A 57,419-nucleotide genomic window follows, 5' to 3' on the forward strand; every position below is an offset into this window, starting at 1 on the left:
TAATAGAGATTGATGACGTATTTCGCAAGATAATTAATAAACGCGTCGATTATCGTAGAGCTTATGGAAATGAAAAGTATGATTACATGTCGTTGAACATGATCGCCATTGAAATAGGCGTATCAGATACACTATTGCGTAGAGTGTTAAACGGCGAAGCAAAACGATTACAGTTAGAAAAATACAACAAACTTCAGAAGTGGATGGAGGCAACCAAAGATTGATATGGAAGTGACAGTTTACTCAAAAAATAATTGTGGAAAGTGTTCATTCGTCAAGAACAACTTAAAGCAGTTTGGTGTTGATTTTAAGGAAATAAACGTTGATGAAGATGATAAAGAACGCGCAAAATTAAATGCGAAAGGCATTAGTTCAATGCCCTACGTAGAATATGAGGGTGGTAGTTTCACTGGCGTTGATATAATTGGACTAAAAGCAATTAAGGAGTTAGCAAATGATTTATAAGAAAACGAAGTTGGTCGATGAACAGCGACAAGAGCTAGTCCGTGTCATTAATAACATTGACGATTCTGTGTTCGCTTTAGATGATGTTGATAAGGCAGATGAATTACGTGAATACGCAGAAACACTTCTAAAAGGTTTTGATATGGCTGTTGCTGGATTTGTACCGGTAAAGAATGAAGAAATCCTGGACAAATAAAAAACGCCCAGCTTTCGCTAGACGCCTTTCGAATGAACATTGGTAATTCAATTATACCATGGAGGGCGAGGAAGTGGCGTTATTACCAGAAATTGATGAAGGAAAAACTATTGCGAATGTACGAGATTTCTTTGAACATGATTTTAAACGGTTGCAGAACATGGCGCACATTTCTTACGTCAGTATAAAATCGCCTATTATATCAGGAATGCCAACAGGGAGCTCTGTGAGTAATTCTAACGATGATAAGCTATCAAACTACTCTTATGCCAGAAAAACGCTAGATGACGTCGTGAGAGCTTGTGAGAGTATGCCTGAAATATACAGGGCTATTTTGGAATTGCGATATTTTAAGGACCTGAGTTGGCTAGAGGTTGAGGATTGTCTAGAGTATTCGACCAGAAGAGGGCAACAATTAATCAATGACTCATTTTTACAATTCGCGGAAGCTTTTTCAGATATCTATGATTATCGAGTGTTTAAATAGTCAAAATCAAATTTAGGGGGTTTTTACAATTTAACTTATGGGTTTTAGATCTATAAATTAAAATAATTTCGCATGTATTGCCGATTTAGTGCGCACATAGTGCGTGTGTTCGGTGTTATTATAATATTATTGAATAATTAGGTAAAGCATTCAACGGGACCTCCTTTCGAATGGTCAGACACGTAGCTTAATGGTAAAGCCACATACTTCGGTATCTTTGCAGGTTCGATTCCTGCCGTGTCTATTTTTATTATCGGTATTGGTGTACACTACTTATAATTATTGTAAGGAAAGAGGTAGAATGATGCGCATCGATACTGATAAATATCCAGAGGGTGAAAATGCTGTGGATCCAAAGCGGGTTAAGCGTTTAAAGTTGTTAAGTAAGCTAGCGATGCTTACTTGTATCTCTATGTATGTTTCGTATATTCCACAAATCATGAGTAATTTTAATGGTGAGCCTGTTTCGGTTATTCAACCACTAGTGGCAACTATCAACGCTAGTCTATGGACCAGTTATGGGTGGCTTAAAACATATAAAGATTGGCCAATCATTATCTCAAACGTCCCCGGTATTTTCTTTGGATTGATCACTGTGGTTACTGTATACATACACTAGTTTTTTGGCTGACACTAGCAATGTTGGCCTTTTTGCTTCTATAGCTCAGTTGGTAGAGCAGAGGACTTTTAATCCTTGGGTCGTAGGTTCAAATCCTACTGGGAGCATTGACTATTTCCAAAATGGAAACAGTCGTTAAACTAGGTATAAATCGAACTAGTTTTGAGTTATCCACAGGCATATGTAAACAGGTCGAATTCGACCTGTTTACGATGCGTATTTAAAACAGATATGCAAGTTGGACCGAGTTAAGTCTGTCAGAAATGGCAGGCTTTTTATTTTTGAAAATTATGAGGGATATGATGAGAATCGTAAAAGGTGTTTTTATTACCCGAACGTTATTATTATTTTGTGCATTATTATTTTGTGCATTATTAGTATATGGTATTTGGATCCATAATGTCGTTGGAATTATGGTGTGCGTTGCTTCAATCTCATCTGTTTTTGGGTTACTATTAGAGTAATGCAATAATGTGAGGTGAGGTAATGACTCTAAGTGAAGAACAATTAAGGCAGTTTATAAGCACTCCTGAGGACGAATTTCACGATTTTAAGGAAATGTGGTATGGTCCTCAGGAAAATACGGAACTCATAAAAGATATTTTCAGTTTTGCAAACACAGCGCATCACAAAGATTGTTACTTAATAATTGGAGTTTCTGATGATGGAAAATGTGTGGGCGTTTCTGATGACCCTAATAGAAAAAATCAACAAATGATAATTGACATGATCCGAGGAACACCAATTGCTGGTGAGGTTATTCCTAAAATACGCATGGATACGTTCGCAATTGACGATAATGAAATTGATGTTATTACTATCCATGACATCGATAATTTACCAATTTTTCTGGATTCTGACTACCCCAAACACCCTAAGGGAAATAAGGTAATACATGCTGGACAGATATTTGTACGAAACTATGATGTAAATACTCCGATTAATGGGACGGCGTCATTCGATCAAACCGAAATGCTCTGGAGAAAAAGAATGGGCATGGATTTACCAATTAAAGCTCGTTACGGAAAGATACTAGATGATGTCACAAATTGGAAGTATTTTGAAAATAGGAATTGGGAAAACGGTTATATATATACATTGGATCCCGATTTTATCATTGAGCTGCGTGAAGACGATACCTCTAGAGACCAGGCAGCAGCATACAGTCTCAAACAATTTAGGACTAAAATGTCGTGGCGCTGGATCGATTTGAAGTATAGAGGTACTGTGATCGAGTCATTTTTAGGTGTATTTGTTGATGGAACGAGAGCTTTTTATGTAACTCCGAATATTGGTTTTGTTAAGGGATTGGGCAGCTATCCACATCAGTCATACTATAAATTTGTAAGAACCAGTCTTGAGTACAAGGTACAAGGTATGATTGAAAATGTACCGAACGCACTTGCTGGTAGCAGTGAACAGAAAGTTCCGTTTAATTCTTCGATTGTAGTCTACGACACGGTGCATGAACAAGATTATGTGGAACAGCATATTTTAGAGGAATTCCCAACAATGAATGGTGTGGTGGACGTTACCGATGAAGAAATAGGAAGAACAATTGGTGGCATGTTAATGGATTTCAATAAAGGAGATTTTGAAGTAGAAAAACCCCAAGTTGAGTACATGCTAAAGCAATTAAAAACGGCCGAATTTATAAACAATCATAAATTAAGCTTAACTCAGACAATCGAATGATGATTGTCTTTTTTTGTGGTCAAAATTAGGAGGTGACTAGATGTGACACAGTGGTACAGACGTGAAGAAGACAAGATTATTGGAAAGATTGACAACAAGCGCAAACAGACAACAAAGGAAATACATAAAAAGAAACATAAGCAGCGGAAATCAAAGCCAATAACTCAAGGAGCCAATTATTAAAGGAGGTGAGTGTATGTAATGGATATCAAAGAACAGGCTAAACAGGACTACTTAGCTGGTATGAAAGTGCAGGACATTGCAGAGAAGTTAGGCAAATCAGCATCAACCGTTCGTTCATGGAAGTCTCGTTATAAATGGGATGATGATTCTAGTGCTGATAATGCACCACCAAAAAGGGTTGCAACAAAACGCAACAAAAATGCAACGCAACGCGAAAACGTTGCAACGTCTCATGAGACAGAACGAGCAGTCAATGATTTAGCTGACAGTGATTTAACCGATAAGCAAAAAGCCTTTGTGGTCGAGTTTGTGAGACTTGCTAACGCAACGCAAGCGTACATAAATGCCTATGGTGTTGACTATGCTGTTGCTAGAGTGAATGGCTCAAGAATGCTAACAAATGCTAACATTCAATTAGCCATAACAGAATTACGGAAAGCCAAATTTAAAGAGCTGTCAATCGGCATGTTTGACCTGATTGAAGACCTGGCAAAGGAAGCTAGAGCTGATATCGGAGACTTTGTTGAATTTGGTCAGTACGATGAGTTAGTCATGGATGCCGATAAGAACGTCAAGCTTGATACAAATGATGAGCCAATCATTCAGCACAAATCGTGGGTGCAATTTAAAGACCAAGATAAGGTTGATACAAGTGTGATTAAGAGCATCAGCATGGGTAAGGATGGGCCGCATATTGAACTACACGATCGTGATAAAGCACGAAAGCAATTGATTGAATACTTCAAAACGGTTGGCGATACCAAAGATACTAAGGCAGTTATTGTTGACGATATTAGTAAGTTGGGAGATGTAGATGATGACTGATGAAGCATTTGTGTTATCTAAAAATATCAATCCTCATTTTTATAAAGTTTGGAATACACGTAAGAGTGAGATCATCCTAAAGGGTGGTCGAGGTTCGTTTAAATCGTCAGTCGTTGCATTTAAATTATGTACAATGATGTATCGACAAATTACTGCTGGTCATCGAGCCAATGTTGTGTGTGTTCGTGAGAACAAAACCAATTTACGTACATCGGTGTATAGACAAGTACGTGAGGCATTAGAAATGATGGGGCTGATAGATGAATTTAAATTTTTTGTAAGTCCTATGGAAATAGTGCACACACAGACAGACTCATCATTTGTTTTTTATGGTGCAGACGATCCCAATAAACTTAAATCTGATAAAACGCCAGATGTCATTGGATTGTGGTATGAAGAAGCGGCAAACATGAAATCTGCTGAGGTATTTGACCAAGCCAATCCAACGTTTATTCGTAATAAATCTCCATATGTTGATGAGGTTAAAATATTCTATTCTTATAACCCGCCAAAGAATCCATATGATTGGATAAACGAATGGGTTGAAAAGAAAAAGATGGAACCTGACTGCTTAGTAGACCATTCAACGTATCTGGACGATGATTTAGGATTCACGGTTCCGCAGCAGTTGCGAATGATTGAAACATACAAAGAGAATGACTATGACTATTATCGTTACTTGTATTTGGGTGAGGCTGTTGGTCTGGGTACAAGCGTTTATAACATGAACTTGTTCCAATCAGTGCAAAATGTTGGAGAGCTACCTGATGGTGATCACATTGTTATGCTGCGCTTTTCTGCCGACGTCGGTCACTCTGTATCAGCAACCACAGTGGGGTGCTATGGCATCACGTATAAGCGACGTTTGGTGTTACTGGATACTTATTATTACAGTCCAGACGGAAAGGTACACAAGCTCGCTCCAAGCGAATTAGCACCACAAATACATGATTTCGTTCAAGAGATGCAACATAAATACCCTTGGCCTACAGATATGTTAATTATGGATAGTGCTGAACAAGCATTGCGAAATGAATATAATCGACGCTACAACGTTGATTGGTGGAATGTACGAAAATTGAAAAAAGTGGACATGATAGACCGTGTTCAAAATGTGCTTGCCCAAGGTAAGCTTTTTTATTTGCCTACAGAAAATAATTTGAAGTATTTCATATCAGAACATCAAAAATACCAATGGGACGAAAAGACATTGCAATCAGATAAACCAGAAGTGGTTAAGGTTGATGACCACACTTGTGACCAACTACAATACTTGGTTCGAAGTAGTGAAGATGAGCTGGGCATTAACTGGTAAGGAGGCGTAACGTATGACACTTATTGACTCCCTAAAATCATTCTTTAAGAAAGGGAAGGTTAAAGCGGGAATGGGAAATTACTTAAAAACAATTACCGATCATCCAGATATTAATTTGCCAACAAGCGAAATTTTACGCATTCAAGAAGATTTGCGTTACTATCGCAATGATATGAAAAAGGTCTCTTACTACAATACGTATAATCAAAAGAAAGAACGTAAGCCACATACATTAGCTTTGACTAAGCAAATGTCACGGCAATTAGCATCGTTGGTGTTTAACGAGGGTATGACTATTTCGATTCAACCGCATGTTGATGAGAAAGAAACTGCAAATACGCAAGAAAATGATGAGTTGGACCAATTTATTAAGAAGGTTTTGGCTGATAATAACTTCAATCAAAATTATGAAGAGAATCTCGAACTAGGGATTGCGACTGGTGGATTTGCAGTTCGACCCTATATTGAAAATGGAGCCATTAAGTTGGCATGGATTGGTGCAGATCAATTTGTCCCGCTAGACTCAAATACGAATGAGATTACTTCAGCGGCGATTGTTAATAAGCGGACTGTTTCAGAACGTGACACAACTGTTTGGTACTCATTGTTAGAGTTTCATTATTATGATGAAGTAGCTCGAACAGAAACAATTGAGAACGAGGTTTATCGTTCAGAGACAGCCAATGAAATTGGTCAAAATGTACCGCTAAGCAATTGGGATAAAAGTCTACCTGAAAAAGTTGTATTATCAGGTCTTTCACGACCAACATTTGCTTATTTTAAAATGCCTGGTAAAAACAATTTTGCAGTTGAAAGTCCCCTCGGTGTTGGTATCAGTGAGAATGCTAAGTCAATTATTGACGCAGCGAATATTGCTTATGATCAATTCGTACGGGAAGTTCAATTGGCAAAGCGGCGTGTATTTGTTCCATCATCAATGATTCGTCCTACCGCTAAACAAGAAGGTAACTTATTTGATGATGGATTCCCAAAGTTCGATGAAGATGAAGACGTCTTTATGCAATTTAAGGATAAAGAAGGTGCTAACATCACCCAAGTTGATACAACGATTCGTAATGTTCAGTACACGGCAACGCTACAGTATCATTTGCATGCTTTAGAGAATAATGTAGGGCTTTCACAAGGCACATTGACGACTGATGGGGCAATCAATGATAAGACAGCGACAGAGGTTGTTTCAGACAACAGCGCGACTTATCGAACTCGTTCAAGTATCATCACACAATGCGAGAAACAACTATACGGTTTGATTCGTAGTATTTTAGAATTAGCTAACTTACCTCTATTTGAGGGGAAAACGCTTCTTAATTACGATATTCAAAAAAATCCGATTGATATAAATCTTCACTTTGAAGATGGCGTATTTGTCGACAAGGACGCTCAAGCCAAGCAAGATATGCTGATTGTTCAACAAGGTATGATGCCTAAGGTTGAATTTCTGCAACGCAATTATGGGCTGTCTGAAGAAGATGCCAAGCGCTGGATTCAAGAAGCTCAAGATGATGTAGCTAATAATGACCCATTGCCTAAAGAGCAAAAAGGAATGTTTGGTGATGGTGGAGGTGATGAATAGTCATGGTCATTACCGCAGAAGGCATGCAAGTGCAGGCAGACAAGACAGTTAATGTTTATGCTCAATTGGAAGCACAAATTTTTAAACGCATCATTGAAACGCTGAAACATGTCGATATTGAGCAATATGATGAGAAAACGATTGTTGAATGGCAACTGCGACAACTAAACAATATAGGAGCTTTAAGCAAGGAAGTTATTAGTGATGTGCAAAAGGTCAATCCAGCTATTAAGCAACAAATAGACCGATTAATCAGAGATAACGGTTGGCAAATCAAAGATGAAATTGATGAGCAATTGCAGGATATGTTGCATAAGCCAGCCCCAATTAGTAGTGAGAGTGGACAAATTATTAATGCAGTCATTGATAAAACCTTTCTTGATTTAGATAATTCAGTCAATCAGACATTATTAACGACTAATATTCGCAACAATACTGCTTTAAAGACTTATCAAAATATCGTGAAGCAAACGACACTAGCAGTTCAGTTAGGTAATAAAACGCCACAGCAAGCTCTAAAAGAAACAATTTATAAGTGGGTGGACAAAGGATTACCAACTCAATTAATCGATAAAGGTGGGCATAGCTGGAGCTTAGAGACATATGCAAATACGGTAGTCAGTAATTCAGCACATCGAGTATTCAATGAATTAAGAACCAACCGTATGCAAGAGTTCGGTATGGGGGTAGCTCTCATGAGTTCGCATCCTGCTGCTCGTGAAGCATGTGCTTATATTCAAGGTAAACCGGTCAATATTGTACCGCCTGGTAGTGAAAAATATGACAGACGATATGACAGCATCTATAATCATGGATATGGGAAAGCGTCAGGTACTCAAGGTATCAATTGTCACCATACTTTGACACCGTTTGACCCAGATACGATGACTAATCATTATCAACAATTTGATCCAAAAGAAGCGATTGAAAATGGTAAGGTTCAAGCTAAACAACGGTCAATTGAACGAGCTATTCGAGCAAGTAAAAAGCGTATGAATGCTGCCGAAGCACTAGGTGACAATGAAGGATATGACAAGTACCGAATGCAGCGTAATGCCCAGCAAGCTAAAATGCGTGAATTTCTCAAAGAAAACGATTGGTTAAAACGTAATCGCGATCGCGAACAAATCTATTCAGGCATGCGACCTAATAGAAAGAATTTGAAAAACTCATCAGCTGACCGCAATTATGTGCAACAAAAGATCCATTCAGGCGAATATAGTGTTAGAATCAATAGTGAAAAGCAAGGACCGCATATGGAAAAAACACGCATGCCTGGTAAGAGCTATTTTAAAGATGGTACTGATGTGGATGAATTGATTTATAGATACGCAGGTACTGGTGAGGTACGGACAAGTAAATCGGGCAATTACATGAATGTTGAAGTGATTAAAGATGTCGGCGATGTGCATGGGGTAGACGTCATGAGAGACGGCACTGAACGCAAGGCAAATGGTATAACAATTCATTATTCTAAGAAACGTACACATGTAGTACCAAGATACGATGACTAAGGAGCCTTAAAATGAGACAAGTCAACTTTTATGATATTTTTAATTCAGATGATAGGAAACAAAGATTAAAAATCCTTGATATTGATGGTCGGATTTTTGAAGGGTACTTTGATGGACAGACAGATGCCTTTGACAATGACCCCGAAGTGGATACGATCGAATTGGAATTAGATAATGGTAGAATCGTTACTTTTCCAGAATCAGATATCAAGACAATTGAATTAATTGATTAAGCGCCAAGCATTTGCAAGGCGTTTTTAATTTGTACATTAAAAGAATAACCATTCATTTATGGACCTGAGTAAGTCCTTAAACTGCTCTTTTATTATGCACAAATTCCATACGGGAGCAGCCCCGTTCATCAACTGCTAGGAGGATATGCATGGCATTTACAACGGAAGCACTACAAGCCTTAGGGTTGAATGACGAACAAGTGAAAGGAGTGATGGCAGAGCATGGTAAAGATGTGAATGAGCTTAAAGAGCATAATTCAACACTGACTGCTGAACGTGATAGCTATAAATCACAAGTAGATGAAGTGACTAAGAATTTGGAGGCAGCAAAAAAGAACGCTGAAAAGGGTTCTGAAGCCCAACAACAGGTTGAAGAGTTGCAACAACAGCTCAAGGACAGTGAAAAGCAAGCCCAAGAGCAACTGAAATCTCAGCAAAAGGCTTTTTCAATCGATAAGGCTTTAAGTGATGCTGGTGCTAAGAATAATAAAGCTGTGGAAGCTTTGTTAGATGTTGATGCAATTAACATTGATGAAAATGGTACATTGAATGGATTGTCTGAGCAATTGGAGAAGTTGCAAGCTGATACCTCAACTGGATTTTTGTTTAACACGGGTGATGATGAAAATAATAAAAACCCTAGCGTCAAAATTATTCAACAAGGTAATCCAGGTCGTGGATCTAATACGACCATTGATTTGTCAAAAATGCCTTATAAGGAACAACTGGAATTGAAACAATCAAATCCAGAACAATATGAAGCAGCTCGAAACGAGCTACAAGGAGGAATTAATTAATGGCAGGAAATGAATTAACACAATTAGAACAAATGATTGACCCACAGGTTTTAACCGACATGATTAGCGCTGAATTGCCGAAAGCGATTCGATTCAGCGCCATTGCGCCAATTGATACGACACTAGAGAGCCGACCAGGTAGCACAGTGACTGTCCCACGTTATGAATATATCGGTGATGCTAAAGATGTTGCCGAGGGCGCTTCAATTGATTATGCTCAATTGAAGACATCAACTGATACCTTCACTGTTAAGAAAGCCGGAATTGGTGTTAAGCTGACCGATGAAGCGGTTTTGTCTGGATATGGCGATCCTGTGGGTGAAGCACAAAAACAAATTACGATGTCAATTGCGTCAAAAATTGACAATGACATTGTAGCAACGGCGACAAAGGCTCGTTTGCAATTAGCTTCTGCCGATTTTACAAAGCTTGATTTTATTGACCAAATCGAAGCAGCGTTTGCGGATGACGCTAATCCTCGTAATTTTGAAGTAGATGACACAGCTCGAGGTGTTATTTTCATGAACCCAAAGGACGTGAACAAAGTCCGAAAGGCTGCCACTATTGATTGGACTCGCGGTAGTGATTTGGGAGATAGCATTATTATTTCTGGTGTATTTGGTGAAGTGCTAGGTTGGCAGTTTATGCGATCTCGAAAGATTCCTGAAGGTTCGGCAGTTGTTGCTAAGCCTGGTGCCATGAAGACGTACATGAAACGGGGAATTAATGCCGAAACTGGTCGTGACATGGATAATAAGTCAACTAAATTCAATGCTGATGAACACTATGGTGTTGCAATTTATGACGATACAAAGCTACTTGTCATTAAGCCTTTTGACTTCACTGACGGAACCATCATTGAGCAAAACGTAACTCTCATTGAAGACGCTTCAGTTCGTAAGTCTAACAAGGCGGGGAAGACATCAACAAGCACAACAACAGAGACGTCTACAAAGTAAGTGAGGTGATTCGTAATGGATTATCTTGACTTCAAAACATTTAAGGGTTTGGGCTTTTCTCAATCACAAGAAACATTTAACGAACTTTTACCAAAAGCAACTCGTCAATTAGATGGGCTGACCATGGATTTTTACAAACGTAAGCATAATCTGCAAGAAGACCTACAATCAAATCAAGATGTTCGGCGTTATCGTGGTGAAGCTTTTCAAATATCTGTTGGACTCACAATTGAATTCATGGATGAAACTGGTATAACAAGCACAATTGCCCTTTCCAATGCTAATACACCTAATATCACGATTGGTCGTACGCATGTAGATGCGACAAATCCGGTAAAAGGCCTTGTCAACTCTTCACAGGGATACGTTGTTCCTGAAGAAGCTGTGCGACAGATTGCACCATACGGGTTACTGTATCGGGGGATTTAACTATGGCTATGAAAATTCCAACAATTCCAAAGTCAATGGCCAACCAAACAGCCACGTTGATTAAGCATGCGAGTTCATCAACTGAAGATGGTGAGCGCATCACTGAGGAAACAAAGACGGACCTGAACCATGTTGTTTTTCAACCAGGGACCATCTATTTAGGAACAGGTAACGACCGCACAATTACAGCTAACGGAGTGTTATTTTTATATGCTAATGTGACTACGCCAATGCCGACACTGACCAATGCTGATATTGGTTCAATGGTTGAAATTGAGGGAAGTCTCTACAAAATACAACGTATTATTGATAATAGAGAGCCATTTAGTAATGACATCTGGAGTTATGAAATCGAGGTGTTTTAATGCCAGTAACTGTGAATGTTGATGGACTTACAAGTCGATTTAGCAAGCCTAATATTGCTAAGGCAAGATATGCATCAGCAAATCAGGCCATGCTCAATATGAATAAGTATGTGCCTTATTCTGGTGAAAATAGTAATCAAGATCACTTAAGGGATACTGGTCATGTTGCCAGCGACGGTCAGTCAGTGACATGGACTACCGCCTATGCTCACTCTATCTTTTTAGGACTTGTGGGTGGTAAGTATCCTATCCAGAATTACACAACGCCTGGAACAAGTAAGCGTTGGGATTTACGCATGACTGGAAATAGGCAAGATATGTTAGAAGTTACTAATGCATTTAAAAAGACGCTGATGAAAGGCTAATATATGGATTTACTCAACCAACTAGCTAAAAAGGTGAATCAACTAGATTTATCTGAACCACTAACCAAATCCAACATCAATGCGGATTATAAATTCGGTATCTACACGTTACCGGGTTCAAAAATCGTTGAAGAGGATATGGCCGGAAACCAGGAAAAATTGATTCCTATTGAAATTGCTTATCGCAGCAATGATTATACAAAAGCGACCAATATGCTTACGCAAGTAAGTGACATGTTAAATAATTTAAGCCAATTAGACACTGACGAAAGTTATTCATTTAATCGATTAGACATAGAGCCACAGCCCTATGCTACAGGTTTAATGATTAATGATGAGGGTGTTTTTTTATTGGACTTCTCAGTAACCATTACAACCAAAAAGGAGCGTGTTTATGACTGAATTTGAACAAAATTGGAAGAATCGTATCTTTATTGATACGGCGGGTAATACTTCCTTAGAAGACCTGTCAAAGGCTAAGTTTGCATTGTTAGCTGCAGGTATTACAACACAAACACCATCAGCCTCAGAAACAGCCGATACAACACCATATTACGATGGTATGGGATTCTCGTCTCATGATGTAACAGGTAAGGCCATTCAATTTGCGATTGCTGGACATCGACTGGAAGGCGACGCAGCCCAAGACTATGTCGTGCCTAAATTCATTGCGATTGGTGATGCCTTGAAGACATTGGGCAAGTGGGTTGATGCAGAAGGCAACACAGTTTACTTTGTTGCTACATTAACAGCCATTGTGCCTTATGGTGGCGCTGCCAATGTTAAGCAAACATTTAGTTTCACACTTGCAGCCAATGGTGCACCATGGCTAGTTAAGAAAGATGCTAAGGAAGCTATTCTACCTGATGGTACAACGAAGCCACTGCCAGATGGTTTAGTGGACCCGAAAACGGATCAGGGCAAGTAACGCCACCAGATGCTCCTGATCATGGTCAAGGTGGTTCTGAATCAAATGGCACTTCTCAATCCACAAGCACTAGTGCATCCGTGAGTGAAAGTATTAGTGAATCAAAGAGTCAACAATCGTAATTAAATAAGGCATTCAAGTCGCCATAAATACACAATACCTATGGGGCGGCAGGTACATAAAGGAGAAAAAAACATGGCAAAACAAATTAACTTGGATACACAAATCATCAACACACTTGAGGTCAAGATTGGTCCTAAGGCAATGAAAGCAAAGTATACAGCTGAAACTGACCGTGAGCTGGCAGATAAGGCAATTGATTATTATGCTATGCATGATGACTTAAATATTGACAAGCTATTGTCTGAAAACACGGTTGATGAAGCTAAACAAAAGCTACATGAAGCGCAAGATGGGATTATTGAATTGGGGACTTATCTAATTGATAAGTTGTTTGATGAAAAGGATGCTGAATATATTAAGAAGCAAACTCGTGGACGCGTTGCTAATTATGACAACATTACTGAAACACTAGTTAAGGCCGGTGATGCTAGTTCATTTGAATTAGGTAATTACTAATGCTTTCGCTAACGGAACCGTCACTTACTGAGGTTAGTTATCACGGCAAAGAGTATCCATTAAATCTTACGTTCGATTCAGTTATTACCTTGTATGGTCTGTTAGATGACTCAGATATTGCATCACAAGTTGATGCCCTTTATCAGCTATTATCACCGCAAGGGACAGTCAATGATGATAATCAATTGAAGCTACTACTGATTAATACAGTCCTAGACTACTTGTCAGAAAAACCCTATGGTACATCTGGTGGAGCAATAGATTTAGCGGGTAATGTTTTAAAGAGTGTCGATATGCCACCTGATTTTGATTTTGAACAAGATAGCGCTGCTATCTATGCCTCATTTAGGCAATATTATGGGATTGATTTGAATGAAGAACGCGGACACATGCATTGGGATACGTTCATTGCTTTATTTGATAATTTAGGTGCTGAGACACCCATTAATCGAATTCGCAGTATTCGCAACGATGATTTGAGTGATTATCAGGGCGAAGACAATGTTCAGCGTCTGCAAAACATGAAAGAACTTCAATCGTATTACATGCTCGATTCAGTTCGTGAGAAGCTAGATGAAGAAACAACTGCAGATCCATTTGCGGGGATTTTCGGAATCAAATAGAAACATTCTAGAGGAAAGGGGGAAGACGTATGGCAGTTGATGGAAAAGTCGAAATTGCGCTTGAGCTAGAAGATAATTTAAATACTGAACTTCCTAAAGCAATTGATTCAGTAAAGAATGCTGGGGATAAAATTGAAGCCCAAGCTAAAGAGTCAAATCAGTTAGTGCGGCGAGAAGCTGAAAAAACACGGGAAGAGTTGGACCGTAAGTTCGGTAAAGCAACGCGTGTTAAATTAGTGACTGACGCTGATAAGCATGGTATTAAAAACTTTGATGCGCTGTTAAAGGAATTGCCTAAGAAAAAACAAACGGAACTATTAGCAAAGACTCAAAAAGGCGAGGTCATCAACTATGAAAAAGAGTTGCGTAAAGTTCCAGCTAAAATTGTTTCTAAAGCAGAACTAAGTGACCATGCATCAGAGGGCTTACGGGGATTGAAGCGTGAAACCACAGGCCTACAAAAAGAAGCAACTGAAACAGGTCATCGCTTCAGACGCTTGAAAGACATCATGATTGGGAGTTTTGTTGGTAGCGCAGTGACATCAGGTATCTTTGCAATTACAAATGGGCTGCATGAAGCAGCTAAAGCTGGTCTTGAATACGACAAAGTGCAAGATACGATGAAAACTAATTGGAAAGTCCTAACAACTGAAGCACCGCGAGATGGTAAAGAAATGATCTCTTTTATCAATAACCTATCCCAGCATTCTATTTATTCGGCAGACTCAATTGATAAGATGGCCCAATCTTTTTATCACATTAATTCAAATGCGCCAAATGCAAAGAAGTGGGCTCAAGATTTTGTTAATCTAGGTTCAACGCTACACGTCTCCAATGATGCACTACGTGAGTCTGGAGAACAATTCTCAAAGATTGTTGCTGGTGGTAAAGCCAGTCAAGAAGACATGAATGTCATGATCAATCGTTTCCCAATGTTCGGTGAGGCTCTTGAAAAAGCATCCGGTAAAAGCATGAAGCAACTACAGGAAATGTCATCAAAGGGACAACTATCAGCAAAACAGTTTACAGATGCTTTAGATTATTTAGGTAAAAGTATAAGGACAGTCAGGAAGAAGCTTTAAATTCGGCGCAAGGTATGGGTATGTACCTAAGTTCGCGGCTTAGCAAATTAAGCGGTGATGTCATGAAGAGTTCCTTCAACATGAGTAAATCAACTTTAGGAGCTATTAAAGAAATTACTTCGGACAAGTCCATGGAAACCTATTCCAAAGGAATAAGTGCGGCGATTGGTAGCATGACGACTACATTGGCATATTTCATTGAGTATATTGCTAAACATCAAAAAGATATAGTGGGAATATTTGGTTCGATTAAAGATATCGCGGGTGCATTAATCGGTGGTGCTTGGGATTCAGCTAAAGCGACTATTTCGTTTATGGCTGACATGTTTGGAAAGCTTGGTGGAAATGCTAAAAAAAGCCACGATCCATTAAAAAATATCAATAGTATTCTCAAAGATATTGCTAAACATAAAGATGCACTTAAAACACTCGGTGGAGTTTTAGCAGCTGCTTTTGCAGTAAAAAAGCTAGCAAGTTTTGCTGATGGGATTAGAAACATCAATGATTCTTTAAAAATTACCAGTGGCATGAAAAAAATTGGTGGATCATTTATTAAACCAAAAGTTGATGGTTCCGATGCAAAGCGTGAACTAGGTATTCTCGGTAAGGCAATTAAGGGAACAGCAAAAGGAATTGGTAAAGCATTGAAATGGACAGCTAAGATTTCTACTAAAGCTGCGATTGCTGCCCTAAGCGGATTAAAGAAAGCGGCAGAGGTTGCTGGTGCAGGAATGAAGGCAGCTTTTAACTTTGCAAAAGCTAACCCTATTTTGTTGATTATTTCAGTCATAGTCGCACTAGGTGTTGCATTCTACGAACTCTATAAGCATAATAAGAAATTTCGTAATTTTGTAAACGGCATTGGCAAAGCAATTAGTTCATTCTTTAAATCTGCAGGAAAAACAATTGACAAGGGGATTAAGACCGTTAAAAAAGCATTCAAGGGGATCGTTAACTTCTTCAAGAAAGACTGGAAGGAAATTTTACTTTTAATTGTGAATCCGTTTAGTGGTGCTTTTGCATTACTATACAAGCACAATAAAAAGTTTCGTGACGGAGTTAATGGTCTGATTAACTGGTTTAAGAAGAATCTATCTAGTTTTGGAAAATGGCTCCCAAAAACTTGGCATAATATCTGGGACCCAATCGTTGATTTCTTCGAAGAGGTGTGGAATAACATTAAAAAGATTGCCTCTCGCGCTTGGGATTGGATTAGTGATCATATTAGTGGTTTTGGTAAATCGATTCGTAAGATTTGGCGCAACACTTGGAATGCAATTGCTGACTTCTTTGGTGATATCTGGAATAACATTAAGAGTATGGGTCAAAAGGCATGGAACTGGATTTCCGATAAAATGGATAACTTTGGTTCCAACGTTTCTAAGGGTTGGAAAAGCTTGTGGAACGGACTCAAGGATTTCTTTGGTGATGTCTGGAATGGCATTAAAAAGACTGCAAGTGACGGTATGAATGCAGTAATTGGCTTTATCAATAAAGGTATTGGTAGCATTAATTCTGTCATTCATACTTTTGGCGGAAGTAAACATGCTATAAAAGATATACCTAAATTCGCTAAGGGAACAAAGGGAGCACCACAGGGGCTAGCAATGGTCAATGACGGTGCTGGCGAAGAGATGATTATCGATAATCAAGGTGCACCCCACGTCCTAGAAGGGCGCAATCGTTTAGTTGCATTTAGTGGTGGCGAAACAGTTATCCCACACGAAGATACTAAAACACTATTCGGTGGATCAATACCACACTTTGCTAAAGGAACAACGAACTGGTTTGAAGGGGTGACAGATTGGGTTAAAGATAAGTGGGATAGTTTGAAGAATTTCATCAAGCACCCACTTAAAGCAGTCGGTGGAATCATGAACAACGCAATTAAAGGAGCAACATCACATACCCCTGAATTCGTTAAAGAATTCGTTCCACCAGTAGGAAACCAGTTTGTTAAGTCAATCATCAAACCAATCACGTCACTATTTAAGAAATTGAACAGTAAGCACGAAGACGATATGGGGGATGCCGGTGGTAATCACGGTAATCCAAGTGGTGCTGGTGTACAACGTTGGCGTGGGCTGGTTAAAAAAGCCCTTGAAGCTAATGGGTTAAGCACTAGTAACAGCATGATTGAAAAGGTGCTTCGTCAAATTGCAACTGAATCGGGTGGTAATCCCAAAGTGACACAAGGTGGTGCCGATCCAGATGGAGACGGTTCAGGACCTGCTATGGGGCTTATGCAAACGAAGCGGGCAACGTTCTTATCTAATGCATTCCCCGGTCATCATGATATATTCAATGGTTATGATAGTTTGTTATCAGGTTTGCACTACGCAAAGGGGCGTTACGGTTCTGACCTTTCATTCTTAGGTAATGGACATGGTTATGCTAACGGTGGCTGGGCTAATCAAGCAAGTATTTTTGGTGAGGTTCCGGGAGAACCAGAAGTTGCCATTAATCCAAAAAGACCAACTGCGGATAAGTTATTGCTGGAAGCTGCGCAAGCAACAGCCAAGAAGCAACCAAATAGCTTAATGGCCAAGATGATTATGCAGGCTGAAATTGCTAAGAAATCACTACAATCAGGACACAATGTCAACCAACCATTAGGTGCAGGAAGTAACACACTACAAAGTAGTAGTTATCAAAAAGTTAAAAATGGTGATTTAGTGGTTGAAGTTAATCTTGATGGACGTCAAATTGGTCATGCTGTTTCGCCAATTATCGAAGCATTACACGATCAGAAAATGACAGTTCAAGCAAATGCTATGGGGTTAGGAGGTAACTTAAATTATGGCATCTAGTTTTGAGCCAACCTTAGTCGTTGAACGCTTAGACGGCACAAAATACGATCTAGGCCATGAAGGAATTAGAGTTATATCATTCGACCCACCATCACCGGCTTACCAACATACCTATACACAAATGGGTCATTATGGTGCCAAACGTACAAATACAGTTATGCAACAAGTCGTTCTACCGTTAACTTTCGATGTCTATGCAGAAAACAATTACGATTATGAATTGCAACGCTTGAAAGTACTAAAAATATTTGACTCTCAGACAGAGTTTTATATTTATAGTGTCCGCATGCCGTATCTGCGTTGGCGAGTGATTGCTCAACCGTTTAGCTACCCGCGGTTAGGTAATTACTGGAAAGCCAAAAACATTTCAATTAGCTTAGATTGTCCAACTGGATTTGCAGAAACGTCTGTTACGTCATCTAAGTTACTAAGTGATGAATTGTTGCACCTAGGTTTTCAGATGGATATTGATAGCAAAGCACTTCCCCAATATCAATTTAGTAATATTAGTCACTTTAACTTTGAAAATATTGGACGCATTCCATTATTGGCAGACGAGAACCCAGTCGTTATTAAATTTAAAGGGAACGCCCCCAACGGGTTAACCCTTATTAATCACACGACTAATCAAAAATTCCAGTATTTCAAACCACTTACTAAAAGCAATACACTTGAATTAAACGGGTTGATTCCAATTGTTGATGGTAAACAGAAGTTGGGAAACGGTAATTCAAGCCGCTCCTATTTAGATTTCAAGGTTGGCCAAAATAGCATTGAGCTAATTGGTGCAAGTGATTTCCACATTTCATTTGAAACGAGGTTCTATTTCTAATGGGCGTGATTTATCTTAAAAACCTTAATAATGATGAAACAACAGCAGCCGTTTCAGAATTAACAGTTAATCAAAACATGGGACAACTTGATACCGTTGCATTTAACTTTATTGATGATGATTTAGGAATTGCAGGGAGCATGATGATTCCCGGAACAATGGTCACTATTCCTGAAACAGGACAGATGTTTAGAGTGCAAAACGTGGGACGCGAGTTAGCAGGTTTAAATGTAAAATATACCGTTACTGGGATAGCGTGCGCAGCTGATTTGCACAATACGTATTTAGATCAACGCCTAAACGATACTCAGAGTTTAGACGCGTGTCTGAAGTTCATTACAAGTGGAACGCCAATCACATACGTCATACACGATAAGTTCCCCAACTATTCATTCAGTGATGGTTTCGGTGGTGATTATGCTGACGCGTTGTTGATAAATACATTAGCAAACGATTTTAGGTTTGAGTGGTGGTTTGATAACTATGTATTACACGTTAAAAAGAAAATTGGGGAATCTGATAGTTTTGTATTTATCAATAATCTCAATGTTAATGATATTAGTTACACTGAAGACTATTCTGGTATTCGAACACATATCAAGGGCCTTGGAAAAGCCAAAGAGCAAAAGGATGATAAGAAACCGACAGAATATTTAGCAATGGCAGAGTATACAAGTCCCAACGCCAAATTATGGGGAATTAAAACTGCTGCTACCATTAGTGATGAACGTTTCACAAATAATGAAGCATTGCTTGACTACCTGAAAACGCAACTACAAGATTATCCGTTAATTCAATATACGATTAGCCAACTATCATTTAGTGATCATGCGGTTGTTCACAACGACATAAATGTTGGTAATAGTGGCTGGCTTAAAGATAGATTCGGTGTAGATATCGATGTGCGTATTATCGGGACTGTTACACACCCACAAGACCCACAAATTGATGACTCAGTTACATTCGGGAATACGTTATACAGCGCAACGAAAGAACAAATTAGACAAAAAGCATCTAATAAGAAAAACAATGCCATCGGTAAAAATATCGACGATAGAATTAACAATATTCAAAATTCCATTTATGAGGGGGTACATTCAATTTGAGTAAACTGCCTAGTAGAAACCCTTCTTCAGGTTATATCAAACCAGAGGAAGGCGTAGGATACGTTATAGCCAGTGATAATGGTGCTATACGTACAATTATCACAGCGCATGGTTTCAATTTAGATCCCGCTGATTTTAGTGATTTGACATTACCAGCGCTTGTATTTTCAGACGAAATGGGTCATACACATGAGATCAGCATCGATAGTAAAAATATGTTGCTAATTGATGAAGAACCCATGGTTGATTTAGATGCGTATTATACTAAGAAAGATGTTGATAACATGCTTAATTTAACTGCCCCAAATGGTAATAAATTCAAAGTAACAGTTTCTAATGATGGGACACTGCATACGGGAAAAATTTAATGGAGGTTTAACGTGAATCAAAGATTAACGATAGACCAAGTAAATAAACAACTAGCCAATCAGGTCAAACAAATTAACAAAATCAATGATACTTTGGTCGATAATGATGTTATTGCTAGTTATCATGGTATTCACTTAGAAAAAATAAATGGTATGTATAATCGTGATTTTTATTTAAGAGTAGTTTCAAACTTAGATGGAATCGTGAAATATTTAAATCAAACTATCGATGCAATCAATAACCAAGCGCACTTAGTTTATATCGATACTGGAGAGCCGCTTACTTTTTTATACGGTAAAGCCGTTCTAAAGATAAGTATTAATGGCTTTTTTATTGATTTACAAACGTTTATGCAAAGAATTGATGACAAATTATCAGATTGCATATTTGTCATTTCACAGTTCTATTCAATTAAATAAGGAGAGGATATGACGACAAAAGCAGAAGCAAGTATTCCCCAAATTAAAGAGGGGAAATTTATAATTGTCGATACTACACTGAGATCAACCGATACCATGTGGTTTGACGAAATGAGTGGAGATTACGGAGACGCAGGGCGTAAAGTATACTTGGCCATCAAAGATAGAGCATTAAGCAATAATCCTAAAGTGCCACTTAAGCCAATGGACTTGAATGGTATGGACGTTCGATTACAAGGGCATGATGCCAATGGCGTATTCAAACGAGTCTCACTAGCAACAAGAATGATCGATGCAGAAAAAGGGCGTGTTGAAATCACAATTCCGCGTGAAATTTACATCAACCCCGGGGCTTACGAAAATGCGGAGTTTGAAATTTATGAGGTAAATGGTGACACAGTTATCTCAACTGTTCCTGTTGGGTTTGAAGTTTATAACAATCATGCTCACATTACGACTAATGAAACGAAGCAATTTAGTGACGAATTTAATGCACTAATCAAAGAATTAGAGAGCGCAACGGCTGATGAAATTGAAAAGTTAAATGCAAAATTTTCTGAACTCATTGCAAGTGTTAAAATAGCAAACAATAATGTTGCGGGACTAGAACAATCGGTGGCCACTTGGACTAAGAATGTTGCAGATAAGGCAGTCGCTTTGTTGGACGGGGATAATCAGTTCACTGGTAAAAATGATTTTTTAGTTCCTATTAATGGTTTTGTAACGGGTATTACCAATAAAATTTATACAGTAAATGACCCGAAACAGGACGTTAATGATATTAATAAGCTACGTAGTTTACCGGAAGCAACAACTACCGTTGATTATTATTCAAATAACGGCACTTTGAATAATCCGATGGAGAGTAATTACTTTATGGTCGAAACTCGAAAGGTGACTCGAGATACGGCCTTTCAAACCATTACGAATATGAACTTGGTTGATGGTGAGATTAAACAGCGAACGGTCCAAGCCATGTCAACACAACCGGTATTCGGTAATTGGTATACAACGGCAAAGTGGTGTCCTTGGCGCACGTTAGTGCCTTACTTAGGCGATAAATTTGTCGTGGGGCTAATTGTTCCACAGTATCGGTTTAAAGGTCAGTCTGTTGAAATTAAGGGTGATATCAGTCCGAAAGAAACGATTGAGAATACAAACGGTGGTGAATATACACTGTTTGATAACTTGCCATTTAAATTTGCGACTGGACAACAACAAGTCCAAATTGGGTCAGGAAATACTGTCTTTGGATACTTTACGACCGGTAACCGTATCGTGATGCAAAAGTATATGTTTGCTGGGAAAGATGCGCCGGTTATCAAGGGTGGCTATATTGGAATTGCCGGTACCTTTGCATTAGACTAGTAGGAGGATAAGATGCCATTTAAACAATATGATAAAGAATTAGGGTTCTACATCGGCGAAAGTGACTTGCCATCAGATAACCCTGATTGGGGTAATACAGATGTCGATTTGCCCGGAGAAATTGGTCAAGGATATATATTTGTGTTTGATGAGAACATCCAGATGTGGCGATCACTGAATGAGTCGCAATGGCAGGACTACTTAGCAGAGAAGATGACACGTCTGCCGGATGATGATGAGCAATTCAAAGCAATGGTAACAGGGCAATTGGTAAGTCTATCCAAGTCCGTGGTTAGCGCGACTACCCAGCTCATGTTGACGACACGTTCGGTCACGGAATTGCAAACACAAGTCAAGCAACTCACAGAGGCAAAGGAGGAAGCACAGCATGTTTGATTTATATAACAATCTGTACAAGCTAGGTTTAATGAAAGCTAGCGATATTCAAGATATTGTGACGTATTTACCAACATTTGGTTTGACACCATTGGATTATGAAAAGATTACAGGACAAGCTTGGCCAAAAGAACAAGAAACAACCTAAGAGCTGCCAAAAGGGTAGCTCTTTTAATTTAGACTTAGAAAGGAATATTTATGGATGTATACAGCGCATTTGAATGGCTAATGAGCTATGCCAATGGCATGACCATCTCATTTGTGTTGGCCGTCGGCGTCTTTATTGATGCACTCTTGGGTTCCAGTTGGCGTAAGGCCAATGGGTTGCGACGTAATTCGAACGGGTTCTTTAATGGCTTTTTGAAGAATATTTCTCTGGCGCTCATTCCCGCTACGTTTTGGTTGGCGAATATCTTGTTTTACTATTTACCGCCTGACCCAACACACCCGCAATTCCGCTACAATCCACTCATGTTTGACTTTATCAGTGTTGGAGCAGGAATGTACATTGGTGATTGGCTACTACACAGTATTTTGGCTAATTGGAAATTGTCAGGACGTACCATCAGTCCGCGTATTGAACGATGGATTCAAGAGGAGTATGACAGCAAGATTGAACAACACAATTTAAAACTTGATAAGTTAGGAGACACACATGAGGACAAGTGATAACGGATTAAATCTAATTAAAGAATTTGAGGGATTTCGTAGCGCTGCGTATGATTTAGGTGATGGTGGCTGGACGATTGGCTATGGATCATTTAACGTGCCCGGCGTAGGCCCAGGAACGGTGTGGACAAAGGAACAAGCGACAGCGCAGTTGCGTAAGGATGTCGTTCGTTTTGAGAACGCAATTAATGGCATTGGGGCAAACTTGAACCAAAATCAGTTTGATGCACTTGTGTCGTTCACGTATAACTTGGGACCAGGCTGGATTAGTCAGTATCCGACTATTGCACAAGCATTGCGTAACGACAATTGGCAGTATGTGACTGACTCAATGAAGAACTTTGTTAACCCGGGTTCGCCATATGAAGCGGGCTTGCGACGACGGCGTCAAGTTGAGACAGACCTATTTAATAAGCCAGCAGTAATGCCTAAGTACACGCCAGCTCAGAAAGAGTTTATTCAGGCCGGGAATGTCTTTGAACTACGACGAGCGATTGTGGCAGATGAAATCAAACATGTTAATGGCATGTGGCAAGCGGTTAATTATGAACTAGCTGGTAGTCGTAATTTCAGCTGGACAGATAATGGTATTCCGTTAGCGATTTGTGATAAGACAAATGCTAAGGGAGAGAAGTTCGGCGACCAAAATACGGTCAGTCCTGGTGATTTTATTCGAGTTAACGACACGTATAATCATGGCACAATTGATCAATATGATATCCCAACCAACGGAGTGGGGATTACAGTGGGAAGCTATGGCATGATTTGGTTTAATGCGGATACGTTGTTGAAAATGTAAATGAATAAGTAGCTTGTGATATAATCAAGTTGTTGGTTATCATAACTTGCCAAAATTATTTAGACCAATATAAAAAAGCCTCAGTCGGTGTCTCTTAAACGAGTTACTGACTGGGGCTTTTTTATTTACTCTCGTTTTGCTCTAACGCGTCCGTAAAGGATTGGTGTTAGTGGGTTTGTGTATTTTTACAAAAAAATCCATTGCGTGATGCCATTCAAGAAGCACCCCGTAAGCGCTTTGAACAAGAACACTGGTCTGACAAGGCTTAAAACTGATAAAACAACGTTTATTGATGGAATAAGCGTTGTTTTTTTGTGTTTTGGCTATAAAAAAACGCCCATCCAATCAGATAGACGTTTTCTTGATTATGATTGAGTAGCTGCCATTGAAGCGATGATACCAACGAAAATCAACGTTACGACAAGTGATGCCACAAGGATGATGAACATCCATAGTCCAGCACGATTCCAAGTTGATTGGATTTGCTTAAATGTTGCAATATCTTCTGGTGTGTTTTGGAAACCACTCTTCTTCCAAGCCCAACCGTTCCCTAATGCGCCACAGAAGATGGCCCAGATGAAACCGAAAATTGGTACTGGGATAAGTACAAGTAGTGGGAGATATGACTTGTTTCCAAGTCCCCAGAACATGTTAAAAATAAAGGCTCCCCAGTTCCAGCCTTTGACTTCTGCAGGGACTTCGTTTACTGAATTATTTTCCATAAGTATCGTTACTCCTAAAATAAAATTGATTAAAAACTAACATATAATGTATATACTACTATATCGAAATGTGAAACACCATTGTTTTTTAATAAAAGTTAATGAAATAGATTTATTTACATTAGCATAGTGATGTATGGGATGCTAGTGCTTTTGCATGAATAGGTATTCCGTTGTACAATAAGAGAAACCGGTATAACCGATTGGGAAGGGAGTAGGATCCATGCACTTGAGTATTCAAACCATTTATATGGTCGTAACTGGCGCAAATATGATTTTTTTAATACTCTGTGCATTGGGGATTTATCGAGGTATTCGTGATCATGATCGATACTTAGTGATTGTCTACTTACTCTTAACACTGGGAATTATCATTGCTGTAAAGCTAACTTTACAAGCAACCGGAATTTTAAATTAGGTGGTGGAACGTATGAGTGAAAAAGCTGGATTTTCAGATTTTGAAAAGGAAGCCATGCGAGAGCGCGCACAAGAGTTACGCCGTGAACAAGAAAATAAACGCAGTAAAAAGAATCCCGAAGCGGACGTATTAGAAACAATTGCTGAAATGAGCGATAATAGTGCGGAAATTGCCATGCACATTCATCAATTGGTTCATGAATTAGCGCCGGACCTTAAAGCAAAAACTTGGTACGGGATGCCTGCCTATGCAAATGCTGATAATAAGGTGGTCTTGTATTTTAAGAATGCAGAAAAATTTGAAGCCCGGTACGGTATTCTTGGGTTCAATGATGCGGCACACTTGGATGCTGGGACAATGTGGCCTGTTGATTTTGCCATTAAAAACTGGAATGATCAGGTTGCCCAAGCTGTAACTGACTTGATCAAGAAGGCTGTCGTAGTTTAATCGCATTGATTGAGATAATTGGAGGAAAATGATGACAAATATTGCAATTTTGGGTGCCGCTGGGCGAATTGGTCAACTTGTGCGTGCCAACTTAATTAATCAAACTGATATGAACGTCACTTTGGTAGCCCGTTCAGCTGAACAACGGCTTAAGATTCATGACGACGATCGTGAAACATTTGTTTCAACTGATTTAGATGATGTAAAACTTGTTGCTGAGGCACTCAAAGGACAAGATATCGTTGTCTTAGCAGTTGCGCCACATCCTGAATTAGCGCAAGCGGTTATCCAAGCGATGCACGATGCTGGCATTTCACGCTTAATCGTTACTGGTGTATTGGGTGTCGATGACGAAGTGCCAGGAGCATTTGGTGCTTGGAATGAATCAATGATTGGTGGGGAACTACCAGAATTGAAGGCGGGATACCAAGCGCTAATGGCGAGTGATTTAGATGTGACATACATTCGGATGACTTGGCTATACGACGATGCAACTGAATTGACTTATGTTATCTCACAACCAGGTGAACCATTGCCTGGGGTACAAGTCACACGTGAGGCGGTTGCAGCATTTATCACAAAGCAACTTGCTGAAGGTGCACAAGCTTACCAAAATGAGTCAATTGGGATTTATGAACCTGGTTCAGAAAAGTTTTCAAAGCCAACTTTTTATTAAAAATTAAAAGCAGCATCACCTGAACGCATGAGACTGGTGGTCCTGCTTTTTTTGTGAGAAAACCCCCGTGATATTCTTAAGAAAGCATCATGCAAAAACGTTTTAATGAGCGTAAACTAGCCAATAGTGTTTTAACAGAGATGAGAAAAAGAGGGATGTAGGAATGACAGAATCAAAACAAGCACACTGGTTGAGTTGGCCTAATATTAAACAGAATGTACATGATATTTTTACTTGGCAATATTACCGTGAAGGATTTTCAGGGTGGTCAAAGAAATCTTATATCTGGCTACTAATTGGATTATCAGTGATTATTGGAACCGGGTTTATGCATGGGTTCTCAACGATGACCTTAATTTCAGTTCTTGGTGGGGCAATCGGATTTACATGTACGTTAGCCATTACCAACAATAAGCGTTTGAATGGGGTCTTAGGTTTCGTTTCAGCGATTTTAATTTCATATGTTGCTTGGCATGCACATAATAATGCCGACATCTTTATGCAAGTTGGTTATGTCTTAGCCCTTGATATTCCGGTAATCCTTTTTGGAAGCGCTTGGAATGCTCGCAAAATTCGTAAAATGGATCGCACAGGGTGGTTAATCCTATTCGGTACTTTTATTGTCATGTATGCCTTCCTCTTCTGGATCGATACACAAGTCTTTATTTCACCACGACCATTTATTGATGCCTTTTCTGCAGCGATTGGTTTCACTGGAGCGGCATTAATGCTTGGTAAATATTCATCGCAATATGTGATGTGGTCAATCCAAGGGATTACTTCAGTATTACTTTGGTTCATTACAGCGCAACAAGGTGACGCTAACTGGGTGCTATTCGCAACTTACCTATTGTACCTTGGAAACGATGTCTTGGGTCTCTTCTTCAGCCCATGGCGCATGTTTAATAAGTCGAAAGACACACAACAAAATTAATCAAAGAGGCAGGCCTGAAATGGTCTGCCTTTTGTGTTATCATGCAAAGTAATGAATAAAAGTGAGGAAGAAGGATGGCATATCAATATTTGATTTTCGATTTAGATGATACCCTTTTAGATTTCAAGGGTGGTGAAGTTGCGGGTTTAAAAAATGTATTCGCACAACAAGGGTTTAATGCGCCGCTTCAAGAAAAAGCATTAAGTGAATATACCAAAATTAATCGTGGATTGTGGTCGTCGTTTGAAAAAGGGGAGATTTCAAAACAAACCATTCATCAAACCCGATTTGATAAGTTACTAAACACATTGGGGATAGCGGGTGATGGTAGTGAATTAGAACGTCAATATCGTGAGGAACTAAATCATAACTATCGTGTCATTGATGGTGCAGAACCGTTTTTAGCTGATTTACAGCAGGCTGGCTATCATTTAATTGCTGGTACGAATGGCGAAGCTCAAACACAACATCTACGTTTGGCACATACTGGACTTGATCAATATTTTGAACATGTCTACATTTCCGATGAAATGGGCGTTGCAAAACCTGATCCTGCTTTTTATCAGGAAATTTTTGCGGAAAATCCTGATATGACTAAAGACAATACGGTCATGATAGGTGATGGTTTAGCTTCTGATATTCAAGGTGGTGTCAATTTTGGTATTGATACAATTTGGGTGAATTTCAATCAAAGAAACACAACGGAACCCCCAATGCCGACTGCAGTTGCGCAATCATATTCAGAATTGAAACAGAAACTATAACACAAAAAACACCTAAAGTCTGCAGGACTCTAGGTGTTTTTCTTATACCATGATGAAGATTGGTAGGATGAGTGGGCGACGCTTTGTCTTATCATATAAGAAGCGTTGCAAGTGAGACACAACAGCATTACGAATACTGTGTTCACTGGCATTAGGCTCACGCATGGCCATCAAAATTGTATGGAAAATTTCTTTGCGACCTTCATTAATCAAATCTTCTGATTCACGCATGTAGATAAATCCACGTGATAGAATATCTGGTCCGGCCGTAATTTCTTTGTTGTTTAGATCAATCGTTGCAACGACAACGACTAAGCCATCTTCTGAAAGTAACTTACGATCACGAAGCACTGCAGCCCCAACATCACCGATTCCGTTTCCGTCGACATACGTATCTTCAGCAGGGAAGTGATCGGCAATTCGGGCAGAGTCTTCGGTTAAGGCAAGGACATCACCATTATCGAGGATGAAGGTATTATCTTCAGGAACCCCGACATCGTGAGCCAAACCTTCATGGACCTTGAGCATACGGTATTCACCGTGAACAGGCATAAAGTACTTGGGCTTAATCAATGAAAGCATCAATTTTTGCTCTTCTTGTCCACCGTGACCAGAGGCGTGGATGTTATTCACCTTACCGTGAATGACGTTTGCTCCAGCTTCTTCTAATTCATTGATAACACGGTCAACAGACGCAGTGTTTCCAGGAATAGGTGAACTTGAGAAGATAACAGTATCGTTTGGTTGAATCTTGATTTGCTTGTGCGTACCGTTGGCGATTCGGGCCAATGCGGCCATTGGCTCACCTTGTGATCCAGTACATAGAATTAAGACTTTTTCAGGTGGTAGCTTATTGACTTCATGCGCATCGATTAACATTTCTTCTGGAATATCAAGGTAACCTAAGGCAAGACCATTTGTTACCGCGCTTTCCATCGAACGACCAAAGACTGCAATCTTACGACCATGGGCTAGGGCAGCTTCGGTTGCCATTTGCACACGAGACATGTTTGATGCGAATGTTGCAAAAATGATGCGGCCATCAATTTCGTCAAATAGCTTGTCAATGGTCTTTCCAACCCAACGTTCTGACTTTGTAAATTCAGCACGTTCAGCATTGGTTGAATCAGACATTAAGAGTAGGACACCTTCAGAACCAATGCGAGCCATCTTTTGTAAGTTAGGTGGCTGCTTAGTCGTAGGGGTGAAGTCAAACTTAAAGTCTCCTGTTTCAACGATCGTTCCAACTGGGGTGTGGACAGCCACACCGTAAGTATCGGGAATTGAATGCGTTGTACGGAAGAATTCAACACTTAACTTGTCAAAAGTTAAAACAGTATCTTCATCAATTTCATGAAGATCAGTTGTCTTTAATTGATTGTGTTCTTCTAGTTTGTTCTTAATAAGTGCCATTGCAAGGGGACCAGCATAGACTGGTACATTCACAGCATCTAAAAAGAAATGAATGGCCCCAATGTGATCTTCGTGCCCGTGGGTAATAACTAAGGCTTTAATTTTGTCACGGTTTTCCTTGATGTAAGTATAGTCAGGAATAACATAGTCAATTCCTAATAACTCATCTTCAGGGAACTTAACACCGGCATCGATGATAACGATTTCGTCACCATATTGAATCCCATATGTGTTTTTTCCGATTTCACCTAAGCCACCCAGAGCATAAACCGCTGCTTCATCAGGGTTAATGTTTAGCTCCATATTGCTCATAAATTAAAACTCCGTCAACTTGAAATCTGGACTTTGTTGCTCGTAAGCAAGGGCCTTTTCTGAAAGTTGTTCAATTTGTTCGATATTGTATTCTGTGTTTTGTTCGACTTCGCGACGCGCAGTTGGTTGGTCGGGAACATCTAGGTAAAGTGAGTGAGTGTCCTCACGCTTTGGATTACGTTGCTTTGATTCTTGATAATATACTTTGAAAATCATAAAAAACTCCTTTAATAAATCTATTTTTCCGTATAGTCTTATCTAATATAATATCAGAATTTGGTCGATAAAACTAGTATATCGCAAGAGCTCGCATTTTTTTTGATGTGGGGTGGCTAAAATTACCCGTCTCTTATCATTTTGTGGCATACTAGAATATGAAGAAATATGTTCTTTAATTGAGAAAATGGCGAAGGTAAATCTATGAAAATCTTTATTATTGGTGCGACCGTAGTTGTGATTTTAATTCTATTAACCGTCTTTCGTCGAACAGGGCGAAAATTAACTGAACGACAAATTATTGAATCACAACAATTGGTGAATGCTGCCATGAATTCAGTTGTGCAAGAGTTAGACCCGAGTTTGGGTATTATTGAAGATAGTAAGCCGTTTCGTTCGACATTGGTTGCCAATATCTGGGGCCATGAAGTCATGGCGTTTGAATTTATTTTGCCGGTTGAACGAAAAGTGAATACCGATATGCTCAGAAGAAAACTCAATAACGGCTTACAAGCATATGCAAAGATACATCAGCTTGAACCTTATGATCAGGCTGAACCTGTCTTTGTTGTTACGGACTTATGGTTTAACCAAGCGGGCAACAGTTTACATGTAGATGTGGCCCACGTGGTTAATGCTGAAACAGTTGCGTATTTACATGATTTAAGGCGCCTCAATCAATCCAATTAATGCTATACTATTTCCATAATAAAATTATGACATGGAGGAATGAATAACCTATGTATCGAATGGACCAAGTTGTACGGGATGGTGATCCTGTACTTAGAAAGCAAGCTGCAAAAGTTGACTTCCCATTATCAGAAGAAGATCAACAAGTCACTAAAGATATGATGGAATATCTCATCATTAGCCAAGATGAAAAAGAAAATGAAAAATATGGGCTTCGTCCAGGTGTTGGCTTAGCTGCACCACAAGTTGGCGTTTCAAAGCAATATGCTTCAATTTTGATTCGCAATGAAGACGTTGATGGACATGAAGATGATGAGGGCACGTACTTCTTTAAGGGAACCATCTATAACCCGGTTATTACACGTCAATCAGTTAAGCAGCAAGCATTAGCTGGCGGTGAGGGGTGTTTATCAGTTGATGAAGACCAAGCTGGATTTGTTGAACGGGCATATCGCATTACTGTGAAATATCAAGATGAGGATGGCGTGCAACAAGAAATTAAACTCCAAGGTTATCCAGCGGATGTTTTCCAACATGAAATTGATCACCTCCATGGAACGCTGTACTACGACCACATTAACCGCGCAGAACCATGGCAAGAGCATAATGGGACACGTTACATTTAATTAAGGAAGAAATATGGCTGATAAAAATTTTAATTATCCCTTCTTAGAAGGATGGTCAACAGATGACATTGTTAAGGCCAGCCGCCTCTACGATGCAGTTGCAAATGCGTATGAAGTTGGCATTGAACGTGACGAATTATTAGCCGCATATCAAGACTTTAAGACAGTTGTGCCAAGCAAGTCAGAAGAAAAGCAATTAGATCGTGAATTTTCACAAGCAAGTGACTATTCCATTTATCGTGTGATGCAAGCTGCACGAAGTTCTGAGCGTGCACGCGTCAAAATGGATGTTTAGAGAGGGCAACGAATGTCACTCACACCTAAACAAATAGACGAACAGGTCCTGGATTGGTTGGCTGAAGCCCGTACCCGAATCGTCGCTGATATGCAGATGCCACTTCAAGTTAATGAAAAAACAAATGCACGTGACTTGGTGACAAATGTTGATCGTGAAATTGAACAATATTATGTTCAGCAAATTCATACATTAATGCCCGAAGCTCAGATTATTAGTGAAGAGGGGTATGGTGATCACGTTTCATCAATGATGGGGGATGTTTGGTATATTGATCCCATTGATGGCACGCTCAATTTTGTTGAACAAAGGGCGGAGTTTGCCACCATGTTGGCGTTATACCACGATGGTGAACCAGTCTGTGCTTGGATTATGGATGTGATGCAAAATGACATTATTCATGGGGGGCCAGCACTTGGTGTATTTAAGAACAATGCGTCATTACCGGTACCAATGAATAAAGTACTAGCTGATGGCCTTATGGTGGTGTCTGGAGCCCGCTTAATTGCCAATCAAATGGGTCTCCCTCAAGTCTCACAGCAGGCACTCGGCTTTCGGGTCTATGGTTCTGCTGGCATCTCATTTATGCATGTGCTTGAAGGACGCGCAATCGGGTATATGAGCAAGATGAAACCATGGGACTTTGCGCCTGGGGCGGCCTTAGCAAAATCATTCGGATTAATGATAAGTGACATTGACGGTGAACCACTGAATATGTTACTATCAAATTCAGTAGTAGTTTCAACTCCCAACGCTCATGAGCAAATCATGAGGATTGAGAAACAAACAAACGGTGTCGAAGCAGGCACGGATATTCGTTTATGAATATCATTCAGTTAAATGATGAGAATGATTTAACTGAGAAATTGATGGATAACATTTAAGGAGAATAGAATTTTGGCAAAACGTGAAAACTTACGTAATATTGCAATCATTGCCCACGTTGACCATGGTAAGACTACTTTGGTGAACGAGCTTTTGAAGCAATCAGATACACTTGATGCACGTACAGAACTTGGTGATCGTGCAATGGATACCAACGATATTGAAAAGGAACGTGGAATCACAATCCTTTCAAAGAATACGGCCGTTGAAATTGGTGATAAGAAGATTAACATCTTGGACACACCAGGACACGCGGACTTCGGTGGTGAAGTTGAACGTATCATGGGAATGGTTGATGGTGTGCTTTTGGTTGTTGATGCCTTTGAAGGTACAATGCCACAAACACGTTTTGTGTTGAAGAAAGCCTTTGAACAAAAGTTGACACCTATTGTGGTTGTTAACAAGGTTGACCGTCCAGGTGCACGTCCTACAGAAGTTGTTGACGAAGTGCTTGACCTATTTATCGAGTTGGGTGCTGATGAAGACCAATTGGACTTCCCTGTTGTTTACGCTTCAGCGATGAACGGAACTTCATCTTCAGATCCTGACTTGTCAACACAAGAACACACAATGGATCCTATCTTCAACGATATTTTCGAATATATTCCAGCACCTGAAGATACTTCAGACCAACCATTGCAATTCCAAGTTGCTTTGTTGGACTATAACGACTTCTTGGGTCGTATCGGTATCGGACGTGTCTTCAACGGTAAGATTGCCCTTGGTGACAATGTTACCGTTATGAAGCTTGATGGAACAAAGAGTAACTTCCGTGTTACAAAGTTGTTCGGTTACATGGGACTTGATCGTATCGAAATTGATTCAGCCAAGTCTGGTGACTTGATTGCCATTTCAGGTATGGAAGAAATTTCAGTTGGTGAAACTGTTGTTAGTCCTGATAGTCCTGAAGCTTTGCCAGTTCTTCGTATTGACGAACCAACTTTGCAAATGACATTCCGTATTAACAACTCTCCATTCGCTGGTCGCGAAGGTAAGTTTGTTACCGCCCGTCAAATTGAAGATCGTCTTCGTCGCGAATTGCACACTGACGTTTCATTGCGTATTGAAGATACAGATGAAGCTGGTGCATGGTTAGTTTCTGGTCGTGGTGAATTGCACCTTTCAATCTTGATTGAAACAATGCGTCGTGAAGGATATGAACTTCAAGTTTCACGTCCTGAAGTTATCTTCAAGAACATTGATGGTGTTGATTCAGAACCTTACGAAACTGTTCAAATTGACACACCTGACGAATACTCAGGTTCTGTTATCGAATCATTATCAAACCGTAAGGGTGACATGATTAACATGGAACCTACTGGTACTGGTACCACTCGTTTGGAATTCTCTGTTCCATCACGTGGTTTGATTGGTTACTCAACTGAATTTATGTCATTGACGCGTGGATATGGTATCTATAACCACACATTCTCTGAATACCAACCAATCGTTAAGAACTGGAACCCAGGTCGTCGTAACGGAACACTTGTTTCAATCAACCAAGGTCCAACAACAGCCTACGCTATCATGGGTGTTGAAGATCGTGGAACAATGTTCGTTCACCCTGGTGACGAAGTCTATGAAGGTATGGTTGTGGGAATGAACTCTCGTGACAACGATATCTCAGTTAACGTTACAAAGGCGAAGAATCAAACTAACGTGCGTTCTTCTAACAAGGACCAAACTGCTTCAATCAAGACGCCACGTGATATGACGCTTGAAGAATCACTTGAATTCTTGGCTGAAGACGAATTGGCCGAAGTAACACCAGAACACGTTCGTATTCGTAAGCAAATTTTGAATACAGCAGAACGTGAAAAGGCTGCTAAGCGTCGTAAGACAGCACAACAAGGTTAATTTAAAGTCAATAAACGAGAAGTGTTTACTCAAAAATGAGTGAATGCTTCTTTTTTTATATGAAAAACCACGTGAATAGGCGAACCAAACAAGTTGTCGATTATGAAGTATGATAAAATAAGAGTTACGATTAAATAAAAAGGAGTGATGCTTTATGCAAGTTAATGATTCAAAGCGTCAGCCAAAACAAATGAATGGGTTTCGGGCTTTTTTTCAAGCCATGAGCATAAAATTTAAATACTTAGATCCTTGGATTTTCTGTTCAATCGTTGGATTAATGATATTCGGAACCGCCATGGTCTTTACATCTAGTACAAGTATGGCGACTGGATCGGCCACGAGTTTTTTTGTTAAACAAAGTATCTTTGCCATCTTATCTGTGGTGATTCTATTGTTTCTTTTTGCAATTGGGATTCCATGGCAAAAGCGAAGTTATCGACGCACAGTAAAATTTTCAATGATCGGCTTGGTCATCATCTTAGCGTACACCCGATTTTTTGGGCCAGTGACGAGTGGAGCACGTGGATGGTTGTACTTTTTTGGGTTCGGTTTTCAACCCGTGGAATACTTTAAGATTGTGATGATTTTATGGTTAGCAATGAAATTTAGTGATGTTTTAAAGTATAAAGCTGAGCCCGGACGACAATTGACACCAATGCTATTAAATTGGCACATTACGTTATTACCAGTTATTGGGATGTTACTCGACTTAACGATGCCTGACGTTGGTGGTTTTGGGATTCTACTCGCAATTGCTGGAGTGATGTTCCTAGCTGCAGGTGTTCCTGCCGTTTGGCTATGCTTGGTGGTTGTGTTAATCATTACGGGCTTACTCATTATGCCAATTTTGATTCCATACCTACAACATCTGAACTTCATGCCATATCAGCTACAACGATTTGAAGCTTTCGTAAATCCGTGGAGTGCGGGCGATAGTGGACATCAGTTAATCAATTCATATTATGCCATTAGTAATGGTGGGTTGTTTGGTCGCGGGTTGGGTAACAGTATTCAAAAACTTGGATTTCTACCTGAACCAAATACTGATTTTATTATGGCCGTTGTTGGTGAGGAACTCGGTGCAGTTTCAATTATCCTAGTGTTAATTGTGATTGGCATTATCGTTTGGCGAATTGTCATGTACGGGACGCGTACACGAAACATGGAGTTCAGATTGATTTTATACGGTGCTGCAATGTTTATCATGGTCCAAGTTTTAATTAATTTGGGTGGTGTGACTGGTCTTTTGCCGATTACAGGAGTGACATTTCCATGGATTTCATATGGGGGATCATCATTACTAGCGTGGGGAATTATGATGGGAATCGTGTTAAATATTATTGGTCGGTTACGTTTAGAGGCTGATCGAGAAAGGTAAGGAAGACAATGAATTTTGAACCAACTAAGCGTCGCGCGTTAATCGTCTATTTAAAAAATATGCGCCAAGCGCGACAACTACGCAGATTTGGTATTGTAAACTATATTTCAAATAAAATGAAATTTGCGTCAGTCTATGTTGATGAGGTCGACGTTGAAACCAAGAAAAAATTAATTGAACGTTTAGGATTTGTTGACCACGTGGAAATTTCCCATTGGCCAGAAATTGATACCACTGTTGGGGGACAACAGAGTATGGAAGAGATTGATTTTGCGGTTGATACCGATGATGTCTTTGATGATGTGGCGCAAGAAGAGGAATTGTAATGCGAATTGTAAGTGGAAAATTTGGTGGTCGTCCGTTGAAGGCCGTCCCCGGAGACGCAACCCGTCCGACGACTGACAAAGTGAAAGAAGCCATTTTTAACATGATTGGACCCTATTTCGATGGCGGTCGTTCGCTTGATTTATATGCTGGATCAGGTGGTCTATCGATTGAAGGTGTCTCACGTGGAATTGACGAAGCTGTTTTAGTTGACCGGCAATATGCGGCCATCAAAACAATTAACAGCAATATTGCTGTGACAAAAGAGCCGGATCGTTTTCAAGTGATGAAGACGTCTGCTGAAAGTGCCATCGCACGATTGGAGGGCACAGAACCCTTTGATGTCTTTTACTTTGATCCGCCGTATGCGAAACAAACGATTGTAAAAGATGTGGCACAACTGATTGATCACGGACTCGTGGCTGACAATGCGGTTTTAGTAGCGGAAACAGATCAACATGCTGATTTACCTGAAACAATTTCAGGTTTCCAGCAAGTGAAGGAACGTGATTACGGTATTACAGTCATTACGATTTATGAATACGAAGGTTAATCCATGAAAAAAGCACTATTTCCAGGAAGTTTTGATCCGATTACAAATGGACATGTTGATATTATTGAACGCGCCAGCGAAATCTTTGATGAAATTGTCGTTGGTGTTGCCAATAATACAAGTAAAAATGGTATGTTTTCTTTGGCTGAACGCGAAGCGTTAGTTAAAGCAAGTGTTGCTAGTCAGACAAATGTTTCAGTTGTGACGATTAACGGTTTGACTGCTGAGTACGCACAAGACCATGGTATTCAGACCATTATTCGCGGATTACGAAATGCCCAGGACTTTATGTATGAAGAACCAATTGCACAAATGAATACTGTAATTGGTGATTTGGACACCATGTTCCTGTTAGCAAAACCACAAAATACAATGCTAGCAAGTTCAATGATTAAAGAGGTGGCTCAAGCAGGTGGAGATGTAACCGAATTTGTGCCAGCACCGGTGGCAAAAGCCATGCAGCAGAAATTAATGAGGTAGCGGACAATGTGGAACAAGTTTAAAGCATCGTTAAAAAAACATCGAACGGTTATTCTGACAACAGTGGCCGTATTATTTGTGATTGGGTTAGTCGTACCACTACCACTTTATGCGGAGAAACCAGGCTCCGCTGAGAACCTGGCCAACTACATTAAAGTTGATAAGAAAGCACCGAAGTTAAATGGTGAATTTATGTTAACTTCAGTGGCGTTAGTACCGCTAAATGCAATTACTTTGATGATTAATGTATTTGAACCAACGTCTGATATTCAAACTAAAGCAGAAGCACTCGGTGGTAGCCAGAACATGGCGGATGATCAAAAAGTCAATCAAATTTATATGAAAACGTCGGTTAATGAGGCCAAAGCAAATGCCTATAAAGCTGCGAAAGTTCCATATCAACGTAAGTTTAATGGTATCTATGTGATGGGGATTCAACCGGACTCTAATTTCAAAAAAAAGTTGGCTGTGGGGGACACCATTGATTCGATTGACCATCATAAGTATGACAGTGCGAAGGCCTTTCAAAAGACGATTCGTAGTCGCAAGGTCGGTTCTGAATTAACTGTCGGGTACCAACGTAATCACAAACATCATGAAGCGACTGGGAAAACAGTGCCATTGGCTGGTACGAAAGATTTATCAGGAATTGGCATTATGTTGACTGATGATGTAGATGTGACATCAAAACGACCAATTTCAGCTGATTTAGGTAATCTGGGCGGACCATCAGGTGGATTGATGTTTTCACTTGAAATGTATGATGCGATGTCACCGGTTGACTTAGCACATGGGCGTAAAATTGCTGGAACCGGTACGATTGATAAGGATGGTAACGTGGGTGAAATTGGTGGGATTGATAAGAAGGTGATTGCCGCTAACCGCGCCGGCGTTAAGATCTTCTTAGCTCCGTATATCAAGCCGAATGACTTGACGAAGAAGTATGAAGAAAAAGGTCTGACGAATTATCAACTTGCTAAAAAGACGGCCAAGAAATATGCGCCAGACATGAAAGTGATTCCAATTCAAACATTTGATCAAGCCGTCACCGAACTTTCCAAATAATATTTGACGAACGAACGAGAATTTGATATTGTTAATCAAGTTATTTCGTACAGATAGTGTGTCACAAGCACACCGATAAGAGAGGCGAAATACCGCATTTATTTGTGGTATTTCGTCTTTTATTATGTCGAAAATTATAAAGGAGTAGGTAAATGAAAACAAAAGAATGGCATGTGCTAGCGGCGGTGATCGCAGCTGGGTTAATGAGTTTTAGTGGTGTCTTAATTGAGACATCAATGAATGTCACGTTCCCACATTTGATGCAAGAATTTAATACGAATGCGAGTGGCATTCAATGGGTGACAACTGGATATCTACTTGCAATTGCAGTGGTAGTTCCAGTAACTGCATTTTTATTGAAGAATTATTCAGTTAAGAAATTATTTATTATCGCTAATTTACTATTTTTAGTTGGTGTTCTGCTTGATTCTTGGGCACCAACCCTAACGATTTTACTAGGTGGACGCATCTTTCAAGGTGTTGGAACAGGAATTGCCTTACCACTGATGTTCCACATTATTTTAACGAAGTCACCTATGAATAAGCGTGGGGTGATGATGGGAATTGGAACGATGACAACGTCAATTGCACCAGCAATCGGACCTACGTATGGCGGTATTTTGCTTAGTAGTCTTGGATGGCGAAGTATTTTTTGGTTTTTGATTCCATTGATTGTCCTAGCGCTGGCAATGGGCTTGATGAGTATCCCAAATGAACAAGTCGCACGCACTGAACGCTTTAGTTGGGGGGCTTTCTTAACGCTAACTGTTGGATTGAGTACACTATTAATTGCTGTTGAACAACTATCTTGGCAGTACTTTGCACTCAGTTTGGTCTTCTTAGTTGCCTTTTATTATTTCAACCGTCGTCGTCAAATGCTCAACTTAGCTGTCTTTAAAAACAAAACTTTTGATGGGCTAACTTACAGTTTCTTAGTCTATCAAGCGATGCTTTTAGGTCTATCGTTCGTGCTCCCAAATTATCTGCAATTGGGGCTACATGTGACATCAACACAAGCTGGTCTCTTCATGTTTCCAGGTGCCGTGCTCGGTGCTGTTTTAGCGCCAATTTCAGGACGCCTCTTAGATAAGATTGGTGCCGTTAAGCCAATTTTGGGTGGTATTACACTTTCAGCAACTGGGTTAGTGTTGATGAGTGTGTTCTTCCCAGTTATGAGTTTTTGGACGTTGCTACTAGCGCACATGTTATTGATGACAGGAACAGGTTTAGCCTATAGTAATATTATGACGGTAACTTTGGGGTCATTGCCTGAAACACAAAGTGCGGATGGAAATAGTATCTTGAATACCATGCAACAATTTGTCGGTGCAAGCGCGACGGCCATTGTGGCACAAATCTTTTCTCGAACGGTTACAACCCATCCGGATGGTCAGGGTATCATGTTAGGTTCTCAATATGGCGTTTGGTTACTAACTGCCTTAATGGTGGGGTCAGTACTTTGTTTTTGGTTTGTTAAAAAACAGTTAAAGGCGAAAGCTTAGTCAAGTTGCATTATCCACAAAAACCAGTATAATTATATGGAGTGAAACTGTGTCCACTCAGTGATTGGAGGTGCAGGTGATGCCAACACGAATCCCAGAGGATGTCGTAACTGAGATTAGAGAACGAGTCAATATTGTTGATGTGATATCACCTTATGTACCATTAAAAAAACAAGGTCGGAATTTGTTTGGTGTGTGTCCGTTTCATGAAGAGCGAACACCATCTTTTTCAGTTAATGAAGACAAACAAATTTTTCATTGTTTTTCATGTGGACGTGGAGGAAATGTATTCAGCTTTGTCATGGATATTGATCAAGTTTCATTTCCTCAAGCGGTCGCAAAAGTGGCCCCTTTGGCTGGTGTTGACATCGATGATAAATATCTCAATAATGAAGCAGCACAGCCTGTTGACGAAAGAACACAGGCCTTACGTGAGTTATATCAAGATGCAACAAAGTTATATCATCATTTATTAGTTAACACACAAGCCGGTGAAACGGCGCTTAATTATCTGCATGACCGTGGTTTAGATGATTCAACAATCGACGCATTCATGCTGGGGTATGCACCAGGGAATGATTTTCTACTTGATTATTTTCAGAATAAAAAAGTAGATTATCAATTGCTCCGCATCTCAGAACTATTTGTTGTTTGGGACGACGGGACATTACATGATCGGTTTGCCGATCGCGTCCTTTTCACGATTCGTGATCAGTATGGGCATCCAATTGCCTTTTCTGGTCGTCGATTAAATGCGGATGATACGCAACCTAAATATGTGAATAGTCCAGAGAGCTTATTATTTGATAAGTCGAATGAACTTTTTAATTTAGATTTGGCGCGTGATAGTATTAAAAAATCACACGATGTCATTTTGTTTGAAGGGTTCATGGATGTGATTGCCGCATTCCAAGCGGGCATTAAAAATAGTGTTGCGTCAATGGGAACGTCTTTGACGATTGATCAAGTACGCCAATTGAATCGCATCGCTGATAACATTACAATTGCGTATGACTCCGATGCCGCTGGGCAAAATGCCACGAAACGTGCCTTGGATCTGATTGAGCAAAATAGTCAAATGACACCAGTCGTTGCACATATTCCGGATAATCAAGATCCCGACGAGTATTTACGTAGTCATGATGCCGCCGCATTAAATGATGTGTTGGCGCACCATAATGAAAATCCGATTGCGTTTAATTTACGATTTCTGCGACAGGATCGTGATTTTTCAAACCAGAATGAAGTATTTGATTACATTGACCAGGCTTTGCATTTAATTGCATCCGTTGACGAAGCCGTTGTCCGTGAAAATTATTTACGGCAACTATCAGATGATTTTAATATTAGCTTTGATGCATTGACCGACCAAATTCGGCCAATGTTGATGCAACGGCAAGCAACACGTCAAACAAAACCGGTTCCGCAACAAGCAGCACCTTCGTATGCAGATGGCTTGGTTGAACCACCTGAAGCACCAGAATTTCCATTACCAGATGAGCAATTAAATCGGGTAGAGCAGGCTGAGCGCATGTTGTTAGCTTGGATGCTACGGGATAATGATGTTTGGTTAGAGGTGACGCAACAACCGGATTTCACGTTTGCGGATGTGCCATATGAAACCCTGTATATGCTCGCAACAGGTTATCGAGAGGCTCATCAATTAACAACGATAGATAATCTTAATGATTTTATGGATTATGTGCAAAAACCTGAATTAATTCGGATTTTAGCCGCCATTCAAGATATTCCAGATGAGCTGTTCGAAGATCGTACGCATGTCAAAGATTACATGCAAGTGATGATGCAAGAAGAACCACTGGAAGCCCAGATTAAGAAATTGACGCAACAATTGGCCGAAGCTAAAAGTATGCATAATGATTCAGAAATTGCACAAAAAAGTGTTGAAATCATTAAATTGCTTCGTAAGCAACAAGCATTAAGAGAACAAGGAGACCGATGATGGCAGAAAAAAAGAAGACAACCGCAAAAGAAATGTCACAAGAAGATTTTGATAAAGCTATCAAAAAGGTTATCAAAGCCCACAAGGCTGATAAGCAAATTCAAGAGGATCAATTGCAAAAGGAATTAATTACGCCTTTGGAAATGGATTCAGATCAAATTGATGAAGCTTATGATGAGATTGAATCAGCTGGTATTTCAATTGTTGACGAAAAGGGTGAGCCAACAGAACGTGCCTTGAAGAATCGTAAGACTGCCCTTTCTGAAAAGGAATTGAAGCAAGCTGCTGATGCACCAACTGGGATGAAAATTAATGACCCAGTGCGGATGTACTTGAAGGAAATTGGTCGTGTACCTTTGCTAACAGGGGACCAAGAAGTTGAGTTAGCTGAACGCATTGAACAAGGCGATGAAGAAGCTAAGCAAGAATTAGCTGAAGCGAACCTCCGTTTGGTTGTTTCAATTGCTAAGCGTTACGTTGGTCGTGGTATGCAATTCTTGGACTTGATTCAAGAAGGAAACATGGGCTTGATGAAGGCGGTTGAAAAGTTTGATTACCGTAAGGGATTCAAGTTCTCAACTTATGCCACTTGGTGGATTCGTCAAGCAATTACACGTGCCATTGCTGATCAAGCACGTACAATTCGTATTCCAGTGCACATGGTCGAAACGATTAACAAGTTGATTCGTATTCAACGTAATTTGCTTCAAGATTTGGGTCGTGAACCAACGCCTGAAGAAATTGGTGCCGAAATGGACATCAATACAGACAAGGTGCGTGATATTCTAAAGATTGCTCAAGAACCTGTTTCATTGGAAACACCAATCGGTGAAGAGGATGATTCACATTTGGGTGATTTCATTGAAGATAATGAAGCCATTTCACCTGCGGATTCAGCTGCCTATGAAATGCTTAAGGTGCAACTTGAATCCGTGCTTGATACGCTGACTGATCGCGAAGAACAAGTACTACGTTTGCGTTTTGGTTTGGACGACGGACGTACACGTACGTTGGAAGAAGTTGGAAAGGAATTTGGCGTGACACGTGAACGTATCCGTCAAATTGAAGCGAAGGCGCTACGTAAGTTACGCCATCCATCACGTTCAAAGCAATTACGTGATTTCTTAGATTAAAAGATGACTTAAAAGTCGGAGGATAATGTCTATTGTTCTTCGGCTTTTTGTTTTTTCAAAAAAATAATGGAGGCTGGGAAATATGGAAGCAACCCAGGAACAACAACGACAAAAGAAACTTAGTAATTTTAGTTTACCGTTGTTAACATCGAATTTTGCATCAGTTTTTGGTGAAGGGGTTTACCGCTTTGGCTTGAATTGGTTTTTAGTTTCAACTTATGGGAACGCCCAACTATTAGGGTGGCTAACTGGATTTGGTTTTTTTGTTTATTTACTAAATGATATGTATGTGGGGGCGGTGCTTGATCGCTTTAATCGTAAGTGGGTGTTGGTGCTATCTGATTTATTTGGTGCCATCGGAATGATCATCTTATCATTGATGATTAATCCCGCTAATCCGCAGACTTGGATTCTATTTGCCATTACTGCGGTGATGTATATTGACATATCCTATGAGTATCCTGCAGCTCGAGCGATTCTACCAGATGTCATTAAAAAATCTGGGTTAGCACGCTTCAATGCTTACGTGAGTGCGGCCTTTTCTGCCGGTCAGGCTATGGGACCACTCGTCGGTGGTATTCTGCTCCGCATGGATTGGATTAATTTACGGAGCTTTATGTTCTTATATGGTATGTTATTACTTTTGACAGCAGGGATTAATTTAGCCATCCGAACACATCCTGAAGTGATTGAGCGGGTTTCAGAGCCATTTATTCAAAGTTTGAAAAATGGATTCACTTACGTTTGGAAAATGCCAAAGCTATTTGAATCAATGCTCATTACGGTTTGGGCGAACTTTTGTTTTGAGGCCTTCATTATTTCAATGCCCTTCTTGGTGCAAAAAACGTACCACGGTACGGCAAATGAATATTCATTAGCTCTAACGGCAGCAGCAATTTCAGGAATTGTTGCGGGATTCTTGTTAGCGCACTATACCCGGTTTAATAACTTAAATACACTTTACTTGGATTTCTACGTATTGGGCTTTGCCTTTATTGTTGCGACCTTTGTGAATGTCATTTGGGCGCTGGTGATTGTGATTATTATGAATGGATTCGTTCGATCTTCATTCGTCATCAAGGTCAATACGGTACGACAAGAGGAGAGTTCATCTGAGTATCTTGGACGTGTCTTTGGGATTTCATTTTTCGCCACTGATTTATTTGCACCGATTGTAAGTATTACTTTCGGGTATAGCGTTTCTAAGTTGGGCGTTTGGACCTTACTGGTGATTGGTTTGATGATGATCACTGGAATGATTGCCATTAAAACCATTATGCGTCGGCGTTATGCAACAGCATAATTTTATAAATTATAAAAAAGATAACTGCAAAGACTGCAGTTATCTTTTTTTTCGTGTTAAAATTAGAGGAACCATTTTGTATAAATATATACTTGAGGTAATAAAAATGACACGAATTTTGGTAGTTGACGATGAACCGTCACTCGTAACGTTATTAACGTATAATTTGAAAAAAGCAGGGTATGAAGTTTATGCGCAAAATGATGGTGATGATATTTTAAACACCATCAAAGACAAGCAAATTGATTTGATATTACTTGATGTCATGTTACCTAATCAAAGCGGTGTTGAAATTACTCGCGATATTCGCGCAGCAAAAATTGATGTCCCAATTATCATGGTCACAGCATTGGATGATGAGGTTGATAAGATTTTAGGCTTAGAGATGGGTGCTGATGATTATGTAACGAAGCCATTTAGTCCACGCGAAGTGATTGCGCGGATTAAGGCGGTGTTACGTCGATTTGAGCATGGTGGTAAAACTGAACAAGATGATGGTCATATCAAAACCTATGGGGATCTGGCAATCGACTATGATAAGATGGCTGTTCAGCTATCAGGCGAAAATGTTAAGTTAACACCCAAGGAATATGAGCTACTGACGTATATGGCCCAACGTGAAGGGCGCGTGTTAGACCGTGAAACAATTTTGCACGGTGTTTGGGGTTACGATTATGGTGGTCCCGATACACGCATGGTGGACATGCATTTGTCGCATTTACGTGAAAAAGTTGAGCAAGATCCAAAGCATCCCGCAATGATTAAAACGGTGCGTGGGATGGGTTATCGATTTGAAGATCCCGGTAAAGCGGAGGACTAAGAATGAACAAACATAAAATTGGTCCGTTTATCCGCTCATTTGGCTTTTTTGCCGTTCTTTTTTTCTTCGCAACAAGTATTGCAACGCTATTTGGTAACCTCATTTCTTCAAAAGCACTGGCGTATGGTGACCTATGGGAGCTGCTGCTCTTCGTCTCAGTTGGGTTGGCGTTCATCGTGGCCATTGTTTTAGAATGGACGCGTCGTCGCCAGCAAGACCAAATAGATTTATTTATTGAAAAAATGCAAGCTATGCGCGCACAAAACGCATATGGTGGGAAAGTCTTGCTTCGTCCGGATGATCCGTTAGCACCATTAGCCAATGCAATCAATGACGTGCAAAGTTTGAATCGTTCACGGACGAAAATGTTGCAGCAACAAGCGAGTGTCTTAAATGTTCTCTTGGAAAACATGCCCATTGGGGTCTTACGTATTAAACCGAATCATGAAATTGTACAAATGAATGATCAGGCGATGTATATGTTACAGTTGCCAGATGATGTGATTGGCAAGCCTTTTGAAAATGTGTTTAAAAGCCATCAATTGCTCGCATTAGTTAATCAAGTTATCGATGACAAAGTGAGCTTACGTGAACAGATGCAAATTGATCAGTTGGACGTGGATGTCTTTGTGACTTATTATCAATTGCGTGAACGGCACGACGAAGTCATGGTCTTGCTATATGATATGACGGAATTAAAACGCCTTCAGAATATGCAAGCGGATTTTGCAGCGAATGCATCACATGAATTACGGACACCACTTTCTGCCATTATTGGCTTTGCTGATACGCTTCTGGACGGGGCCCAAGATGATCCGGATGTCCGTTCAGAATTCATTCAAATCATTCATGATCAAGCTGAACATTTGCTTGATTTAACCAATGATATTTTGACATTAGCCAAAACACCCGTACAGAATAAAGCAGTAGCCCAACTGCCCATTCGTGATATGGTTGATGAAACTTTTGCTACGCAGGCAAATGAAATTAAAAAGCTTCAACTAACGCTTCACAATAAAACAGATGCTCATATCATCTTTCAACAAAATCGAGATGATGTCCAAACGATTTTAACGAACTTAATTGTGAACGCTATTAAGTATAATCAAATGGGGGGATCAGTTACGGTCACCGCGCATGCTGATCAACGCCAGTGTTTTATTACGGTTAGTGATACCGGGATGGGGATTCCAAGTGATCAGCAAGAACGGATTTTTGAACGTTTCTACCGCCTTGATAAGTCACATAATAAGAAAATTCCGGGAACTGGATTAGGATTAGCGATTGTAAATGATCTCGTGCAATCACTTGGTGGTAATATCCATTTGGAAAGCCAAGTTGGTGTTGGGACTAAAATTACAGTGACGATCCCTAATCTCCCTATGGATAAAAGGAAGAGTAAAGAATAATGAAAAATAGTAAACCAGTTATTATCGGGGTCACTGGAGGATCAGGTTCCGGGAAGACCACAGTTAGCGAAGAAATCTTTAATCGTCTCGCTGGTGAATCAATGGTGATGCTTCCACAAGATGCGTACTACAATGATCAGAGTGATATGGATATGGACGAACGTAAGGCGGTCAACTATGATCACCCAGATGCTTTTGATACACCACTCTTGATTAAACATTTAAAGCAACTCATTGCAGGTGAGACGATTGAACGTCCCACATACAACTACGCAGAATATAACCGTTCACCCGAAACAATTACAATCGAACCAGCTGATATTATTATTGTTGAAGGTATTTTATTATTCAATAATCCGGAACTACGTGATTTATTAGATATTAAAATCTATGTGGATACTGATGACGATATTCGTTTTATTCGTCGTATGCAACGCGATGTTAATGAGCGTGGTCGTACGATTGAATCCGTGGTAGACCAATATCTAGCAACGGCCAAACCAATGTATCACCAATTTATTGAACCAACAAAGCGCTATGCTGATATTATTTTGCCTGAAGGTGGCGCAAACAAGGTTGGTATAAATATGATTGAAGCACAATTGCGTGTCATTTTAGATGCAGATTAAAAGGGGGAATTTAAATGTTGATTTCAAGTTATAACAAAGCTGGGATGGGAGACGTGCTCGTCTTATTGACGGCACCCCAAACTGGAGCAACACAAGCAGAGCAAAAGGGCGACATCGTGCGCTTAGCAAATGAAACGAACGAAACCATTGGATACAATATTTTGAATGCCAGTGAACGACTTGATTTAGGGGATGCAGTTGGTCAGATTCAATTAGATGCTGAGCAAGTGGCTATTTTAAACCAAGCTCTTACTGATGCCGGATTTACAGCAGATTTGGAAGTGGACACTGATCCTAAATTTGTTGTTGGTTATGTTGAAAGTGCTGAACCACATCCGGATTCAGATCATTTGCAAATCACAACAACTCAAATTGGTAATGGTGAAACATTGCAAATTGTTTCAGGTTCACCTAACATGCAAGCTGGCATTAAAGTTGTCGTTGCCAAGGTGGGTGCCATGATGCCTTCTGGTTTGGTTATTTGGCCAGGAGCACTTCGTGGTGTAGATTCAAACGGCATGATTGTTTCTGGTCGTGAACTTGGGTTACCAAATGCACCCCAACAACCGGGAGCATTAATTTTACCGGAAGACTTTGATGAAGTTGGTGCACCATTTGATGCAAAGGCTCCTAAAGCGCAAGCATTGTTTGAATAAGGGAGAACATGGCAATGGTAGTTAATCGACGACCGATTGTGTACTATGAAACGTTACGCCGCCAGAGTTACGCGCAACAGGTCAAAGAAATTATGGCTGCCAAAACAGCCTATATCTTATATGCTGATGATGACGTAGTCGACGATGAATCTGCTGTGATGACAGACTCAGTTAAACCTGTCGTTTTGGATCCAGTTGAAGTACTCGTCCTTGAACCACAACAGCGTGATGTGGTGCTAGATAAGGCCGAGACTGATGTAACTGATATTCCAGTGGTTGAAACAAGGCCAGCAACAGACCTAGTGGCGCAAACTCAGAATGATTTGCCTGAGGTTACGGAGACTGTTGAAGAGCCCGTGGCTCAGCCCACTTCACCAAAACCAACTGAAGCACGAACTAGTGCAGGGAATATGACCGGATTGGGGTTAAGTTTAGATTCCATTTTTGGTGAAGAAAAACAGGCAGCKGAGCATGCACAATCAAAATATTTTAAAGATTCTAAATAGAAAGATGGTTCAGCCCTATGTGTTGAACCATTTTTTTGCTATCATGGATATAAACAGATTTGAAACAAATTTTGGAGATATGACTAATCATGGATAAAGAGACAAGCTACTATTTTATTGGGATTAAGGGCTCAGGAATGAGCGCCTTAGCACGTATTTTGCATGACCAAGGGTATCAAGTGTCAGGATCTGATATTGACGAATATACCTTTACGCAAAAGCCATTGGAAGATGCAGGCATTTCAATCAAGCCATTTGATGCGGCCAACATTAAACCAGGTATGACCGTTATTCGCGGAAACGCGTTTGAAGATGACCAAGTTGAAGTGGCACAAGCTTTGAAAATGGAAGAAGCTGGAGAGGTGAAAGTGATGACTTACCCAGAAGTTGTTGAAGAATTGATTCAACAATCAACTTCTATTGGGGTTGCTGGTGCCCATGGTAAGACGTCAACAACTGGATTGTTGGCTCACGTCCTTTCAGGAATCGCGCCAACCTCATACTTAATTGGAGATGGTAGTGGTAAGGGTGTTCCAGATCCACGTTTCTTTGTCTTTGAAGCCGATGAATATCGTCGTCACTTCAAGGATTATCATCCAGATTATGCTATTATGACGAACATTGATTTTGATCACCCTGATTATTACACTGGGATTGATGATGTCCGTTCAGCCTTTGAAGAATTTGGTTCACACGTTAAGAAGGGGGTTTTTGCTTGGGGAGATGATCCTCAGTTGCGCCAACTTCACCTTGATGTGCCTATTTATTACTATGGTACCAATCCAGAAACTGATGATTTCTATGCGACAAATATTAAGCGTTCAACGAAGGGCTCAGCTTTTGATGCCTACTATCACGATGAATTCTTGGGAACATACGAAGTACCACTCTATGGTCAACACGGAGTCTTGAACTCACTTGCCGTAGTTGCCATTGCGCACTTTGAAGATATGGACAAAGACTTAGTTAAGAAGGAACTTTTGTCATTTAAGGGGGTTAAGCGTCGTTTTACTGAAAAGCAAGTCGGACCAGTGACGATTATTGATGATTACGCGCACCATCCTTCAGAAATCAAAGCAACGATTGATGCAGCGCGCCAAAAGTACCCTGATCGTGAAATTGTGGCTGTTTTCCAACCACATACATTCAGTCGTACGATTGCGTACAAGGAAGACTTTGCTAAGACCTTGGATTTGGCTGACCACGTTTACCTAACAGATATCTTTGCGTCTGCTCGTGAAAAGAAGGGTAATATTAGTTCTGAAGAATTAGGAGCTGAAATCAGCAAGTTCCGTGGCATTGTTTCACCTGAAAATGTCGCACCACTATTGGATCATGAAGACGGGGTCTTTGTCTTCATGGGTGCTGGAGATTTGCAAAATACTGAATTTGCGTTTGAAAAGCTCTTAGCAAACACACAAACAAACCTACAATAATAAGCTTAGTCTAAGTTTTTAATTGTATACTGGTTTAAAATAATTTCAAATTGGAGGAAATTATATGGATAATTATAATAACCGCCGGACCGTTAACCCGGACACCGCCGGATTAAATAAGTTTTTTGTCAAAGTCTACCAATACATGGCAATGGCTTTGCTAGTGTCATTTGTGACTGCATACATTGGGGTTAAGTTCTTTGCCCCACAAATCACAGCGATTTTTACAAACCCAATCATGTCATTGGTTATGTTTGCCGTAATGATTGGATTTGTGTATCTGTTCTCTAAGCGTGTTTACTCAAATCCCGGAGCTGCATTTGGAATGTTGATGGGATACGCTGTCTTAAATGGTGCAACGTTTGCCGTAATTGGATTGTCATTCCACGTTGCAACAATTGGGATGGCCCTTGCTGGTGCCACAGCCTTGTTCGTCGGAATGGCCATTTACGGATATGCAACTAAACGTTCACTTGCTTCATGGCGCGGTATCCTATTTGGGGCCATGATTGCCTTGATTATTGTGGGACTATTGAACATTTTCTTCTTCAATAGCTTGGTTTACCTCGTCACCGCAGTCATTGGGGTCATTGTTTTCGCGGCTATGACGGCTTACGATATGAATACATTAAAGTCAATGTACTTCCAGTTCAGCGAAAGTGGTGCTGGTGCGACTGCTGAACAAGGGTTGGCTGTATCAGGTGCTTTGAACTTGTACCTTGATTTTGTCAATATTTTCTTGTACTTACTACAAATTTTTGGTCTTGGTGGCAGCAGCAACGACTAAATTTAAAGAATTGGGACGTCCTATTTATGATAGGGCGTCTTTTCTGTTATGATAAGAGTAGAAGAAATGCGGCGAGCAGATGTTGCTGAAAGAGAGATATTTATGGCTAGACCAACATTATTACTAATCGATGGAAATTCACTGGCATTTCGTGCCTTTTACGCCATGATTAATCAAGTCGATCGCTTTGTGAACAGCGAAGGCTTACATACCAATGCCTTAGTGGCATTCAATAATTTTTTAGATGGTATCGTTGAACCATTTAACCCTGATAGTGCACTTGTCGCTTGGGATGCTGGAAAGACGACATTCAGAACGGGTAAGCTTGATTCCTATAAAGGAAATCGTGATAAAACGCCATCTGAATTAACAGAACAATTTCCATACTTACGTGAAATGGTTACCTTACATGGCATTTATAGCTATGAGCTACCTAATTACGAAGCTGATGATATTATCGGAACGACTGCTAAAGAAGGCCAGGCAGCTGGTTACGATGTTACTATCGTTACCGGTGATCGCGATATGTTGCAACTCGTAGATGAACACGTTGAAGTTTGGATTACAAAAAAGGGTGTATCAGAACTTGAACATAACGATTTGGCAATGGTTGCCGAAAAATATGATGGGTTAACACCAGCACAAATTGTTGATGTTAAAGGATTACAAGGTGACACATCTGATAACTACCCTGGTGTTGCCGGGATTGGTCCTAAAACCGCCATTAAGCTCATCAAAGAATATGGATCAATTCAAGGTCTCTATGATCACATTGATGAGTTGAAGGCCAACAAACAAAAAGAAAAATTAGTTAACGGAAAAGAAGACGCATTTATGTCACGTGATTTGGCGCGGATTCGGACCGATGCACCTGTGACGTTCTCATTGGATGACTTAAAGTATAAGGGACCAGATTACCAAGGACTCATCAAGTTCTATCAAAAGTTGGACTTTCGTCAACAATTGGCAAAATTGGCCAACCAAGGTCATATTGCCGGTCAACCGGATCCAAGTGCTGATGGTGAGCAAACTGATCAACCGCAAGCAAACAAACAAAAGCCAATTCAATTGCATCCGATGTTACTCGAAGATGTTGCTAATCTACCTCATTTTAGTGATGAAATCAGCGTTTATATTGAGTTAGATGATAAAGACTATCACCTGGGTGTTCCCGTTGGCTTTGTACTTGGGAATGAGACAGATGGGTATGTCGTGAGTCGTGATCTTGATTTACTATTAAGTGATCCAGTGAAGCAATTGCTTGAAAATAGTGACATTGCTAAACATGTGTTTGATGCTAAATCAATTTTCGTGGTACTTGAACGCTACGGCATTACCTTAGCGGGTGTGACTGATGATGTTTTGTTGATGTCTTACCTTGTTGATACGAATGATAATAGTAACGACTTAGGGGCCTTGGCCCAACAAAATGATTACTTTGATGTCCAAACTGATGAATCTGTTTATGGTAAGGGTGCCAAGTATGCAATTCCTGAAGATGATGATGTTTTCTTCAATCATTTAGGACAAAAAGCACGTGCACTGAACGTGCTACCTAAACAACTTTTGTCACAACTAGAGGAACGTGAACAAACTGATCTTTATAAAACCATGGAATTGCCATTGTCATTTGTATTAGCTGATATGGAAATCAATGGTATCAAGGTTGATAGTCAGCAGTTACTCGCAATGGGCACTGAATTGACCCAGCGTTTGCACGAACTCGAACAATCCATTTATGCTGAAGCTGGTCATGAATTCAACATTCAATCACCAAAGCAATTAGGCGTTGTCTTGTTTGAAGAGATGGGTTACAAGCCAATTAAGAAGACGAAGACTGGTTATTCAACGAGTGTTGATGTGCTAGAACAAATGAAAGATGTACCGATTGTGGCTGATATTTTAGAGTATCGTAAGTTATCTAAGATTAAAGCTACCTATGTTGATGGGTTGTTACGTGTGATTCACGGTTCTGACTCTAAGGTGCATACACATTACATTCAAACTTTGGCACAAACTGGGCGACTATCTTCAACAGATCCGAACTTACAAAATATCCCAGCTCGTACAGAAGAAGGTCGTTTGATTCGGAAGGCGTTTATTCCAAGTGAGCCGGACTGGTATATTGTGAGTTCCGATTATTCACAAATTGAGTTACGTGTGCTTGCGCATATTTCTGGGGATAAGAATATGCAAGCTGCGTTCAATGCTGATGAAGATATTCACGCGGATACAGCTCGTCGTATTTTCCATCTAGCCCCAGATGCAGAAATTGATCCAAATATGCGTCGTAAGGCGAAAGCGGTTAACTTTGGAATTGTCTACGGTATTTCCGACTTTGGGTTAGCCAATAATATTGGCGTGAGTCGTAAGGAAGCAAAAGAAATCATTGATACGTATTTCCAAGAATATCCAGGTATTAAAAAATGGTCCGAAGATATTATTGAATTTGCGCGTGAACATGGTTACGTCGAAACTTTGGCACACCGTCGTCGTTATTTACCAGACATCCATGCCAAAAACTTCAATGTACGTAGTTTTGCTGAGCGTACGGCTATGAACACACCGATCCAAGGTTCTGCAGCTGACATTATTAAAATTGCGATGTTGCATGTCCAGAAGGCTTTGAAGGATGCGGGGATGCAGACACGTATGTTGTTACAAGTACACGATGAATTAATCTTTGAAGTTCCTGAAAATGAATTGGAACAAGTGCATGCCATGATCCCAAAGATCATGGATTCAGCCATGCAATTAGATGTTCCACTTAAAGTGTCAACCCATGAGGGTAAGTCTTGGTACGATGCCAAGTAATAAAAAAACGTTCAAGAGCCGAGGCTCCTGAACGTTTTTTAGTTTAGTGGTTGTGGTTGAAGCACTTCAACTTCAACCACATTTTCAGTATCCGCTTTATCTTTGTTTGAGAGGGCGATAATTTCTTGATCAATGCGTTCACGTTCTTTAATCAATAGTGACTTATTGTTTTCCATTGAAGCACTAATGTTAGTTAGATGAACGGCTTTGTTATCTAAGATGGATTCACGCAATTTAGATGTCTCAACTAATGCACGGTACTTTTGGCGTAGTCGGAAATATAGAATGGCAAGAATGAATACAATCAATAGTAAAATAGCAATAATAATTTTAAGCATAGATGTTTCTCCAATAATTTAGGATACTTTCAATTATACATGATATTGGGCACTGCTTTAAACATTTTATTTAATTTGAAAAAATTCAACTGAGGGTGTATCCTTGCCTATATTGATACTTACTATTTCAAAGAAAGTGACAGAGGTAAAAAAATGACAAAAGAAATTCTAATCGTAGGGGCTTCGGGCCGTGTTGGACAGCGGTTGATGCACATTTTACAAGAAAATGATGCCTATCATGTGGTGGGAACATCAAGTCACCCAGCAACAGATTCACAATTAGTTCAACTGGATTTACATGGTGATTTTGAAGCTATCCATGAAGTTATCGCACCATTCGACATTGTTTTCTTTACGGCTGGTTCTCGTGGTAAAGATCTCTTACAAGTTGATTTAAATGGTAATGTAAAAGTAGCTCGTGCCGCTGAACAAGTTGGCGTGGAACGCTTTATTCAACTTAGCGCGGTAAATGCCTTAAACCAACGGAATTGGGTAACACCAAAAGCCGGGGACTTAACGGATTACCATATTGCCCGTTATTACGCCGATCAAGCAACGACTCAAACTAACTTGGCCTATACGATTGTGCAGGCTGGATCTCTTTTGGAGAACGAAGCAACGCACCTCATTCAGGCTTATCCGATTAGTCAAACGGGACAACGTCTAACCATGTCGGATGGGGTAAATCAAGGCAATACCTTAGATGATGTTGCACAAGTCTTGGCAGAGACATTGCATCATCCAAATTTGGCGCAGAAAGTTATTGAAATTGAGAACGGGACTGAGTCAATTGGGGATGCACTGGCGCAGATTTAATGAATCATTTTTTTATTTGAATGTCCTCCGTATATGACCTGAAATCGATTATATTAAGGCTTGCAATAAAGTTGAAATCTGCTATAATAATAGATTAATAGTAGCAGGTATGCAGTGACTGAACGTATAAAAATCACTTTGCATTCATATATTGTATACAATATATAAAAGTTGGAAGCAAGCTAAAGAAGGAGGAGAACACATGAATAAAGTATCAAAATGGTTTCGACTAAAAACGTTGCAACGCGAACATGCACGTGTGCAAATGAAGTTGAACCAAATCTATTCAACAAAGAGTCGTAGTACTGACTTTTTAGAACGTCAAAAGAATTTACGTCGTCGATTACGCACAATTGAAGAGCGTATGGATCAATTGAAGCAACAATAAAGCTGATGGCCTAAGCCATCAGCTTTTTTTGTAACGTTTGAATGACAAACGCTTGTGAACTATTTAAAAATGAGCTAAATAGGACTATAATTAAATTCTAATGGAGTACAATGTTTATTTTAATTTTAACGCAATGATGGATTACGTTAAGAATCTGTTGTTTTAGAATTTTAATGGGAAAGTGGGTAAGAAGTATGTTAGGTCAAGTAGGCGATTATCATTTTAACAAGACGACACACAATAATTTAAAAGTCCATGTTGATGTGGCTGGGGATCCTGAGCAAAAAGCTGCTGAAGAAGAGGCTGGTTTTCACGTTTCACAAAGTCTACGGTTACACCAAAGTTATGAAGAACGTTATAAGCGCTTTGCCAAAATGATGGAGGCAAAAAAGCCACTCGATGAGATTGCCAAAGAGCTAGATTTATCTGAAATTACCTTGCATAGCCAACGCTACATGCAACGCTATACGAAGCACGAAAAGTAACTCCTATTGTAAATGGGAGGTTGAACACTATGAATCCAACCGTTGCAGAATATTGGGCAACGTTCCGCAAAAAAAATCAGATTGAAACGTCCGAGCCTTATGAAGTTTTTGGATTTGGGCTTACACCAACAGTCATCGATGAATTAGCCGATTTAGTTGTAGCAGACAAAAAGATTGGAACAACAAGTGCGGTTAGTTTATATGACGACGATGAACCCAAGCCGTATGTCGGTGCATTCTCAATTGTCTTAAATAGCGCTGAACAACCTATGGCCGTGATTGAAACAACTCAAGTGGAACAACTCCGCTTTGATGATGTGACAGAAGCGCAAGCGCGTCTGGAAGGTGAGGGTGATTTATCTTTAGGCTATTGGCGCCAAGTACATGAAGAAGTGTTTGAAACACTCTTTCAAAGTGAATTAGGGCGTTCTTTTACCGGCGATGAGCTAGTTATTTTTGAAACGTTTAAGCGCGTGTACTGAAGGAGTAATCATGAATCCTGCCGATGTGCTAATCATTATTGACATGCAAAATGGGATTTGCCGTCAAAATGAGTTAGAAAGTTTAGATTTAACGCATTTAATTCAACAGATTAATGATCGGGTTCAGGTCTATCGTACATTGAAGCAGCCCATTATTTGGATCCAGCATCACGATGATTCAATTCAGCGTGAAACAGTAGCTTGGAACTTTTTACCAGAATTAGAGGTTAATCGTACTATCGATATTATCATAGAGAAAGACCATCCGGATAGTTTCCATAACACCCGTTTAACGGCACAGCTGAACCAATTGGAGGCACAGCGTCTCGAAATCTGTGGTGCTCAAGTGGAATTTTGTGTAGATACAACGATTAAAGCTGCTTTCGACCGCGGTTACCAGCTTTTCATGTATCCGAATATGACAACCACTTGGGATAATGCTTGGATGTCCGCTAAACAGACACAAAAGTTTTATGAAAACATTTGGCAAAATACTTTTGTATCTGGTCTCGCGTAAGCGAACACGAGTCAAAAAATTATTGCAATCAAAAAAGCCCCAGTTTGATGAAAATCAGGCTGGGGTATTTTTTATGATGACAGAATGGGTTGTGGCTGATTGGGAAGGTCACTGATTTGTTTTTCCATCCACACCGTGTCTAACCAGTGGCCGAATTTATAGCCACTATTTTTAAAGCGACCGACTGTTTTATAACCTTGCTTATGATGAAAAGCTATGCTTGAAGCATTTTCTGCGGTAATACAGGCAAAGCAATTCACGATATTTTGTTGCATGAGTTTTTGTTCTAATACTTGATAAAGCTTTTTTCCGACATGCTGACCCCGTGCATCTTTCGCAAGATAAATGGTTGTTTCGACGCTCCATTGATAAGCTAAACGCGAATTATAGGCGTGCGCATAACAATACCCTAAGAGCGCGCCTTGCTCATTTTCGACGACGAGGTATGGGTAAGTTTTTTGAATATCCAAAAATTGTTGGGTAAAGTCTACCAAAGTTGGTACTGTCTCATCAAAAGTGGCCGTGGAATCAGTTACAAAAGGGGCATAGATTTGCAGCAGGGTTGGGAGGTCAGCTAATTGGGCCGACCGAATGTTAAAAGTCATAAAATACCTCGTATGATTGCGTAAAAAAAGTCGGTTTTCGCCGACTTTTTGATTTTCATTAAACAGCTTAAGCCAAGGCACCCATTGGATCCCAAGGTGCTAGCTTGATAGGTTCAGTTTCAAGGGCAGCCTTTTGATCATCAGTTAGCAAATCCTTGCGCACAACGATTTGGTAAGTGAATTCATCCATCCAAGCATCACTCATCACGAAGAAACCATTGGTTCCAACTTTATCACCCCAGCTGTTTTCGACCTTCCACTTTGTAGGCTGGTCATTAACAAGATCAACACCAGTCAAAACCATGGCGTGGGTCATCATACTTTCGCCATAGTCCAGACGTTGGGCCTTAGTTGTATCAAAATCAACATCAAATAGCTCATTCACATCATACGCATCAAGCGCCATGATCCCTTTATCGCGAATTGATGATTGACCAACATCGCTACCAAACCAAACAGATTCGCCAGCTTGAAGTTGCTTGAGGGCTAACGCCTTCAAATCATCCATTTCAAGGTTCAAATATTGAACAGGCTTACCATTAACGACATTTCCCAACATATCAACACTATAGGTGTGCATGAATGGCTTATCGTCTGTAGGGGCATTGATGACACTAATGTAATCGTTGAAATCGATATCGATATACTTCTTAAAGAATGATTGAGGTGTTAACTCACGATCTTGTAAGAAGTTATTATTCTCGTCACGATATTCAAAATCAAATGTTTCGGGTGGAATACCTAATGCCATAGC

69 protein-coding genes and 2 tRNA genes (2 of these 71 only partly in view) are annotated in these 57,419 nt (G+C 40.0%); 65 read left to right on the forward strand and 6 right to left on the reverse strand.

The window, feature by feature from the left end; translation table 11 throughout:
- From D3P96_RS02845 to D3P96_RS02995, 33 genes are all read left to right on the forward strand, one after another.
- Positions 1-224, forward strand: partial view of a hypothetical protein gene (locus tag D3P96_RS02845; RefSeq protein WP_124942894.1) — the 3' portion only. It extends 13 nt beyond the left edge of the window; only the last 224 of its 237 coding nucleotides appear in the window; its start codon lies off the left edge, out of view; it ends in the stop codon at positions 222-224.
- Between the two features lies 1 nt (position 225).
- A complete protein-coding gene (locus D3P96_RS02850; RefSeq protein WP_124942895.1) occupies positions 226-465 on the forward strand; it encodes a glutaredoxin family protein in 240 nt (79 codons plus the stop codon).
- Positions 455-661 carry a hypothetical protein gene (locus D3P96_RS02855; protein ID WP_124942896.1) on the forward strand — a complete coding sequence of 69 codons (207 nt, stop codon included), beginning with the start codon at positions 455-457 and terminating at the stop codon, positions 659-661. Before D3P96_RS02850 ends, D3P96_RS02855 begins: the two co-directional genes overlap by 11 nt.
- A 73-nt stretch (positions 662-734) precedes the next feature.
- Positions 735-1,148, forward strand: coding sequence for an ArpU family phage packaging/lysis transcriptional regulator (locus D3P96_RS02860; protein ID WP_124942897.1), 414 nt, complete (start codon positions 735-737; stop codon positions 1,146-1,148).
- 176 nt (positions 1,149-1,324) lie between these two features.
- Positions 1,325-1,392: transfer RNA gene (locus tag D3P96_RS02865), tRNA-OTHER, on the forward strand.
- 60 nt (positions 1,393-1,452) lie between these two features.
- Positions 1,453-1,767, forward strand: a complete 315-nt coding sequence (locus D3P96_RS02870; RefSeq protein WP_124943043.1) for a SemiSWEET family transporter — start codon at positions 1,453-1,455, stop codon at positions 1,765-1,767.
- A gap of 34 nt (positions 1,768-1,801) precedes the next feature.
- Positions 1,802-1,874, forward strand: a tRNA-Lys gene (locus D3P96_RS02875).
- Positions 1,875-2,253: 379 nt separating this feature from the next.
- Positions 2,254-3,462 carry an AlbA family DNA-binding domain-containing protein gene (locus D3P96_RS02880; protein WP_124942898.1) on the forward strand — a complete coding sequence of 403 codons (1,209 nt, stop codon included), beginning with the start codon at positions 2,254-2,256 and terminating at the stop codon, positions 3,460-3,462.
- A gap of 201 nt (positions 3,463-3,663) precedes the next feature.
- Positions 3,664-4,470 (forward strand): terminase small subunit, encoded by an 807-nt coding sequence (locus tag D3P96_RS02885; RefSeq protein WP_124942899.1) that lies wholly within the window; start codon positions 3,664-3,666, stop codon positions 4,468-4,470.
- Positions 4,463-5,785 (forward strand): PBSX family phage terminase large subunit, encoded by a 1,323-nt coding sequence (locus D3P96_RS02890; RefSeq protein ID WP_432422543.1) that lies wholly within the window; start codon positions 4,463-4,465, stop codon positions 5,783-5,785. Before D3P96_RS02885 ends, D3P96_RS02890 begins: the two co-directional genes overlap by 8 nt.
- A 13-nt stretch (positions 5,786-5,798) precedes the next feature.
- Entirely contained in the window at positions 5,799-7,379 is a 1,581-nt protein-coding gene (locus D3P96_RS02895) for a phage portal protein (RefSeq protein WP_244919048.1), read from the forward strand.
- Positions 7,380-7,381: 2 nt separating this feature from the next.
- On the forward strand, positions 7,382-8,893 hold the full coding sequence (locus tag D3P96_RS02900) for a phage minor capsid protein (RefSeq protein ID WP_124942901.1): 1,512 nt from the start codon (positions 7,382-7,384) through the stop codon (positions 8,891-8,893).
- 11 nt (positions 8,894-8,904) lie between these two features.
- A complete protein-coding gene (locus tag D3P96_RS02905; protein WP_124942902.1) occupies positions 8,905-9,126 on the forward strand; it encodes a hypothetical protein in 222 nt (73 codons plus the stop codon).
- 149 nt (positions 9,127-9,275) lie between these two features.
- Positions 9,276-9,923: a phage scaffolding protein gene (locus D3P96_RS02910; protein ID WP_124942903.1), complete on the forward strand. Its 648-nt coding sequence runs from the start codon at positions 9,276-9,278 to the stop codon at positions 9,921-9,923.
- Entirely contained in the window at positions 9,923-10,882 is a 960-nt protein-coding gene (locus D3P96_RS02915) for a N4-gp56 family major capsid protein (RefSeq protein WP_124942904.1), read from the forward strand. Before D3P96_RS02910 ends, D3P96_RS02915 begins: the two co-directional genes overlap by 1 nt.
- 15 nt (positions 10,883-10,897) lie before the next feature.
- On the forward strand, positions 10,898-11,311 hold the full coding sequence (locus tag D3P96_RS02920; RefSeq protein ID WP_124942905.1) for a hypothetical protein: 414 nt from the start codon (positions 10,898-10,900) through the stop codon (positions 11,309-11,311).
- A gap of 2 nt (positions 11,312-11,313) precedes the next feature.
- A complete protein-coding gene (locus D3P96_RS02925) occupies positions 11,314-11,676 on the forward strand; it encodes a putative minor capsid protein (RefSeq protein ID WP_244919049.1) in 363 nt (120 codons plus the stop codon).
- Positions 11,676-12,041 (forward strand): minor capsid protein, encoded by a 366-nt coding sequence (locus D3P96_RS02930; RefSeq protein ID WP_124942906.1) that lies wholly within the window; start codon positions 11,676-11,678, stop codon positions 12,039-12,041. Before D3P96_RS02925 ends, D3P96_RS02930 begins: the two co-directional genes overlap by 1 nt.
- Positions 12,042-12,044: 3 nt before the next feature.
- Complete coding sequence (locus D3P96_RS02935) at positions 12,045-12,443, forward strand: phage tail terminator protein (RefSeq protein ID WP_124942907.1); 399 nt, start codon at positions 12,045-12,047, stop codon at positions 12,441-12,443.
- Positions 12,436-12,969, forward strand: a complete 534-nt coding sequence (locus tag D3P96_RS02940) for a phage tail tube protein (RefSeq protein ID WP_244919050.1) — start codon at positions 12,436-12,438, stop codon at positions 12,967-12,969. The genes D3P96_RS02935 and D3P96_RS02940 overlap by 8 nt, the downstream gene beginning before the upstream one ends.
- Before the next feature lie 195 nt (positions 12,970-13,164).
- Positions 13,165-13,548: a hypothetical protein gene (locus D3P96_RS02945; protein ID WP_124942908.1), complete on the forward strand. Its 384-nt coding sequence runs from the start codon at positions 13,165-13,167 to the stop codon at positions 13,546-13,548.
- On the forward strand, positions 13,548-14,171 hold the full coding sequence (locus D3P96_RS02950; protein WP_124942909.1) for a Gp15 family bacteriophage protein: 624 nt from the start codon (positions 13,548-13,550) through the stop codon (positions 14,169-14,171). Before D3P96_RS02945 ends, D3P96_RS02950 begins: the two co-directional genes overlap by 1 nt.
- Before the next feature lie 29 nt (positions 14,172-14,200).
- Positions 14,201-15,253, forward strand: a complete 1,053-nt coding sequence (locus D3P96_RS08440; protein ID WP_244919051.1) for a tape measure protein — start codon at positions 14,201-14,203, stop codon at positions 15,251-15,253.
- An 80-nt stretch (positions 15,254-15,333) separates the two neighbouring features.
- Positions 15,334-18,063, forward strand: coding sequence for a hypothetical protein (locus D3P96_RS02955; RefSeq protein ID WP_244919052.1), 2,730 nt, complete (start codon positions 15,334-15,336; stop codon positions 18,061-18,063).
- Positions 18,053-18,895 carry a phage tail domain-containing protein gene (locus D3P96_RS02960; protein WP_124942910.1) on the forward strand — a complete coding sequence of 281 codons (843 nt, stop codon included), beginning with the start codon at positions 18,053-18,055 and terminating at the stop codon, positions 18,893-18,895. The genes D3P96_RS02955 and D3P96_RS02960 overlap by 11 nt, the downstream gene beginning before the upstream one ends.
- On the forward strand, positions 18,895-20,001 hold the full coding sequence (locus D3P96_RS02965) for a phage tail protein (RefSeq protein ID WP_124942911.1): 1,107 nt from the start codon (positions 18,895-18,897) through the stop codon (positions 19,999-20,001). The genes D3P96_RS02960 and D3P96_RS02965 overlap by 1 nt, the downstream gene beginning before the upstream one ends.
- Positions 19,998-20,369: a hypothetical protein gene (locus tag D3P96_RS02970; RefSeq protein ID WP_124942912.1), complete on the forward strand. Its 372-nt coding sequence runs from the start codon at positions 19,998-20,000 to the stop codon at positions 20,367-20,369. Before D3P96_RS02965 ends, D3P96_RS02970 begins: the two co-directional genes overlap by 4 nt.
- Positions 20,370-20,381: 12 nt before the next feature.
- The gene (locus D3P96_RS02975; protein ID WP_124942913.1) at positions 20,382-20,789 is read left to right on the forward strand and encodes a hypothetical protein; all 408 of its coding nucleotides are present in this window, start codon (positions 20,382-20,384) and stop codon (positions 20,787-20,789) included.
- A gap of 9 nt (positions 20,790-20,798) precedes the next feature.
- The gene (locus tag D3P96_RS02980) at positions 20,799-22,157 is read left to right on the forward strand and encodes a BppU family phage baseplate upper protein (protein ID WP_124942914.1); all 1,359 of its coding nucleotides are present in this window, start codon (positions 20,799-20,801) and stop codon (positions 22,155-22,157) included.
- Positions 22,158-22,169: 12 nt separating this feature from the next.
- On the forward strand, positions 22,170-22,553 hold the full coding sequence (locus D3P96_RS02985; RefSeq protein WP_124942915.1) for a hypothetical protein: 384 nt from the start codon (positions 22,170-22,172) through the stop codon (positions 22,551-22,553).
- Entirely contained in the window at positions 22,546-22,701 is a 156-nt protein-coding gene (locus D3P96_RS08335; RefSeq protein ID WP_185696070.1) for a hypothetical protein, read from the forward strand. The genes D3P96_RS02985 and D3P96_RS08335 overlap by 8 nt, the downstream gene beginning before the upstream one ends.
- 50 nt (positions 22,702-22,751) lie before the next feature.
- Positions 22,752-23,222: a hypothetical protein gene (locus tag D3P96_RS02990; protein WP_124942916.1), complete on the forward strand. Its 471-nt coding sequence runs from the start codon at positions 22,752-22,754 to the stop codon at positions 23,220-23,222.
- A complete protein-coding gene (locus tag D3P96_RS02995) occupies positions 23,209-24,021 on the forward strand; it encodes a glycoside hydrolase family protein (RefSeq protein ID WP_124942917.1) in 813 nt (270 codons plus the stop codon). The genes D3P96_RS02990 and D3P96_RS02995 overlap by 14 nt, the downstream gene beginning before the upstream one ends.
- A 365-nt stretch (positions 24,022-24,386) precedes the next feature.
- On the opposite strand, the gene D3P96_RS03000 is transcribed toward D3P96_RS02995, so the two are convergent.
- Positions 24,387-24,743 (reverse strand): ribonuclease G, encoded by a 357-nt coding sequence (locus tag D3P96_RS03000; protein ID WP_124942918.1) that lies wholly within the window; start codon positions 24,741-24,743, stop codon positions 24,387-24,389.
- Positions 24,744-24,966: 223 nt separating this feature from the next.
- Here D3P96_RS03000 and D3P96_RS03005 point away from each other — a divergent pair, with 223 nt between their 5' ends.
- The 5 genes from D3P96_RS03005 to D3P96_RS03025 all read left to right on the forward strand — a co-directional run bounded on the left by D3P96_RS03005 (position 24,967) and on the right by D3P96_RS03025 (position 27,982).
- Complete coding sequence (locus D3P96_RS03005; protein ID WP_124942919.1) at positions 24,967-25,161, forward strand: hypothetical protein; 195 nt, start codon at positions 24,967-24,969, stop codon at positions 25,159-25,161.
- Positions 25,162-25,173: 12 nt separating this feature from the next.
- Positions 25,174-25,608, forward strand: coding sequence for a DUF1801 domain-containing protein (locus D3P96_RS03010; protein ID WP_124942920.1), 435 nt, complete (start codon positions 25,174-25,176; stop codon positions 25,606-25,608).
- 31 nt (positions 25,609-25,639) lie between these two features.
- Complete coding sequence (locus tag D3P96_RS03015; protein ID WP_185696072.1) at positions 25,640-26,284, forward strand: NAD(P)H-binding protein; 645 nt, start codon at positions 25,640-25,642, stop codon at positions 26,282-26,284.
- 163 nt (positions 26,285-26,447) lie between these two features.
- Positions 26,448-27,218 carry a nicotinamide riboside transporter PnuC gene (gene pnuC, locus D3P96_RS03020; RefSeq protein WP_124942922.1) on the forward strand — a complete coding sequence of 257 codons (771 nt, stop codon included), beginning with the start codon at positions 26,448-26,450 and terminating at the stop codon, positions 27,216-27,218.
- 74 nt (positions 27,219-27,292) lie between these two features.
- Positions 27,293-27,982 (forward strand): YjjG family noncanonical pyrimidine nucleotidase, encoded by a 690-nt coding sequence (locus tag D3P96_RS03025; RefSeq protein ID WP_124942923.1) that lies wholly within the window; start codon positions 27,293-27,295, stop codon positions 27,980-27,982.
- A 42-nt stretch (positions 27,983-28,024) separates the two neighbouring features.
- Here the strand turns inward: D3P96_RS03025 and rnjA are convergent, their stop codons facing one another.
- A complete protein-coding gene (rnjA, locus tag D3P96_RS03030; protein WP_185696073.1) occupies positions 28,025-29,707 on the reverse strand; it encodes a ribonuclease J1 in 1,683 nt (560 codons plus the stop codon).
- A gap of 3 nt (positions 29,708-29,710) precedes the next feature.
- A complete protein-coding gene (locus tag D3P96_RS03035) occupies positions 29,711-29,923 on the reverse strand; it encodes a DNA-directed RNA polymerase subunit epsilon (protein ID WP_124942924.1) in 213 nt (70 codons plus the stop codon).
- A 204-nt stretch (positions 29,924-30,127) separates the two neighbouring features.
- Here D3P96_RS03035 and D3P96_RS03040 point away from each other — a divergent pair, with 204 nt between their 5' ends.
- From D3P96_RS03040 to polA, 22 genes are all read left to right on the forward strand, one after another.
- Positions 30,128-30,613, forward strand: a complete 486-nt coding sequence (locus tag D3P96_RS03040; protein ID WP_124942925.1) for a hypothetical protein — start codon at positions 30,128-30,130, stop codon at positions 30,611-30,613.
- A gap of 50 nt (positions 30,614-30,663) precedes the next feature.
- On the forward strand, positions 30,664-31,239 hold the full coding sequence (gene def, locus D3P96_RS03045) for a peptide deformylase (RefSeq protein ID WP_124942926.1): 576 nt from the start codon (positions 30,664-30,666) through the stop codon (positions 31,237-31,239).
- A 13-nt stretch (positions 31,240-31,252) separates the two neighbouring features.
- The gene (locus D3P96_RS03050; protein WP_124942927.1) at positions 31,253-31,534 is read left to right on the forward strand and encodes a UPF0223 family protein; all 282 of its coding nucleotides are present in this window, start codon (positions 31,253-31,255) and stop codon (positions 31,532-31,534) included.
- A 12-nt stretch (positions 31,535-31,546) separates the two neighbouring features.
- A complete protein-coding gene (locus D3P96_RS03055; protein WP_124942928.1) occupies positions 31,547-32,359 on the forward strand; it encodes an inositol monophosphatase family protein in 813 nt (270 codons plus the stop codon).
- Positions 32,360-32,431: 72 nt separating this feature from the next.
- Positions 32,432-34,276 (forward strand): translational GTPase TypA, encoded by a 1,845-nt coding sequence (gene typA, locus D3P96_RS03060; RefSeq protein ID WP_124942929.1) that lies wholly within the window; start codon positions 32,432-32,434, stop codon positions 34,274-34,276.
- Positions 34,277-34,430: 154 nt separating this feature from the next.
- Complete coding sequence (locus D3P96_RS03065) at positions 34,431-35,654, forward strand: FtsW/RodA/SpoVE family cell cycle protein (RefSeq protein ID WP_124942930.1); 1,224 nt, start codon at positions 34,431-34,433, stop codon at positions 35,652-35,654.
- An 8-nt stretch (positions 35,655-35,662) separates the two neighbouring features.
- Entirely contained in the window at positions 35,663-35,980 is a 318-nt protein-coding gene (locus D3P96_RS03070) for a YlbG family protein (protein ID WP_124942931.1), read from the forward strand.
- Positions 35,980-36,531, forward strand: coding sequence for a 16S rRNA (guanine(966)-N(2))-methyltransferase RsmD (rsmD, locus tag D3P96_RS03075; protein WP_124942932.1), 552 nt, complete (start codon positions 35,980-35,982; stop codon positions 36,529-36,531). The genes D3P96_RS03070 and rsmD overlap by 1 nt, the downstream gene beginning before the upstream one ends.
- A 3-nt stretch (positions 36,532-36,534) precedes the next feature.
- A complete protein-coding gene (gene coaD, locus D3P96_RS03080; protein ID WP_124942933.1) occupies positions 36,535-37,011 on the forward strand; it encodes a pantetheine-phosphate adenylyltransferase in 477 nt (158 codons plus the stop codon).
- A 6-nt stretch (positions 37,012-37,017) separates the two neighbouring features.
- Complete coding sequence (locus D3P96_RS03085) at positions 37,018-38,076, forward strand: SepM family pheromone-processing serine protease (RefSeq protein WP_124942934.1); 1,059 nt, start codon at positions 37,018-37,020, stop codon at positions 38,074-38,076.
- A gap of 152 nt (positions 38,077-38,228) precedes the next feature.
- Entirely contained in the window at positions 38,229-39,578 is a 1,350-nt protein-coding gene (locus D3P96_RS03090; protein ID WP_124942935.1) for an MDR family MFS transporter, read from the forward strand.
- 79 nt (positions 39,579-39,657) lie between these two features.
- Positions 39,658-41,541: a DNA primase gene (dnaG, locus tag D3P96_RS03095; protein ID WP_124942936.1), complete on the forward strand. Its 1,884-nt coding sequence runs from the start codon at positions 39,658-39,660 to the stop codon at positions 41,539-41,541.
- Entirely contained in the window at positions 41,541-42,674 is a 1,134-nt protein-coding gene (gene rpoD, locus D3P96_RS03100) for an RNA polymerase sigma factor RpoD (RefSeq protein ID WP_124942937.1), read from the forward strand. The genes dnaG and rpoD overlap by 1 nt, the downstream gene beginning before the upstream one ends.
- 82 nt (positions 42,675-42,756) lie before the next feature.
- Entirely contained in the window at positions 42,757-43,977 is a 1,221-nt protein-coding gene (locus D3P96_RS03105; RefSeq protein ID WP_124942938.1) for an MFS transporter, read from the forward strand.
- Between the two features lie 106 nt (positions 43,978-44,083).
- Complete coding sequence (locus tag D3P96_RS03110) at positions 44,084-44,797, forward strand: response regulator transcription factor (RefSeq protein ID WP_124942939.1); 714 nt, start codon at positions 44,084-44,086, stop codon at positions 44,795-44,797.
- A gap of 2 nt (positions 44,798-44,799) precedes the next feature.
- The gene (locus tag D3P96_RS03115) at positions 44,800-46,206 is read left to right on the forward strand and encodes a sensor histidine kinase (protein WP_124942940.1); all 1,407 of its coding nucleotides are present in this window, start codon (positions 44,800-44,802) and stop codon (positions 46,204-46,206) included.
- Positions 46,206-46,835 (forward strand): uridine kinase, encoded by a 630-nt coding sequence (udk, locus tag D3P96_RS03120; protein WP_124942941.1) that lies wholly within the window; start codon positions 46,206-46,208, stop codon positions 46,833-46,835. The genes D3P96_RS03115 and udk overlap by 1 nt, the downstream gene beginning before the upstream one ends.
- A gap of 14 nt (positions 46,836-46,849) precedes the next feature.
- The gene (gene ytpR, locus D3P96_RS03125; protein ID WP_124942942.1) at positions 46,850-47,491 is read left to right on the forward strand and encodes a YtpR family tRNA-binding protein; all 642 of its coding nucleotides are present in this window, start codon (positions 46,850-46,852) and stop codon (positions 47,489-47,491) included.
- A gap of 14 nt (positions 47,492-47,505) precedes the next feature.
- Entirely contained in the window at positions 47,506-47,997 is a 492-nt protein-coding gene (locus tag D3P96_RS03130) for a hypothetical protein (RefSeq protein WP_124942943.1), read from the forward strand.
- Between the two features lie 89 nt (positions 47,998-48,086).
- On the forward strand, positions 48,087-49,433 hold the full coding sequence (gene murC, locus D3P96_RS03135; protein ID WP_124942944.1) for a UDP-N-acetylmuramate--L-alanine ligase: 1,347 nt from the start codon (positions 48,087-48,089) through the stop codon (positions 49,431-49,433).
- A gap of 64 nt (positions 49,434-49,497) precedes the next feature.
- Positions 49,498-50,220 (forward strand): Bax inhibitor-1/YccA family protein, encoded by a 723-nt coding sequence (locus tag D3P96_RS03140; RefSeq protein WP_124942945.1) that lies wholly within the window; start codon positions 49,498-49,500, stop codon positions 50,218-50,220.
- Between the two features lie 102 nt (positions 50,221-50,322).
- Complete coding sequence (gene polA / locus D3P96_RS03145; RefSeq protein WP_124942946.1) at positions 50,323-53,034, forward strand: DNA polymerase I; 2,712 nt, start codon at positions 50,323-50,325, stop codon at positions 53,032-53,034.
- A gap of 38 nt (positions 53,035-53,072) precedes the next feature.
- Here the strand turns inward: polA and D3P96_RS03150 are convergent, their stop codons facing one another.
- Positions 53,073-53,372, reverse strand: a complete 300-nt coding sequence (locus D3P96_RS03150; RefSeq protein ID WP_124942947.1) for a hypothetical protein — start codon at positions 53,370-53,372, stop codon at positions 53,073-53,075.
- Between the two features lie 153 nt (positions 53,373-53,525).
- On the opposite strand from D3P96_RS03150, the gene D3P96_RS03155 reads away from it, so the two are divergent.
- The 5 genes from D3P96_RS03155 (at position 53,526) to D3P96_RS03175 (ending at position 56,060) form a co-directional block, all read left to right on the forward strand.
- The gene (locus D3P96_RS03155; protein WP_124942948.1) at positions 53,526-54,188 is read left to right on the forward strand and encodes an NAD(P)H-binding protein; all 663 of its coding nucleotides are present in this window, start codon (positions 53,526-53,528) and stop codon (positions 54,186-54,188) included.
- Positions 54,189-54,390: 202 nt separating this feature from the next.
- Positions 54,391-54,576 (forward strand): hypothetical protein, encoded by a 186-nt coding sequence (locus D3P96_RS03160; RefSeq protein ID WP_124942949.1) that lies wholly within the window; start codon positions 54,391-54,393, stop codon positions 54,574-54,576.
- Between the two features lie 194 nt (positions 54,577-54,770).
- On the forward strand, positions 54,771-55,061 hold the full coding sequence (locus tag D3P96_RS03165) for a hypothetical protein (protein WP_057743470.1): 291 nt from the start codon (positions 54,771-54,773) through the stop codon (positions 55,059-55,061).
- Positions 55,062-55,090: 29 nt separating this feature from the next.
- Positions 55,091-55,543, forward strand: coding sequence for an ASCH domain-containing protein (locus D3P96_RS03170; protein ID WP_124942950.1), 453 nt, complete (start codon positions 55,091-55,093; stop codon positions 55,541-55,543).
- 10 nt (positions 55,544-55,553) lie between these two features.
- The gene (locus D3P96_RS03175; protein WP_124942951.1) at positions 55,554-56,060 is read left to right on the forward strand and encodes an isochorismatase family protein; all 507 of its coding nucleotides are present in this window, start codon (positions 55,554-55,556) and stop codon (positions 56,058-56,060) included.
- Positions 56,061-56,131: 71 nt separating this feature from the next.
- Here the strand turns inward: D3P96_RS03175 and D3P96_RS03180 are convergent, their stop codons facing one another.
- Both D3P96_RS03180 and D3P96_RS03185 read right to left on the reverse strand, forming a co-directional pair.
- A complete protein-coding gene (locus tag D3P96_RS03180; RefSeq protein WP_124942952.1) occupies positions 56,132-56,665 on the reverse strand; it encodes a GNAT family N-acetyltransferase in 534 nt (177 codons plus the stop codon).
- Positions 56,666-56,732: 67 nt separating this feature from the next.
- On the reverse strand, positions 56,733-57,419 hold the 3' portion of the coding sequence (locus D3P96_RS03185) for an aminopeptidase C (RefSeq protein ID WP_124942953.1). It continues 642 nt past the right edge of the window; 687 of the gene's 1,329 nt are visible here — the last part of the coding sequence; its start codon lies off the right edge, out of view — the gene reads right to left on this strand; it ends in the stop codon at positions 56,733-56,735.

Origin of the sequence: Weissella viridescens (genome assembly GCF_003862435.1) — a bacterium.
Taxonomy (GTDB): Bacteria; Bacillota; Bacilli; order Lactobacillales; family Lactobacillaceae; genus Weissella; species Weissella viridescens_A.

Coding starts and splice junctions, on each gene's coding strand:
- D3P96_RS02935 (WP_124942907.1), top strand. CDS start 12,045: ATGGATTTACTCAACCAACTAGCTAAAAAGGTGAATCAACTAGATTTA.
- rpoD (WP_124942937.1), top strand. CDS start 41,541: ATGGCAGAAAAAAAGAAGACAACCGCAAAAGAAATGTCACAAGAAGAT.
- D3P96_RS02915 (WP_124942904.1), top strand. CDS start 9,923: ATGGCAGGAAATGAATTAACACAATTAGAACAAATGATTGACCCACAG.
- D3P96_RS02960 (WP_124942910.1), top strand. CDS start 18,053: ATGGCATCTAGTTTTGAGCCAACCTTAGTCGTTGAACGCTTAGACGGC.
- D3P96_RS02890 (WP_432422543.1), top strand. CDS start 4,463: ATGACTGATGAAGCATTTGTGTTATCTAAAAATATCAATCCTCATTTT.
- D3P96_RS02910 (WP_124942903.1), top strand. CDS start 9,276: ATGGCATTTACAACGGAAGCACTACAAGCCTTAGGGTTGAATGACGAA.
- D3P96_RS03070 (WP_124942931.1), top strand. CDS start 35,663: ATGAATTTTGAACCAACTAAGCGTCGCGCGTTAATCGTCTATTTAAAA.
- D3P96_RS03040 (WP_124942925.1), top strand. CDS start 30,128: ATGAAAATCTTTATTATTGGTGCGACCGTAGTTGTGATTTTAATTCTA.
- D3P96_RS02940 (WP_244919050.1), top strand. CDS start 12,436: ATGACTGAATTTGAACAAAATTGGAAGAATCGTATCTTTATTGATACG.
- dnaG (WP_124942936.1), top strand. CDS start 39,658: ATGCCAACACGAATCCCAGAGGATGTCGTAACTGAGATTAGAGAACGA.
- D3P96_RS02925 (WP_244919049.1), top strand. CDS start 11,314: ATGGCTATGAAAATTCCAACAATTCCAAAGTCAATGGCCAACCAAACA.
- rsmD (WP_124942932.1), top strand. CDS start 35,980: ATGCGAATTGTAAGTGGAAAATTTGGTGGTCGTCCGTTGAAGGCCGTC.
- D3P96_RS03085 (WP_124942934.1), top strand. CDS start 37,018: ATGTGGAACAAGTTTAAAGCATCGTTAAAAAAACATCGAACGGTTATT.
- D3P96_RS03000 (WP_124942918.1), bottom strand. CDS start 24,743: ATGGAAAATAATTCAGTAAACGAAGTCCCTGCAGAAGTCAAAGGCTGG.
- D3P96_RS03065 (WP_124942930.1), top strand. CDS start 34,431: ATGCAAGTTAATGATTCAAAGCGTCAGCCAAAACAAATGAATGGGTTT.
- D3P96_RS03165 (WP_057743470.1), top strand. CDS start 54,771: ATGTTAGGTCAAGTAGGCGATTATCATTTTAACAAGACGACACACAAT.
- D3P96_RS03175 (WP_124942951.1), top strand. CDS start 55,554: ATGAATCCTGCCGATGTGCTAATCATTATTGACATGCAAAATGGGATT.
- D3P96_RS03105 (WP_124942938.1), top strand. CDS start 42,757: ATGGAAGCAACCCAGGAACAACAACGACAAAAGAAACTTAGTAATTTT.
- D3P96_RS03025 (WP_124942923.1), top strand. CDS start 27,293: ATGGCATATCAATATTTGATTTTCGATTTAGATGATACCCTTTTAGAT.
- murC (WP_124942944.1), top strand. CDS start 48,087: ATGGATAAAGAGACAAGCTACTATTTTATTGGGATTAAGGGCTCAGGA.
- D3P96_RS02985 (WP_124942915.1), top strand. CDS start 22,170: ATGCCATTTAAACAATATGATAAAGAATTAGGGTTCTACATCGGCGAA.
- D3P96_RS02900 (WP_124942901.1), top strand. CDS start 7,382: ATGGTCATTACCGCAGAAGGCATGCAAGTGCAGGCAGACAAGACAGTT.
- D3P96_RS08440 (WP_244919051.1), top strand. CDS start 14,201: ATGGCAGTTGATGGAAAAGTCGAAATTGCGCTTGAGCTAGAAGATAAT.
- D3P96_RS02895 (WP_244919048.1), top strand. CDS start 5,799: ATGACACTTATTGACTCCCTAAAATCATTCTTTAAGAAAGGGAAGGTT.
- pnuC (WP_124942922.1), top strand. CDS start 26,448: ATGACAGAATCAAAACAAGCACACTGGTTGAGTTGGCCTAATATTAAA.
- D3P96_RS02855 (WP_124942896.1), top strand. CDS start 455: ATGATTTATAAGAAAACGAAGTTGGTCGATGAACAGCGACAAGAGCTA.
- D3P96_RS02955 (WP_244919052.1), top strand. CDS start 15,334: ATGAGTAAATCAACTTTAGGAGCTATTAAAGAAATTACTTCGGACAAG.
- D3P96_RS02885 (WP_124942899.1), top strand. CDS start 3,664: ATGGATATCAAAGAACAGGCTAAACAGGACTACTTAGCTGGTATGAAA.
- D3P96_RS02870 (WP_124943043.1), top strand. CDS start 1,453: ATGCGCATCGATACTGATAAATATCCAGAGGGTGAAAATGCTGTGGAT.
- udk (WP_124942941.1), top strand. CDS start 46,206: ATGAAAAATAGTAAACCAGTTATTATCGGGGTCACTGGAGGATCAGGT.
- D3P96_RS03005 (WP_124942919.1), top strand. CDS start 24,967: ATGCACTTGAGTATTCAAACCATTTATATGGTCGTAACTGGCGCAAAT.
- D3P96_RS03155 (WP_124942948.1), top strand. CDS start 53,526: ATGACAAAAGAAATTCTAATCGTAGGGGCTTCGGGCCGTGTTGGACAG.
- D3P96_RS02945 (WP_124942908.1), top strand. CDS start 13,165: ATGGCAAAACAAATTAACTTGGATACACAAATCATCAACACACTTGAG.
- D3P96_RS02995 (WP_124942917.1), top strand. CDS start 23,209: ATGAGGACAAGTGATAACGGATTAAATCTAATTAAAGAATTTGAGGGA.
- D3P96_RS03160 (WP_124942949.1), top strand. CDS start 54,391: ATGAATAAAGTATCAAAATGGTTTCGACTAAAAACGTTGCAACGCGAA.
- D3P96_RS03150 (WP_124942947.1), bottom strand. CDS start 53,372: ATGCTTAAAATTATTATTGCTATTTTACTATTGATTGTATTCATTCTT.
- D3P96_RS02880 (WP_124942898.1), top strand. CDS start 2,254: ATGACTCTAAGTGAAGAACAATTAAGGCAGTTTATAAGCACTCCTGAG.
- D3P96_RS02980 (WP_124942914.1), top strand. CDS start 20,799: ATGACGACAAAAGCAGAAGCAAGTATTCCCCAAATTAAAGAGGGGAAA.
- D3P96_RS03170 (WP_124942950.1), top strand. CDS start 55,091: ATGAATCCAACCGTTGCAGAATATTGGGCAACGTTCCGCAAAAAAAAT.
- D3P96_RS03035 (WP_124942924.1), bottom strand. CDS start 29,923: ATGATTTTCAAAGTATATTATCAAGAATCAAAGCAACGTAATCCAAAG.
- D3P96_RS02990 (WP_124942916.1), top strand. CDS start 22,752: ATGGATGTATACAGCGCATTTGAATGGCTAATGAGCTATGCCAATGGC.
- D3P96_RS03090 (WP_124942935.1), top strand. CDS start 38,229: ATGAAAACAAAAGAATGGCATGTGCTAGCGGCGGTGATCGCAGCTGGG.
- D3P96_RS03140 (WP_124942945.1), top strand. CDS start 49,498: ATGGATAATTATAATAACCGCCGGACCGTTAACCCGGACACCGCCGGA.
- D3P96_RS02930 (WP_124942906.1), top strand. CDS start 11,676: ATGCCAGTAACTGTGAATGTTGATGGACTTACAAGTCGATTTAGCAAG.
- D3P96_RS02965 (WP_124942911.1), top strand. CDS start 18,895: ATGGGCGTGATTTATCTTAAAAACCTTAATAATGATGAAACAACAGCA.
- D3P96_RS02950 (WP_124942909.1), top strand. CDS start 13,548: ATGCTTTCGCTAACGGAACCGTCACTTACTGAGGTTAGTTATCACGGC.
- ytpR (WP_124942942.1), top strand. CDS start 46,850: ATGTTGATTTCAAGTTATAACAAAGCTGGGATGGGAGACGTGCTCGTC.
- D3P96_RS02850 (WP_124942895.1), top strand. CDS start 226: ATGGAAGTGACAGTTTACTCAAAAAATAATTGTGGAAAGTGTTCATTC.
- D3P96_RS03010 (WP_124942920.1), top strand. CDS start 25,174: ATGAGTGAAAAAGCTGGATTTTCAGATTTTGAAAAGGAAGCCATGCGA.
- D3P96_RS03050 (WP_124942927.1), top strand. CDS start 31,253: ATGGCTGATAAAAATTTTAATTATCCCTTCTTAGAAGGATGGTCAACA.
- D3P96_RS02905 (WP_124942902.1), top strand. CDS start 8,905: ATGAGACAAGTCAACTTTTATGATATTTTTAATTCAGATGATAGGAAA.
- D3P96_RS02920 (WP_124942905.1), top strand. CDS start 10,898: ATGGATTATCTTGACTTCAAAACATTTAAGGGTTTGGGCTTTTCTCAA.
- D3P96_RS03115 (WP_124942940.1), top strand. CDS start 44,800: ATGAACAAACATAAAATTGGTCCGTTTATCCGCTCATTTGGCTTTTTT.
- polA (WP_124942946.1), top strand. CDS start 50,323: ATGGCTAGACCAACATTATTACTAATCGATGGAAATTCACTGGCATTT.
- def (WP_124942926.1), top strand. CDS start 30,664: ATGTATCGAATGGACCAAGTTGTACGGGATGGTGATCCTGTACTTAGA.
- coaD (WP_124942933.1), top strand. CDS start 36,535: ATGAAAAAAGCACTATTTCCAGGAAGTTTTGATCCGATTACAAATGGA.
- D3P96_RS03110 (WP_124942939.1), top strand. CDS start 44,084: ATGACACGAATTTTGGTAGTTGACGATGAACCGTCACTCGTAACGTTA.
- D3P96_RS03180 (WP_124942952.1), bottom strand. CDS start 56,665: ATGACTTTTAACATTCGGTCGGCCCAATTAGCTGACCTCCCAACCCTG.
- rnjA (WP_185696073.1), bottom strand. CDS start 29,707: ATGAGCAATATGGAGCTAAACATTAACCCTGATGAAGCAGCGGTTTAT.
- D3P96_RS03015 (WP_185696072.1), top strand. CDS start 25,640: ATGACAAATATTGCAATTTTGGGTGCCGCTGGGCGAATTGGTCAACTT.
- D3P96_RS08335 (WP_185696070.1), top strand. CDS start 22,546: ATGTTTGATTTATATAACAATCTGTACAAGCTAGGTTTAATGAAAGCT.
- D3P96_RS03055 (WP_124942928.1), top strand. CDS start 31,547: ATGTCACTCACACCTAAACAAATAGACGAACAGGTCCTGGATTGGTTG.